Origin of the sequence: Bordetella genomosp. 7, from assembly GCF_002261415.1 — a bacterium.
In the GTDB taxonomy this organism is placed as follows: Bacteria; Pseudomonadota; Gammaproteobacteria; order Burkholderiales; family Burkholderiaceae_B; genus Bordetella_A.
In genome coordinates this window covers 280,472-334,841 of the sequence record NZ_NEVI01000017.1, presented here as the reverse complement: position 1 = coordinate 334,841, position 54,370 = coordinate 280,472, and the positions used below count along the sequence as shown (strand labels likewise).

The window sequence follows — 54,370 nt, the reverse complement described above, 5'->3', positions numbered from 1 at the left end:
TGTTCGTGCTCCGGGAACGCCTAAAACTTGACTATATACCGGCGCGACGCGCCGCGCGCCGGATGTGACAGGCAGGTTGCACGACATCCGGACGGCGGCCGCAGGATGCGTCGCGCCGTCGATGATGGTCATCACCCTGTCACCGCGCGTGCACAGAATCCCCTTGCAGATTTCCACAAGGGGATTCCTCATGACCAACGCGATCGAAGTGCGCGGTCTTACCAAGACATTCCGCGCGGGCGCCAAGGCGCTGGACGACGTGAGCCTGACAGTTGCCGCCGGTGAAATGGTGGCCTTGCTGGGCGCCTCTGGCTCGGGCAAATCGACGCTGCTGCGTCACCTGGCGGGTTTTGTGGCGGCCGATTCGGCCACCGGGGGCAGTGTGTGGGTCAATGGCCGGCCCATACAGCACAACGGGCGCATCAGCCCGCGTGTGCGCGCCGCCCGGGCAGGCATCGGCTTCGTGTTCCAGCAATTCAACCTGGTGGGGCGGCTGCCGGTTCTCACCAACGTGCTTACCGGCCTGTTGCCGCGCGTACCGCTGTGGCGCAGCCTGATGCGCTATTTCCGCCACGACGAGGTCAGGGCGGGGCTGGAAGCGCTTGCCCAGGTTGGTATAGACGACTACGCGTTTCAGCGTGCCTCGACGCTGTCGGGCGGGCAGCAGCAGCGCGCCGCCATTGCGCGCACGCTGGTGCAGAACGCCCGCGTGATCCTGGCCGACGAGCCCATTGCGTCGCTCGACCCGGAATCGTCGCGCCGGGTGATGGATACGCTGGCCCATATCAATCGCAGCCGCAAAGTAGCCGTCGTGGTGTCGCTGCACCAGGTAGACGTCGCGTTGCGCTACTGCCCGCGTGTGGTGGCGTTGCGCCACGGCCGGGTGGTCTATGACGGCCCGGCGGCCAGCCTGACCGAAGCCATGTTGCGCGACCTGTATGGCGCCGACGCCAACGAGCTGCTGCCCCGGGACACCGGGCGCCTTGCTCCGCTGGCTACGGACGTGGCGCCCACCCCGCTGGCCGCCGCGGCCTGACTTCCTACCCTTCTTTCCACCACGGAGCACTTGCATGCTACGCAGATCTTTCTACGCGCTCGCCGCGGTCATGGCCATGGCCTCTTCCGCCTGGGCGCAGGACCCCGACACGCTGAACATCGGCTTTATTTCCACCGAATCGTCCACCAATCTGAAGCAGGCCTGGCAACCGCTGATCGACGATCTGAGCAAAGCCCTGGACAAACCCGTCAAGCCGTTCTTTGCCTCGGACTACGCCGGCATTATTGAAGGCATGCGCTTTAACAAAGTGCACCTGGGCTGGTTCGGCAACAAGTCGGCCATGGAGGCCGTGGACCGCGCGCAGGGCGAAGTGTTCGCGTCTGTCATCGATAAGGACGGCAACCCGGGCTATTGGTCGGTGCTGCTGGTCAACAAAGACAGCGATCTGCGCACGCTCGATGATGTGATCAAGAACGGCAGCCAGCTCAGCTATGGCGCGGGCGATCCCAACTCGACGTCGGGCACGCTGGTGCCGGGCTACTTTCTGTGGGCGGCGCGCGGCATCGAACCCAAGACCTTCTTCAAGACGGTGCGCGCGGCCAATCACGAGAGCAACCTGCTGTCGGTAATCAACAAGCAGGTGGATGTGGCCATCAACAACACCGAAATGCTGGAACGCTATCGCCGCAACACCGGCAAGGACGCCAACGAGTCGGTGCGCATCCTGTGGAAGTCGCCGCTGATCCCGGCCGACCCCATGGTGTTGCGCAAGGACCTGTCGCCCGAACTGAAAAAGCGCATCCAGGAATTCTTCGTCAACTACGGGACGGGGCCCGATGCGCAGCATCAGCTGGCGGTGCTGGCCGAACTTACCTACAAGGGGTTTCGCGCGTCGAGCAACGCCCAGCTGGTGCCGATACGGCAGATGGAACTGGCCAAGCAGAAGATCAACGTCGAGTCGGACACCACGCTGAGCGAGGCTGACAAGAAGCAGAAGCTTGCAGACATCGAACAGCAGCTGTCGGAACTGGACAAGCTGGCCGCCAAGCCGCAGTAACACCCCGCGCCGGCCCGCGCGGCCGGCGCCCTGCTTATTTTTTCCGTACGGAATCCCGACATGAGCGTTGTCGCTACACCTGCCCGCCATCTTGCCGAGCCTCGATCGTCCCTGCCCGTGTTGCTGGGTTGGGGCCTGATGCTGGCATTGCTGATGCTTTCATGGAACGGCGCGGATATGCGGCCCATGGACCTGGTGTCCCAGTCCAGCAATATGGCCACCTACGCGGCGGACTTCTTTCCGCCTAACTTCCGCGACTGGCGCATGTACCTGGACGAAATGCTGGTGACGATCCAGATCGCCATCTGGGGAACGTTCCTGGCCATCGTCGTGGCGGTGCCGCTGGGGTTGCTGTGTTCGGCCAATATCGTGCCCGCCTGGGTGTATCAGCCGATGCGCCGCCTGATGGACGCCTGCCGGGCCATCAATGAAATGGTGTTCGCGATGTTGTTCATCGTCGCGGTGGGGCTGGGCCCGTTTGCCGGCGTGCTGGCCCTGTGGGTGCACACCACCGGCGTGCTGGCCAAACTGTTTGCCGAAGCCGTCGAAGCCATAGACCCGCGGCCGGTAGAAGGCGTGCGGGCAACCGGCGCCAATGCGGTGGAAGAGGTGGTCTACGGCGTCATCCCCCAGGTGTTGCCATTGTGGATCTCGTACTCGCTGTACCGGTTCGAATCGAATGTGCGCTCGGCCTCGGTGGTGGGCATTGTGGGCGCGGGCGGCATCGGCACGGTGTTGTGGGAAATCATCCGCAGCTTCCAGTATGCGGAGACTTGCGCGGTAATGATCATCATCGTGGCTTTCGTGGTCTTGATCGACCTGGTGTCCGCGCGTATCCGGCGCGCACTGGTCTGATCCGCATAGCAGGCAATGACGGCCGCGGCTGCGCAGGCGCAGCTGCGGCCTGCGTGCATCTGCGCCCAGGCCGGGAACAGGTTATCGCTTGCGGTCAGGCCGCGGCCGCCGCCAGTTCCAGGCGCACCAGCCGCAGCAGGCGCTGCGCGGCATGATCGGGCGTATCGTTATTAGAAAGCCGGGTGGTCCGGCACCCCGGCGGCACGGCAAAGGGATGGGCCGCCTGGCGCAGTCGCGCCTCAATCTGCTCGGGCGTCTCGCGGCCGCGCGCGGCCAGCCGCCGTGCCAGGATGTCCGTGTCGGCCACCACTTCCACCGCGACCAGGCCAGGATACCGCCGGAAAGCCTGGGCAAGATGGGTGCGGGAACCATTGATGATCACCGCCGCGCCCCTGGCCAGCCAGCTGTCGATTTCGATGCCGATGCCATATCGCAGCCCGTGGCTGTCCCAATGCAGCGCAAAGCAGCCCATGGCCAGGCGCCGCTCGAATTCCACCGCGCTGAGGTTGACCGACGCTTCATCGGCCCCGCTGGGGCGTGTGATGTAGCGATGCGCCACCAGCACGGGTTCTTGCGGCTGCACGGCCAGGCGCACGTGGCGCAGCAGGGTGTCTTTGCCGCTGCCAGAAGCGCCCATCAGGTAGATCAGCCGGCCGCGCAGGCAGGCCTGCGGCGCGGCGTGCAGCGGCATGGCGGCGGCGCTCATGCGCACTCTCCATCCAGGTAACGGACGCCGCAGCCGTCGGTACACGAGCCGTCGAAACCGTAATGGCGCGCCACGACAAAGTCGGCGCCGGGCTCGGGCTCCACATACAGGCTCACCGCGCGCACGGGCATGGGCGCCTGAAGGGCGGGGCCATCCAGTGCGTCCAGGCGGCGCCCGGCAGCCGTCAGGTCGGCCTCGGCCAGCTGGCCGGTAAGCGTGATGTGAAACGTGTACGTGTCGAAAGCGTATGGGTAGCCCCAGCGTTGCAACATCATTCGTTGCGCGGGCTCCAGCAGGTGAATCTGGCGGCGCTGCAGTTCGTCGGGCAAGGGCGGGGCCCGGTATTCATCCAGTGCGGTCACTGCCGCACCGGCCAGCGCGTTCATGCGCTGCCGCGCCCGATCGTCGGCGATACACCATGCCAGAAAGCCACGTAGGCGCACGCGCTGCAAGGGCAAGCCGAATGCGTTGCCGGTACGCGCAAACCGGCGCACGGCCTGGTCCAGGCTGGCGGGGGTGGCGTCGGCGCGCAGTCGGAAAGGCGCCTTGATCGTGGCGTGCAGCCCATACCGGCGCGGCGCCTGTGTCCATGACGCCTCGCGAGGGTCGGCGCCTGCGCTGCGCGCCAGAGGCAGGCCGGTGTCGGCGCAGCGGCCGAGCCAGCGCTGGCCGACTTCGCGCAAAGACCCTGCAGGCGCCAGGTACAGGGCGTATCGGTAGGCCGTCGGCATGGCGGCTACGCGGCGATGCGGTGTGCGGCGTGCATGCCGAAGCTGCGCGTCGCGTGACGCAACACGCCGCCCACGATGGCCGCGCAAACCCGCGGCAGCCCCGGAACGCTGTCGTCGACGACGATGACATCCGCGGCCTGCCCGGGTTCAAGGGTGCCGCGGTCGGCCAGGCCCGCTGCGCGGGCCGGATTGCGCGAGACCAGGCTCCAGGCTTGCTCCAGCGGCAGGACGCCGCGTTGCGCCAGCTGCAGCGCGGCGGTCAGCGGGGCCGGATAGTAGTAATCCGAAGCCAGAATGTCGCACAGCCCCGCGCGTATCATCGCTGTCGCATCCGGCGCATTGGTGTGGCTGCCGCCGCGCACGACATTGGGCGCGCCGAACACAATGGCGTCGCCCAGTTCGCGTGCGGATTGGGCGGCATCGGAAGTCAGCGGGAATTCCGCCACCCGGCAGCCCAGCCGGTGGTAATGGCGGCGCGTCCCGGCGTCGGGGTCGTCGTGCGAAGCGACGCACAGGCCCGCTTCCCGGGCGCTGCGCGTCAGCTCGCGCATGGCCGCGGCCACCTCGCCGCTTGCGGCCATGGCATCGCGGATGCGCGCCTGAAAGGCATCCAGGCCGCACTCGGCCCGGTCGGCATACTGCAGCAGCTTTCGATCATCGCCCAGCCGTCGCGCCATGGCGGGCAGATGGTCGTTGAGCGCCAGGAATTGCACCCGCCCCTCGCGCATCCATCGCTGGGCTGTGCCGACACCGCCGACATGGTGCGTCTCGAAGCGCAGATGCACGCAGTGGCGCGCCGCCAAGGCGCCTTGCAGGCGGGCCAATGAATCGAACATGCGTTCGGCATAGGCTTCGCCGCGCAGGCCGCCTTCCCACGACAGCGTGACGCCGTGGAATTCGGTAGTGATCCCGTGGGCCAGCAACTGCCGGTCGACGTCGTGCAATGCCGTGTCGTAGGGAAAAGTGACGCCTGGCCGCGGCATGACCGCGCGTTCGAATGCGTCGCCGTGCAAGTCCACAATGCCTGGCAACACCAGCAGATCGCCCGCGTCGAGCCATGCTCCGCCGGCCGGCATGCCGGCGCCGATGCGGCCGTCGTGAAACGCGAGTTCGCCGCCGCCCACACCTGATGGGGCAAGCAGGCGCCTGCCGGCAATGCCGGCCAATGCAAGGGGAAAACCAGCTGTGGGAATCATGCGCGCACCTTGTTCGGGAAGCCTTGCGCGCACGTTACAGGCTGACTGTGACACCCGGATGTCTAGACGTCCAAGGCGCGCCCGCATGCGTGTCAAAAGCTTCAGGTGGCGTCGTCCGACACCAGCAATTGCACCAGGTCGCCCGCGAACCGCGTGACGCTGTATTGCAACGGTGCGCCGGCGCTGTCGACGCTGAGCGCTTCAACCTGCAGGATGGGGCGCGTCTTGGGCTGGCCGAGCAGCCGCGCGGTGTCGGCGCTGGGCAAGGCCGCCGTGATGCGCGACCATTTGCGCGTGTAATCCGCCACGCCGTAATGCGCGTAGGCGCGCGAAATCGATCGCGACTTTCGCAGCTGTTCGATAAAACCGGGAAAGCGCCGTTCGTCCAGATAGTGTTCGGAAACGTCGATACAGCGGTTGTCGGCCTTGCCCAGCGCCTGTACCCGCAGCACGGACGCCGTGCGAGACAGGCCGAGATGGCGCGCAATCTCGGCACTGCGCAGGCTCTGGCCGCCCATGACTTCGAAATGCCCGCGCATCCCCTGGCTGAGCAGGTTCTCGGAAAACCGGGTGCGCTTGCCGATCGTGTAATCAATGGCGTGTTCGTGCACAAAGGTTCCGCGGCCCTGCTCGATGCGCACCAGCCCCGATTGTTCGAGCTCTGACATGGCGCGCCGTATGGTGTGCCGGTTGACCGCGAACTTGGCGGCCAGCTCCGGCTCGGGCGGCAAGCGCTCGCCTGGCGCATAAAGCCTGCCGCGTATGTCCTGGGCGAGCTGTTCACCGATCTGTCGCCATATCGCAATGCCCGAGCCTCGTTCAACCATGGTAATTCCGTTCCGGTAATGACGGCTTCATATTAGAAGGCCATGATTTTGCCAGCACAGACGGGCCCGCATCGCCTGATGCATGCGTTGTCACGAAAAGTTCACGCCGCAATGGTGTACTGCGTGCAGAAAGCCCCGCTTCAAACCTGCCAAATCATCTAGACGTATAGAGGAACTATGCACTCTGATTCCCCTCCCGAAACGGCTGCCGTGGCGCGGCGCCGTGCCTGGATGCGCGTGCTGGCGCTTGCGGACCCCGGCATGCTGGAGCGTGCCGTGCAGGGCCTGGGCCCGTTGCCCGCGCATTCCCGCCTGCGCGCACCTGAAAGCGGCATGACGATGGTGCGCGCGCGCAGCGGCGGAACGGGCGCCCAGTTCAACCTGGGAGAGATGAGCGTAACCCGCTGCGCCGTCGCGCTGGAAGACGGCACGATGGGCGTGGCCTATGTGCCGGGACGCTCGCAGCGCCATGCCGAACACGCCGCGGTGCTGGATGCGCTGCTGCAGAACGGCGACTGGCACGGGCGCATACAGGCGGACGTTATCGAGCCGCTGGCCCGGGACCACGAAGCGCGGGCGCGGCACCGTGCCGGCGTGGCCGCACAGACCCAGGTGGAATTTTTCACGCTGGTACGAGGAGAAGATTGAATGTTGTCTCTTGCAACCGCGCCGCCGGCTCCCGGCTTTGATGACGGCGCAAGCCGCGCCCAACAGACCTTCCGCGTCGCGCTGCAGGCCATGGCGCAGCCCGGAATCATCCAGGAAATCAATGCGCAGTGCGGCGTGCCGGCGGGCCTGTCGCCTGGCATGACGGCAATGCTGCTGACCCTGGCCGATGCCGATGCGCCCGTATGGCTGCCCGCCGGGGTATCGGAGGATGTGCGCCGCTACCTGCGGTTCCATTGCGGCTGCCCGTTGGTCGAAGACCCGGCGCGCGCCCGCTTTGCTGCGGTGCCGGGCGGCCTGGCGGCGCCCGCCTTGCAGCGCCTGCACGCGGGCGATGCCGCCTATCCGGACACGTCGGCCACGCTGCTGATCGAGGTCGAAGCGTTCGGGCGCGGCCCGCGCGTCACCCTGTCGGGGCCCGGCATTGCCACGCGCCGCGAACTCAGCATCGCCGGCCTGCCGGAAGGGTTCTGGGCGCAATGGCGCGCCAATCATCAACTGTTTCCCCTGGGGGTGGACGTATTCCTTGTCCAGGGCAACCGGCTGTGCGGGCTGCCGCGCACGGCTCAAGCGGAGACCTGATATGTACGTGGCCGTAAAAGGCGGTGAGCGCGCCATCCTGAATTCTTATCGCATGCTCGATATGTACCGGCGGGGCGACACGGCCGTGCCGGAACTGACGCTTGCGCAGATTCGTCAGCAGATGCCGCTGGCGGTATCGCGCGTCATGGCCGAAGGGGCGCTCTATGATCCGCAGCTTGCCGCGCTGGCGATCAAGCAGGCCGCGGGCGACCTGATCGAAGCCGTGTTCCTGCTGCGCGCGTTTCGCACGACATTGCCGCGCTTCGGCGCCACGCTACCCGTGGATACCGCGCGCATGCGGTTGTCGCGGCGCATTTCTTCCACGTTCAAAGATGTGCCGGGCGGCCAGATTCTGGGGCCCACCTACGACTACACACAGCGGTTGCTCGACTTTTCGCTGCAAGACGACAGCGATTCGCCCGAGCCGCTGGCGCCGGCGGCCCAGCCCGTGGCGGCGTCCATGCCGCGCGTCACTGACCTGTTGCAGCACGATGACCTGGTCGAGCCTGAAGCGCCGCCGCCCGGCGACCCGGCTCCCTTCGACCTGACCCGCCAACCGCTTGCATTCCCGGCCGGCCGCGATGCGCGCCTGCAGAACCTGGCGCGCGCCGATGAAGGGTTCCTGCTGTCGATGGGTTATTCCACGCAGCGCGGTTACGGCAACACCCATCCTTTCGCGGCCGAGATCCGCTATGGCTCGCTGGAAGTGGACATGATGATCGAAGAACTGGGCTTTGCGGTGACGATAGGCGAGATCGAAGTCACCGAATGCCAGATGGTCAGCCAGTTTTCCGGAAACGCGCGCCAGGCCCCCAAGTTCACGCGCGGCTACGGCCTTACCTTCGGCTATGGCGAACGCAAGGCCATGTCGATGGCGCTGGTGGATCGCGCCTTGAAGGCCGACGAACTGGGCGAAGCCGCCGAAGCGCCGGCCAACGACCACGAGTTCGTGCTTTATCACAGCGATAACGTCGAAGCCTCCGGCTTTGTGCAGCACTTGAAGCTGCCGCATTACGTCGACTTCCAGGCCAACCTGGAACTCTTGCGCCGGCTGCGCCAGGAATACGCGGGCGCGACCCCCTGCGGGCCGGCGGATGATGAACCGGCCGCCGAGCGCGCGCCCCTCGCCAATGAGGCCATACCCACATGAACCAGCCAGAAACGATAAGCCCGCGCGACCCCGTGGCGCGCGATGCGAACTACAACTTTGCCTACCTGGACGAATCCACCAAGCGCATGCTGCGCCGCGCACTATTGAAAGCCGTGGCCATACCCGGGTACCAGGTGCCGTTCGGCAGCCGCGAAATGCCGCTGCCGTACGGCTGGGGGACCGGAGGCATTCAAGTCACTGCCGCCATCATCGGCGCGGATGATGTGTTGAAAGTCATCGACCAGGGTTCGGACGATACGACCAATGCCATCAACATCCGGCGGTTCTTCCGTCGCGTGACCGGCGTGCGCACCACCGAATCCACGCGCGACGCGACCATCGTGCAGACGCGCCACCGCATCCCCGAAACGCCGTTGCGCGAGGGGCAGGTCATGGTGTTCCAGGTGCCCATACCCGAGCCCTTGCGCTGGCTCGAGCCCAGCGAAACAGAAACCCGCACGATGCATGCGCTGTCCGAATACGGAGGCATGCACGTCAAGCTGTACGAAGACATTGCGCAGCATGGGCATATCGCCACGACCTACGACTATCCGGTGATGGTGAACGAACGCTACATGATGCGTCCGTCGCCGATTCCGAAGTTCGACAATCCCAAGCTCGACTGCAGCCCGGCGCTGATGCTGTTCGGCGCCGGCCGCGAGAAACGCGTTTATGCCGTGCCGCCCTATACCAGGGTGCGCAGCCTGGATTTCGAAGACCATCCCTTTCGCATCGAGCAATGGGATCGGTGCTGCGACTTGTGCGGGTCCACGCAGAGTTTTCTGGACGAGATCATCCTGGATGACGAGGGGACCCGCAGCTATGTATGTTCGGACACGGAATATTGTTCCGGCCGCCAGGAGGCCGCAGCATGACTGGCGAACAACCATTGCTTTCCGTGCGCGGCCTGACGAGCACCTGGGACGGCGTGCATGGCTGCCGCGACATCAGCTTCGACCTGCATCCGGGCGAAGTGCTGTGTGTCGTGGGAGAATCCGGGTCGGGCAAGAGCACGCTGCTGCAGGCCGTGTCGCGGCAGCTGCCGCCGGATTCGGGCAGCGTCTGGTACGACACGCGCGACCGGGGCTTTGTCGACCTGGCTTCGCTTTCGTCCGCGCACTTGCGGCTGCTTGCGCGCACCGACTGGGGCTTCGTGCGCCAGAACCCGCGCGACGGGCTGCGCATGCAGGTCAGCGCGGGCGCCAATATCGCCGAACGCCTGATGGCCGTGGGCCGGCGCCACTATGGCGCGCTGCGCCAGGAGGCGTGCGGCTGGCTGCAGAAAATGGAAATCGACGCCGGCCGGCTCGATGACGCGCCCGCGGCATTCTCGGGCGGCATGCAGCAACGGCTGCAGATCGCCCGCAACCTTGTCACGCATCCGCGCATGGTGTTCATGGACGAGCCTACGGCCGCCCTGGATGTATCGGTGCAGGCCCGGCTGCTGGATCTGCTGCGCCAGCTGGTGGCCGACCTGGGCCTGGCCGCGATCGTCGTGACGCACGACCTGGCCGTCGCGCGATTGCTCGCGCATCGCACCTTGGTCATGCGTGGCGGCCACGTGGTCGAAAGCGGCCTTACCGATCAAATCCTGGACGATCCCCAGCATCCCTACACGCAGCTGCTGGTGTCTTCCATTTTGCAGAACTGAACCCTTATGAACGCCACGACTTCCCTGATCCAGGTGCGCGGCCTGGGCAAGATGTTCACCCTGCACAGCCAGGGCGGCATCCGCCTGCCCGTGCTGGACAACATCAGTTTCGATGCCGGGCCGGGCGACTGCCTGGTGCTCGCCGGCCCGTCGGGCACCGGCAAGAGCACGTTGCTGCGCTGTCTGTACGGCAATTATCTGGCCACGGCCGGCAGCATACGCGTGCGCGACGGAAACGAATGGGTGGAACTGACTCATGCCGCCGAGCAGCGCGTGCTGCGCCTGCGGCGCGACGTGATCGGCTATGTCAGCCAGTTCCTGCGGGTAATACCGCGGGTAAGCGCGCTGGACGTCGTTGCCGAGCCGCTGCGCACGGCGGGGCACGACGCCGAGGCGGCGCGCGCCAAGGCCGCCGCGATGCTCGAGCGGCTGAATGTGCCGGCACGCCTATGGAGCCTGCCGCCCGCCACGTTTTCGGGCGGCGAGCAGCAGCGCGTCAATATCGCGCGCGGCTTCATCGGCGCCCATCCGCTGCTGCTGCTCGACGAGCCTACTGCATCGCTGGATGCCGACAACCGCGCCGTGGTGGTGGCGCTGATACGCGAGGCCGCTGCCGCCGGACGATGCCTGATCGGGATTTTCCACGACGAAGCCGTGCGCGACGAGGTCGCCACGCGCATCCTGCCCATCCAACCCGCCGTGCTTGCCGGCGACCAGGAGTGATCATGTCCGCCGTATACATCACCCATGCCCGCATCGTGCTGCCCGACAGCGTGCTCGAGGACAGCGCCTTGCTGGTCGAAGACGGCGTCATCGCCGCTATCGAGCCCGCCGGCGCGGCGGGTGCCTGCGAGGTCGACCTGCAAGGGCAGGCTCTGCTGCCCGGGCTGATCGATCTGCATTGCGACGCCATAGAAAAAGAGGCCGAGCCGCGATCCCGCGTGCTGTTTCCGCTGGATTTCGCGGTGGCGCAGGTTGACCGTCGCAATGCGGCGGCGGGCATCACCACGCCGTTTCACGCATTGTCTTTTGCCAACAACGAATGGGGCGTGCGCAACAATGACGTCGCGGCCGGCGTGGCCCGTGCCGTGCACGCGTTCCGCAGGCAGGGCCTGGTGGACAACCGTGTGCATTGCCGCTACGAGGTCACCGACCCGACCGCCATGCCGGTCTTGCAGGCGTTGCTGGAAGAAGGCGTGGTGGACCTGCTGTCGGTCATGGACCATTCGCCCGGCCAGGGCCAGTTCAAGACGCTGGAAGCCTACCTGCAGTACATGATGGGCAACCACGCCATGAGCCGCGGCGAGGCCGAAGAAGCGGCGCGCACGAAACTGCAGGCGCGCGAAGGCGCGGTGTCGCGCGTCGAAACCCTGGTGGGACACGCGCGGCGCCTGGGCGTACCCACCGCCAGCCACGACGACGACTCGGTGCAACGCGTGGCCACGATGCGCAACCTGGGCATCTCGATGAGCGAGTTCCCGATCAACCTGGATACGGCGACGGCGGCGGTATCCTGCGGCCTGCCGACGATATTGGGCGCCCCGAATGTCCTGCGCGGACGCAGCCAGAGCGGCTCGATGCGCGCCATCGACGCCGTGCGCGCAGGGGTCGCGAGCTGCCTGTGTTCGGACTACCAGCCGTCCACCCTGATCGCCGCCGCATTCGCAGTGGCCGCGCAAAGCGACCTGACGCTGCCGCAGGCCATGGCCCTGGTCACGGCCAACCCGGCCGACGCATGCGGCCTGGCAGACCGCGGGCGCATCGCCGTGGGCGCGCGCGCCGACCTGGTCGCCGCGACCGTAGTGGGGCAGCAGCCGCTGGTCAGCCGCACCTGGACGGCGGGGCGGCTGGTGTTTTCGGCGCATTACCCCGAAGTGCGCGAGCCCTTGCTGGCGAAGGCGGCGGCGTGATTGCAGGACCGGGTGCGTATATTCCTCGGCGCGCGCGGCCGGGGTCTGGTTAAATGGGGCATGGGCCGGCCCGTCCCGGGCGGGCCCGCAACAGCGGCATATGCGGCTGGCGGAGACCATCGTGGCGACGCTCAATTTCATCCAGGACCCCGAAACGCCCGAATTGTGGGCGGCGGCAAACGTCGAGGCCGGCCCGGGCCGGCCGCCCATCCATGTCATGGTGCAGACCGACGGCGACGAGCCGGGCCCCGATGCCTCGCGCGCGGTGCGGGGCTTGCTGGCCAGCCTGGACGAACAGGTGCTGGCGGCGGCCGATTTCCTGCTGGATCACTACCAGCCCGAGGCGTGGCTGAAGCGGGGCATCGACCCGTCGCGCTGGCTGCGCGCCGAAGACGCCGAAGCCATGGCTGGCTGCGCCACGTTGCGCGCGATCTGGCTGTTTGACGAGTCGGCAGAGGACTACGAACTGTGGTTCACCGTGCCCTGGGACGACCGGCACACTTACGATGTCGAGTTCGACAGCGGCCAGCCTGTGGGCTGCTCGGTAAGCGATTGACCGGCGCGTGTTGCGCTGCAGCGCAACGCTGCGGCAAAGCCTGACACCTTCCGTGACATTCCTTCGGGAAGCCCTGGGCAATCCCGGCTAAAATCGCCGTGTTCAGCAGGCTTCCAACCTATCATTCCCTTGCCATTCAGGAGGACCACCCCATGGCCCTAGTTTCCATGCGCCAGTTGCTTGACCATGCCGCCGAGCATGGTTACGGCATCCCCGCGTTCAACGTCAACAACCTGGAACAGGTCCAGGCCATCATGGAAGCCGCCGCTGAAACCGACAGCCCGGTCATCATGCAGGCGTCGGCCGGCGCGCGCAAGTATGCGGGCGAAGGCTTCCTGAAATATCTCATCCAGGCCGCCGTCGAGTCGTATCCCCATATCCCCGTCGTCATGCACCAGGACCACGGGCAGTCGCCCAAGGTTTGTCAGGGCGCCATCGACCTGGGCTTCTCCAGCGTCATGATGGACGGCTCGCTCGAAGAAGACGGCAAGACCATCGCCGACTACGAATACAACGTCGACGTCACCAAGAAGGTGGTCGACATCGCCCACAAGCTGGGTGTTACGGTCGAAGGCGAACTGGGCTGCCTGGGTTCGCTTGAAACCATGAAGGGCGACAAGGAAGACGGCCACGGCGCCGAAGGCACCATGACGCGCGAGCAGCTGCTCACCGACCCCGAGCAGGCGGCCGACTTCGTGCGCCGCACCCAGCTCGATGCGCTGGCCATCGCCATCGGCACCAGCCATGGCGCCTACAAGTTCACGCGCAAGCCCACCGGCGATATCCTGTCGATCTCGCGCATCAAGGAAATCCACGCCCGCCTGCCCAACACGCACCTGGTGATGCACGGCAGCTCCAGCGTGCCTCAGGACTTGCTGGCCGAAATCCGCGAGTTCGGCGGCGACATGAAAGAAACCTACGGCGTGCCCGTGGAAGAAATTCAGGAAGCCATCAAGTACGGCGTGCGCAAGGTCAATATCGACACCGATATCCGCCTGGCCATGACCGGCGCCATACGCCGCTTCTTTGCCGAGAACCCCAGCAAGTTCGACCCGCGCGAATACCTGAAGCCCGCGCGCGCGGCTGCCAAGGCCATTTGCGTGCAGCGCTACACCCAGTTCGGCACCGCCGGCAACGCCAGCAAGATCAAGCCCGTGCCGTTGTCGGAAATGGCGCAGCGTTATGCGTCGGGCGACTTGAAGCAAGTCGTGCAATAAGCCGCAGGCCGTTTTTCGGCAGGTACGCCGCCTTCAGGGGCGGCGTATTTGTTTGTGCGCCGCGCCGGCGGTCAGCCTGCGGCCTTGCCTTCGTAGGTCGGCACGCTGCGGTCGATGTGGTGCCAGGCAGGCGCCGAGCCGGCCCATAGCGTCATCTGCGAGCGGAACCGGCCGGGATCGTCCAGCGAGCCGACCTTCACGATGACATAGTCCTGGCCTGCGGTGTGCCCGAACAAGGGCGTACCGCACGCCGGGCAGAAGCTGCGCACCACGGTATTGCCCGAATCCCCCTGGTATGTGTATTCCTGCGCCTGCCCCTGCACGACGCGCAGGGCCTGTGGCGCGAACAACAGCGCATGCGCAGGCGCGCCGCCGCTGGCGTACTGGCAGTCCCGGCAATGACAGGTGGCGGCCGTGAGCGTGTCGCCCACGACCTCGTACCGTACCGCGCCGCAGTGGCAACCGCCCGTGAACGTGGCGGAATCGGCTTGCTGTGACATAGGTTCTCCTTTGATGTACGCGCAAGCTTAAAAGATGCGCCCCGGGCTGGCCAGTACGCTGGTCCCGGACTTGCGCTGCCGCTTGGGGCAATGGGGGCGGCGCGTTGGGCGGCGGGGCAGCCTGCGCAGCAGGCATCGGGCGCCTGTATGCGCCCGAGCCCGACGCACGTGCGCCGCCCCCATTGCCCCAAGCGGCAGCGGACACCCGAGTCTCGAACGCGATCCCCGGCCCGGCGACGCCGCCTGGGCATTTGCAGTAATCTATGCTCATTTTTCCCATAGGCCGATTCGTGACTTCCGCCCTGCATCAATCCAGCATCAAGTCCTTGCCGCTACTGGGTCGCGGCAAAGTGCGCGACATGTACGCCGTGGGCGACGACAAACTGCTGATCGTCGCCTCCGACCGCATCTCCGCCTTTGACGTCATTCTTGACGACCCCATCCCCGGCAAGGGCCAGGTCCTGACCGAACTGACCGATTTCTGGCTGCACAAGCTGGCGCACATCCTGCCCAACCATTCCACCGGCATCCGGCCCGAAGATGTCGTGGCGCCCGATGAGCTCGAGCAGGTGCGCGGCCGCGCCGTGGTGGTCAAGCGGCTGAAACCGATTCTGGTCGAGGCCGTGGCGCGCGGTTACCTCATCGGATCGGGCTGGAAAGACTACCAGGCCACGGGCTCGGTCTGCGGCATTGCGCTGCCTGCGGGGCTGCAGCAGGCCAGCCAGCTGCCTCAACCCATTTTCACGCCGGCGGCCAAGGCCGAATTCGGCCTGCACGACGAAAACGTCGACTTCGCCCACGTTGTCAACGAAGTCGGCCAGGAAATGGCCGAGCGCATCCGTGATGTGACCCTGCGGCTGTACACCGAAGCGGCCCAGTTCGCGGCCACCAAGGGCATCATCATCGCCGATACCAAGTTCGAGTTCGGGCTGGACGACGACGGCACGCTGCACCTGATGGATGAAGTGCTCACGCCGGACTCGTCGCGCTTCTGGCCCGCCGACGGATGGCGCGTCGGCATCAGCCCGCCGTCGTTCGACAAGCAGTTCGTGCGCGACTGGCTCGAGACGCAAACCTGGGACAAGACCCCGCCCGCGCCGCGCCTGCCTCAGGACGTGCTGCAGAAAACCGCGGCCAAGTACCGCGAAGCCCTTGATCGCCTGATCGCCTGAACCCGGCGGCCCGGCCGCGCAGCGCCGGGCCAAATGCCGAAAAAGCGGGAATTTGCCGGCCTTATTTGCCCGCCAGCGCAACGCAATATTTCGTATCGTAACGATCGACCTCGGGAGATCGCCGCATGATCATGATATTGCCCTTTCTTACCAGCGCGCTGGCAGTTTGGTACGGCATGCTTGGCAAGCGCCGCCCCTGCTTCACGTTGTGGCTGGCCACATTGCTGATTTTTGTGGCGGGCGCGGGGCCTCATCTGGCCCGACCTTTTGTGCTTGCCCTGTAGCGCGGGCCTGATGAGCCTGCTTTTTTCGCTGAATCCGGCCCGCGGTTCGCGCGTTATCAATACCCTGGCCTTGCTTGGCATCAGCGCGCTGCTGTATGGCGCGTTCGCGTGGCAACTGCTGTTCGGCAGCGAGCCTTGCCCCTTGTGCCTGCTGCAGCGCGCCGCCTTCGTCATGGCCGGTGTGGGCATGGTGCTGAACATCCGCCTGGGCCCGTCTCCGCTGCATTACGCGATGATCCTGGCTGCGGCGCTGGGCGGACTGGTGGCCGCGGGCAACCTGTTGCTGGCCCCGGCAGGGCCGCCGCGCGCCGGTCCGCCGTTGCTGGGGATGTCGGTGCATTCGTGGACTTTCCTGGCATTTTGCACCCTGCTGGTGTTCTGCGTGCTGATGCTGGCGGCCGACCGGAAATGGGGTGATAACGCCCTGAAAAAGCCGGTGGCGCTGCCCGCGTTGATCGTCATGGGCCTGTTTCTGCTGGCCATCCTGGTCAATGTGGCCGCGACGTCGCTGCAGTGCGGGCTGGGCGAATGCGGGCCCGTAAGCGGCATTGCGCCCGGCGCGCCAGCGCCGTCCGGCGGCGGCGTTTGAGCTGTCCTGCACGGCCTTGCGGCCGGGCCGGGTAAAATATCGGGTTTCCCGCTGGCGGCGCCCTGACCTGGGCGCCGCGCCCGCCTTCTCAGCCTGCCGATTCTGCCATGACGACTTCTGCCTCTGTAGCCGCCGCGCCCGCCACGCCCGTGGTGGGCGTGATCATGGGTTCTTCCAGCGATTGGGACATCATGCAACATGCCGTGGCCATGCTCGAGGCTTTTGGCGTGCCCCACGAAACCCGTGTGATCTCGGCGCATCGCATGCCGCAGGACATGGCCGATTATGGCGCGGCAGCGCGCGCACGCGGCCTGCGCGGCATTATCGCCGGCGCAGGCGGCGCCGCGCACCTGCCCGGCATGATGGCCGCGCTGACCGAAGTGCCGGTGTTCGGCGTGCCGGTTCCGTCGCGCTACCTGCGAGGCGAAGATTCGCTGTTGTCCATCGTGCAGATGCCCAAAGGCGTGCCGGTGGCTACCTTCGCCATCGGCGAGGCCGGCGCCGCCAACGCGGCGCTGCATGTCATTGCCACGCTGGCCGCCACCGACGATGCGCTGCATCGCCAGTTGGTGGCCTTTCGTGCCCGCCAGACCGAAGCGGCCCGCAACATGGTGGTGCCCCCGCAGCCCTGACCTTGCCACGCGCCCTGACCGGGCGCGTTTTTCCGTATGACATCCTCGACTGATACTTTCTTGATCGCGCCCGGCGGCTGGCTGGGCCTGCTGGGCGGCGGCCAGCTGGGCCGCATGTTCTGTCACGCCGCACAAAGCCTGGGCTTTCGCGTCGCCGTGCTCGATCCGGCCGCCGATGGCCCGGCGGCCATGGTGGCCGACCGCCATATCCACGCAGCCTATGATGACCCGGCCGGCCTGGCGGAACTGGCCCGGCTGTGCCGCGCCGTCACCACCGAATTCGAGAATGTGCCGGCCGACAGCCTGCGCGCACTGGCCTCGCAATGCCGCGTCAGCCCGGCGGCCGACGCAGTCGCCATTGTGCAGGACCGCATCGCCGAAAAATCGTTTATCGCGGCGCAGGGCATCGCCGTTGCGCCGCATGCCGCCATACGCAGCGAGCAAGATCTGCGCGACGCGCCCGACGCGCTGTTTCCCGGCATTCTGAAGGTGGCCCGCCTGGGCTACGACGGCAAGGGGCAGGCGCGCATCGCGTCGCGCGAAGCGGCCCTGTCGGCGTACGCGGACTTCGGCGGCGTGCCTTGCGTGCTCGAGGCCCTGATGCCGCTCGACTACGAGATTTCCGTCGTGCTGGCGCGCGGCTTCGATGGCGCCGACGTGGTGTTTCCGGTGGCGCGCAACCTGCACCGCGATGGCATTCTTGCGGTGTCCACTGTCGTTGCAAACGACGGCGACCCCGCGCATGCGCGTCGCCAGGCGCAGGCCACCGAGGCGGCCCGGGCCATAGCCAGAGGCCTGGATTACCACGGGGTGTTGTGCGTGGAGTTCTTCGTGCTCACGGACGGCAGCCTGGTCGTCAACGAAATCGCGCCCCGGCCCCACAACAGCGGGCATTACACCATCGATGCCTGTGTCACCAGCCAGTTCGAGCAGCAGGCGCGCGCCATGGCGGGGCTGCCCCTGGGCGGCACGACCCTGCTCGCCCCGGCCATCATGCTGAATATCCTGGGCGACGTGTGGTTTTCGCCCGGCGCCACGGCGCCGCGTGAACCCGACTGGGCCGGCGTGCTGGCCGTGCCCACCGCCAAGCTGCACCTGTACGGCAAGCGCGAAGCCCGGCCGGGCCGCAAGATGGGCCATGTAACCGTGGTGGCCGCCACGCTTGACCAGGCTCGAGCCGATGCAGCCCGGGTCGCATCCGCGCTTGGCATGGCGGCGCCGGACTGACACTGCTATGGCCACGTCCACTCAAGCGTCGTCCGACGCCGTCGCCATCGAGCTGGCCGCGCAACGCCTGCTCGCGGGCGACTTGGTGGCGTTTCCCACCGAAACCGTATACGGCCTGGGCGCCGACGCCCAGAACCCCGACGCCGTGGCGCGTATTTATGCGGCCAAGGGGCGGCCGTCGAACCACCCGATAATCGTGCACGTCGCGCCTGGGGCCGACCTGAATTACTGGGCCAGCAGCATCCCGACGCCGGCCCGGCAGCTTATCGACGCCTTCTGGCCCGGGCCGCTGACCCTCATTCTGCCGCGTGCGCCGCATGCGGGCGCGGCGGTAAGCGGCGGACAGGACAGTATCGGCCTGCGTTGCCCGTCGCATCCCGTGGCGCAGGCCTTGCTGCGCGCCTTCGCGGCGGGCAAGCCCGGCGGTCATGCAGGCGTGGCGGCGCCATCGGCCAATAAGTTCGGCCATGTCTCGCCCACGCTGGCCGAACACGTGGCCGGCGAGTTCCCGGACGAAGTGGCGCAGGGCATGATCGTGCTCGATGGCGGCCCGGCGCAGGTAGGCATTGAATCCACCATTGTCGATCTGTCCCGGCTGGGGCAGGGCGTGGGCCCCGTGCTGCTGCGGCCCGGCCATGTCACGCCCGCGCAGATCCAGGCGGTGCTCGGCGTGCCGTTGGGCCTGCCGGACGCCGCCGCCCCGCGCGCATCAGGCACGCTGAAGGCGCACTACGCGCCCCGGACGCCGCTCGAGCTAGTGTCCCAGGCGGCCTTGCTGGCGGCCATCGGCGGCCAGGGCCAGCCTGCCGGGCCGGTGGCCGTCGTGGCGTTCGGACCGGCTCCCGCAGGCGCGCATGCGCGCGTGGCCTGGCGCCAGGTTCCGGACGATCCCGTCCGCTATGCGCAGGCGCTGTATGCCATGCTGCGCGAACTCGATGCCGGCGGATATGCCCGCATCCTGGTGCAGGCGCCGCCCGCCGACGATGCGTGGCGCGCGGTCAACGATCGCATTGGCCGTGCGGCGGCCGCATTCACGCTCGACACCAGCGGCCTGCAGGCCACCTGAGCACGCGGCGGCACGCGCCGCGGCGCGTTTTTCACAGCACCAGGAATTGGCCCAGTTTTTCTGCGGCCGCCTGCATGGGCGCCAGGAATTCGCTGCTGAACCGCGCCAGGGGGATGCGCGGCGATTTCACGCTGACGTTCAGTCCGGCGCACGTGCGCCCGCTGGCCGCGCGTACCGGCACGCCGATGGCCCGCACGTTCAGGCCGAGTTCCTGGTCTACGACGGCGTAGCCCTGGTCGCGCACGCCGGCGATGATTTCCCGCAGCCGCGCGGGCGAGGTCTCGGTGAATTCGGTGTAATGGGCAAGTTCCACCGTTTCGAAATAACGCTCCAGCGCCTGGGCCGGCAACTGCGCGAGCATGACGCGTCCGATGGTGGTGCAATAGGCCGGCAGGCGGCTGCCCAGACCCAGCGACGTCGCCAGGATGCGATGCACTTCCGACCGCGCCAGGTACAGCACTTCATTGCCTTCCATGATGGCCAGGGCGCACGTTTCGCCCACCGTGGCGCTTAATTCGTCGAGCACCGGCTGGGCCAGCGACACGAACGGCGTAGACGAAAAGTACGCATGGCCCAGGCTCAGGATCAGCGGGGTGAGCACGTAGTGCCGGCCGTGCCGTTCGGCGAAGCCCAGGCGGATCAGCGTGTGCAGGCAGCGCTGCGTGACGGCGCGCGGCAGCCCGGCCCGCCTGGCCAGGTCGGCCGCCGTCTGCGGGTAGCGACGTTCGCCGAACGCGCGTATTACGCGCAAGCCGCGAGACAGCGTCAGCATGAAGTCCGGATCGCCGCGAAAGCGATCGGGGTGTTCTTCGGCGGGCAGGGGCGCGGCGTAGTCGGGCGGAGGCGGCGGAATACGCATCAGGCGGCAAGCAATGGCGCGTCGGTACGCGACTGCAGGGTTTGCAGGGTAAGGCCATCGATCATATCGCGTACCACCAGGCCGTCGGGCGTTACGTCCAGCACCGCCAGATCGGTATAGATGCGGTTGACCACTCCCATGCCTGTCAGCGGCAGGGTGCACTGTTGCACAATCTTGGGCGCGCCGTTTTTGGCGTTGTGGTCCATCATGATGTACACCTGTCGCGCGCCCACGGCCAGGTCCATGGCCCCGCCCACTGCCGGCGGTTCGCCGGCCCGGCCCAATGACCAGTTCGCCAGGTCGCCCCGCGCCGAAACCTGCATGGCGCCCATGACGCAGATATCCAGATGGCCGCCGCGCATCATCGCAAAGGAATCCGCGTGATGGAAGTATGCGCCGCCGGGCAGCAACGTCACCGGCTGCTTGCCGGCGTTGATCAGGTCAGTGTCGGCCGCTTCGGGTGAGGGGGGCGGCCCCATGCCCAAAATGCCATTTTCGCTGTGCAGCACGATTTCGCGGTCGGGCGGCAGGCATGCGGCGATCAGCACCGGCATGCCGATGCCCAGGTTGACGTAGCTGCCGTCGGGGATGTCCTGCGCCACCCGGCGTGCCAGTTCCGGGCGGGCGAGGGGTCGGAAGGAGGGTTGCCCGGCCACAGGTCAGCTCGAAAAACCGGGATCTGGCACGACGACCAGGCGATTGACGAAGATGCCCGGCGTTACGATGGCCTCGGGCTCCAGCTCGCCCAGCCCGACGCGCTGGCGCACTTGCACGATGGTGGTGGCGGCCGCGGTGCACATCACGGGTCCGAAGTTGCGGGCGCTCTTGCGGTAGGTCAGGTTGCCCCACCGGTCGGCGCGGTCGGCCAGCACCAGAGCGAAGTCGCCATGCAAAGGCGTTTCAAAGACGTAATGCAGGCCGTTGATCTCGCGCGTTTCTTTGCCTGCCGCCAGGTCGGTGCCGTATGCAGTGCGGGTGTAGAAACCGCCCAGGCCTGCGCCGGCGGCGCGCAGGCGTTCGGCGATCGTACCCTGCGGCACGCATTCCAGCTCGATTTTTCCGCGGCGGTACAGGTCGTTGAACACCCAGGAATGCGAAGCGCGCGGAAACGAGCAGATCATCTTGCGCACGCGGCCCGCCTTGATCAGGGCGGCCAGGCCCGTTTCGTGATTGCCGGCGTTGTTGTTGACCACGGTCAGGTCGCGCGCGCCCTGGTCGATCAGGGCATGCAGCAAGTCGGTGGGCATGCCCGCGCCGCCAAAGCCGCTGACCAGCACGGTGGCGCCATCATGAACGTCCCGGACGGCGTCGGCGAGCGAGGCGACGAATTTGTCGATCATGATGCCGGCGGCCCCGTTCAGTTCACGGTGATACCGGCTTCTTCGATGATCTTGGCATAGCGGTCGGAGTCTTTGCGCATCAACTCCGTGAACTCCGCAGGCGTGCTGCCAGTGGGAAGGAAGCCGGCGGCGATGAACTTCTGCGTGACATCCGGCTCCTGCACGATGGCGCTGATTTCCTTGGCCATGCGTTCGATGACCGGCCGCGGCGTGCCGGTCGGCGCCAGCAGGCCTACCCATGAGCCGGTGACGAAACCGGGAAAGCCGCCTTCTTCCATGGTTGGCACGTCTGCCGCGTCCGGCCAGCGTTGCTTGCCCGTGAAAGCCAGCACTTTCAGCTTGTCCTGCCTGACGTACTGCATGGGCACCAGCACCGGGTCGAACACCATGGACACGCGCCCCGCCAACAGGTCGGCCAGGATAGGGGCGCTGCCCTTATAGGCCACGTGCGTCATTTTCAGCCCGCTCTGCAGCGCGAAATCCGCGCCGGTCAGGTGCGCGCTGGACCCGGTGCCGCTGGAAGCATAGGTCAGCGTGTCGGGATGTTTGCGGCCATGGGCGACCAGCTCCTGCAGCGAGTTCGCGGGGACGTCTTTGCTGACAAACAGGAACAACGGCAGGTCGGCCATGTGCACGACCGGTTCGAGTTCCGACGGCGAATAAGACAGCTTGTACAGGTGGGTATTGATGACGTAGGCGGGCAGGATGCTCAGGAAGGTATAGCCGTCCGGCTCGGCCTTGGCCGCGATGGCCGCGCCCAGGGTGCTGTTTGCGCCGGGCTTGTTCTCGATCACGATGTTCTGCCCCAGCCGGGCTGCCAGTTTGTCCATGACAATGCGCGTCACGGTGTCGGTGGCGCCGCCCGGGGTATAGGGCACGATGACTTTGATCGGCCTGTCGGGCCAGGCCCGGGCTGGCGCCGCGCTGTCCGTGGACGCGGCCGATGATGGGGCGGCCATGGTCGTGGCGGCCAGGATCGTGGCGGCCAGCAAGGTTTGCAGGGCGGTGCGCCGGGCCGGTCGGGCGCGGGTCGGGGCAGGGGTAACACGCATGGATTTGTCTCCGCCTATGGGCAGTGGCCCGCCGCCGCGCCGTGCGCGGAACCGGACCTGCCGGTTGGTTTTGTTCAGCGAACAACGTCGCCGCGAAAAGTATGCGCGGTTTGGCTCGCCCCTACGATGGGGCGGGGTGTTTTTGTGTTCGATCACCGAACTGCGCCAGCAAGGGGCGGTCATGCCATTGCCCGCGCCGCCGGCGCGGTTGCGGGGCAATGGTTCTATTGCCGCGTGTGGGAGTGGACCTACCCCGGAACGATCCGCTTTCCTATGATGCCTTACCGACGCGCGGCCGGCGGCCGCGCTTTTCTGTGCAACCCGCTTTACGGAATCACCATGAACGGCGCTGATAGCCTTTGCGACACCCTGTTGGCCAACGATGTAGACGTCTGTTTTGCCAATCCCGGCACGTCCGAGATGCATTTCGTGGCGGCGCTGGATCGCAAGCCGCGCATGCGGTGCGTGCTGGGGCTGTTTGAAGGCGTCGTGACGGGGGCGGCCGACGGTTATGCCCGCATGGCCGACAAGCCCGCGGCGACGCTGCTGCACCTGGGCCCCGGCCTGGGCAATGGCCTGGCCAATCTGCACAACGCCAAGAAAGCGCGCACCCCGATGATCAACGTAGTGGGCGACCACGCGACATATCACGCGCAATACGATGCCCCGTTGTCCAGTGATGTCGAAGGGGTGGCGGCTCCCATGTCGCACTGGGTGCGCCGCACCCATGCCGCGGCCGACCTGGCCGCCGACGCGGCCGAGGCGGTGCGGGTGGCACGCCAGGCCCCGGGCAATATCGCTACGCTCATTCTTCCCGCCGACGCGGCTTGGGGCGAATTGCCGGGCGGCGCGCCGGCCGCCCCCGTCGTGCCGCTGGCCGCGCCGCCGCAGACGACGCACGATGCGGTGCGCGCCGCGGCGCAGGCCATCCGCGCAGGCGAGGGCGTTGCGCTCATGCTGGGCGGCATGGCGCTGCGCGAGCCCGCACTGAAAGTGGCCGGGCGCATCGCCCGCGCAACCGGTGTGCGCCTGCTGTCGGCCACGTCCAACGGGCGCACGGAACGCGGCATCAACCGTACGCCGGTCACGCGCGTACCGTATCCGGTAGACCAGGCCGTGGCCATGCTGAAAGATGTCAGGCAGCTGATTCTGGTGGGCGGCGTCGAGCCGGTGGCGTTCTTTGCCTACCCCGGCAAGCCCAGCCTGGTGGCTCCGCAGGACAACGCGCCCATCGAGCTGGCGGCGCCCGAGCATGATCTGCTGCACGCGCTGCAATGGCTGGCGGACGAACTCGGCATTGCGACCGACGCGCCGGGCCTGACGCCCGTGGCGTCGGCCGTGGACATGCCCCGGTCCGGCGCGCTGACGGGTTCTGCCGTCAATATCATCACCGCCTGCCTGCTGCCCGAGAACGCCATCGTGTGCGACGAATCGATTACGCAGGGGCGCGAGTTTCCGCTGATCAGCGCCACATCTGCCCCGCACGACTGGCTGCAGCTCACGGGCGGCGCGATCGGCATCGGCCTGCCGCTGGCCACGGGCGCGGCAGTGGCCTGCCCCGATCGCAAGGTCATCACGCTGCAGGCGGACGGCAGCGGCATGTACACGGTGCAGGCGCTCTGGACGCAAGCGCGCGAACAGCTCGACTGCCTGACCATCATCTTTGCCAACCGCTCGTATGCCACCTTGCACGGCGAAATGAAGAACGTGGGCGTCGAACAGCCGGGCCGCAACGCCAAGCGCATGCTCGACCTGCATGAGCCTTGCCTGGACTGGGTGAACCTGGCCAACGGCATGGGCGTAGAGGCCGTGCGTGTCGATACGGTCGAAGGCTACACCAAGGCGCTGCAGGCCGGCCTGGCGCGCAAGGGCCCGTTCCTGATCGAGGCCCTGATCTAGATAAGCGGGCAAGCCGGACGCTGCGGGTGGTGTCTGACACCCTTCGGGAGTCAGACACCGAAGGTGGCGTGGTGGCGTGGTGTGTGGGTTTGGGGTGGAGGGCTGTGTCTATCGGGGGGTGTCTGACTCCCGAAGGGTGTCAGACACCGAGGTGAACGGTATGACCAGGCGCCAGCTCACCGCGCGGCGCTTGCCTTACACCCCCAGATACCGCGCCAGCTGCCCCGGATCCGCGGCCAGGGCGGGGCTGGCGCCCTGGTGCACGATGCGGCCTTTTTCCATGACCAGGCATCGGTCGGTATGGGACAGCACGGCGCGGTAATTGCGGTCCACAATCAGTGTCGATATGCCCGACTCGCGTATTGACGCAACGATGCGCCATATCTCGGCAACGATCAGCGGGGCCAGTCCCTCGGTGGCCTCGTCCAGTATCAGCACGTCGGGGTTGGTCGTCAGCGCGCGGCCGATGGCCAGCATTTGCTGTTCGCCGCCCGAAAGCTGTTGCCCGCCGTGATCCAGGCGCTCTGCCAGGCGCGGGAACGTTTCCAGCACCCGGTCGTATGTCCAGTCGCACTGGCCGCGCCTGCCGGGGCGCGCGGCGACCTGCAGATTCTCGCGCACGCTGAGGTTGGGGAATATGCCGCGCCCTTCGGGCACATAGGCCACGCCCAGTTGGGCGATGGCGTGCGGCTGCGCGCGCGTGCAGTCGCGCCCGCCCACCGTGAGCCGGCCGTGGCGGCTGCGCACGTGGCCCATCAGCGTGCGGATCAGTGTGGTCTTGCCCATGCCGTTGCGGCCGACCAGGCCCACCGATTCGCCGGGGGCGATGCGCAGGTCGACGCCGCGCAGCACGTGGCTGGCCCCATAGTAGCTGTGCAGGCCGCTGGCATCGATCAGTGCGTGCATGCTTCGTCCCCCAGGTAGGCTTGCTGCACTTGCGGGTTCGCGCGGATCTGCGCAGGCGTGCCGCAAGCGATGGCGGCGCCGTTGACCATGACGGTGATCAGGTCGGCATTGCCGAACACGGCGTCCATGTCGTGCTCGACCAGCAGGATGGCATGCTCGGATTTCAGCGACTGCAGCAGCGACAGCATGCGCTCGGTTTCCTCGGCCCCCATGCCCGCCAGGGGCTCGTCCAGCAACAGTACTTGCGGCCTGCCTGCCAGGCACATGGCGATCTCGAGCTGGCGCTTGTGCCCATGCGGCAGCAGGCCCGCCTGTACCTGCGCGCTGGCCTCCAGCCCGGTGCGGTGCAGGGCGTGCCGGGCGGCCTCGGCGCTTTGCGCGCAGTCGGCGGCGCGCCGCCACCAATGCCAGAAGCGTTGGCGTGCCGCCTGCGCGGCCAGGCGACAGTTCTCATACACCGTCAGCGTGGGAAATATGGTCGAGCGCTGATAGCTGCGGCCCAGGCCGCCCCGCGCGCGCTGGGGCTGCGTCCATGCGGTGACGTCGCGGCCTTGCAGCCACACCTGGCCGGCGCTGGCGTGCAGCTCGCCCGACAGGATGTTGATCAGTGTGGATTTGCCTGCGCCGTTGGTGCCGATCACTGCATGCACCTCGCCGCGTCGCAGTTCCAGCGATACGTCATTGACGGCGACCAGGCCGCCGAAGCGGCGCGTGATGCCGCGTGCGAACAACATGGCGTCAGGCATGCGGCTCTCCGGACAAGGGCAGGGACGATGGCGCATCTTCGGCCTGCAAAGGGGGCGCGGCCGCGGCGTTGCGGCGGGCGTCGCGCCTTGCCCGCCATTGGCCGGGCATGCCGGCCAGCCCGTCGGGCAGCAGCGCCACCAGGGCGATGATGGACAGCCCCAGCGACAAGTGCCAGTGCTGAGCGTAATCGCCAAACAGCACTTGCGACTGGAACAGTTCCTGCAGCAGTATCAGTGCGGCCGCGCCCAGCACCGCGCCGCCCAGCCGGCCCATGCCGCCGAGAATGACCATCAGCAGCACCAGGCCCGATTGTTCCCAGGCCAGCAGCTCGGGGGTCACGAAACCGTCTTTCAGGGCGTACAGGAACCCCGCCAGCCCCGCCAGCGATGCGCCCACGACATAGGCGGCAAGTTTGTAAGGGTAGGTGGAATAGCCCGCCGCCCGCATGCGCTGTTCGTTGATCCGTATGCCGGCCAGCGCGGCGCCAAAGGGCGAGCGTTGCAGCATGGCCAGGAAGGCCCATGTCGCAGCCAGGCAGCACAGGACGAACAGGTAATAGACAAGCGGTTCATCCAGGTCGAAGGGGCTGACCCCGCCCAGGCTGAGTTGTGGACGGAAGTACAGATAGATGCCGTCGCTGCCGCCGCCTACGTCGGTGTCGTGGAACACGTAATACGCCATCTGCGCGAAGGCCAGCGTCACCATGATGAAATACACGCCGCGCGTGCGCAGCGCCAGCGCGCCCGTCAGCAGCGCGTAGAGCGCGGCGCCGAGCACTGCGGCGCCCAGCAGCCACAACAGGCCGGCGGCTTCGCCTTCGGGCGACAATAGCGCCGCGGCGTAGGCGCCGATGCCGAAGAACGCGGCATGCCCCAGGCTGACGAGTCCCGCGCCGCCCACCAGCAGCTGCAGGCTGAGCGCGAAGATGGCGTAGATCATGATCTTTACCGCCAGCCCCGTGTAGTAGTCGAAGCCCAGCAGCGGAAACACCGCGAGCGCGGCCAGTACGGCGATGGGAATCAGTTTGCGCAGCTTGCTCATTGCCTAGCCCTGTTTGAACAGCCCTTCGGGCTTGCACAGCAATATCACCGCCATCAGCAGGTACACCAGCACGCCGGCCGCGGCCGGAAACAGCACCTGCCCGAATGTTTCTACCGTGCCTACCAGCATGGCGGCCAGGAACGCGCCGCGGATGGAGCCGATGCCGCCGATCACGACCACCACGAAGCAGACGATCAGCACGCTATGGCCCATGCCGGGATAAACCGACGACACCGGGGCTGCGATGCTGCCGGCCAGCGCGGCCAGGGCCACGCCGGCGGCGAACACGATGCGGTACAGGCGGTTGATGTCGATGCCCAGCGAACCGATCATCTCTCGGTTACTGGCGCCCGCCCGCACCATCATGCCCAGGCGCGTACGCGTGATCACCCAATACAGCAGCAGGGCGACGACGATGCCCACCGCAGAGATGAACAGCCGGTAGACCGGATAGGTCATGACCCCGCCCAGCGATACCGTGCCCGACAGCCAGGACGGCATCGGCACGCCGTGCACGTCATTGCCCACCAGCAGGCTGCGCACTTCTTCAAACACCAGTATCAGCCCGTAGGTCATCAGCACCTGCTGCAGGTGGTCGCGACGGTACAGATAGCTGAAGAACGCTGCTTCCAGCAAGTAGCCCAACACCGCCGCGAGCAGCACGCACAGCGCCAGGGTTGCGATGAAGCCGCCGCCCAGCCAGCGGTCGACCAGGGGCGACAGGCCGAACGCCATGTATGCCCCTATCATGTAGAAGCTGCCGTGGGCCAGGTTGATGATGCCCATGATGCCGAATATCAGCGTAAGGCCGCTGGCCACCAGGAACAGCAGCAAGCCGTGCTGCAATGCGTTCAGGCACTGGATGAGGAAAATGCTGGCGTCCATGTCGGCCTCGCGCAGGCGTCAGAGCTTGCAGCCCCGAGCGGGGTCGGCCAGTTCGGGCACCGCGATGTCCACCATCTTGTTTTCCAGCCCGGCCACCTGGCGCAGGTAAATATTCTGCACCGGGTTGCCGGCGCGCGACAGGGTGAACGTGCCGCGCGGGCTGTCGATGGTGGCGCCGCGCATGGCCGCGTGCAGCTTGTCTTTGTCCGACACATCGCCCTGAACCGCCTGCAGGCCGGCCTGCAGCAATTGCGCAGCATCGTAGCCCTGCACCGCATATACATCGGGCGGCAGGTTGTCGTAGGCCTTGGTATACGCCTCGCGGAAGGCGGTGTCGCGCGGGGACCCCAACCCATCGGCGTAGTGCAGCGTCGTAAGCAGGCCCTGCGCGGCGTCGCCCTGCGCCTTGAGCGTGCCGTCGGTAAGAAAGCCGGTGCCGTACAGCGGAATGCTCTTGCCCAGGCCGGACGCGTGGTAGTCCTGCACGAACTTCACCGCCCCGCCGCCGGCAAAGAACGCAAACACCATATCCGGCTTGATGGACGCGATCTCGGTCAGCAGCGGCTGGAACTCAACATTGGGAAACGGCAGCGTCAGGTCTTTGACGATCTTGCCGCCGGCCTTCTCGAATCCTTCGCGAAAGCCGTTCATCTGTTCTTCGCCCGCCGCATATTTCCACGTGATGGTGACGGCGGTCTTGTGCCCCTTGGTCGCCGCTACGGGGCCCATGGCATAGCCGGGCTGCCAGTTCGAGAACGACGTGCGGAAGATGCCCGGCCCGCACATGGGCCCCGTGATGGCGTCGGCGCCTGCGTTCGTGACCAGCAGGGTGGTGTTGCTGGCCTTGGCCGCCTTGGCCAGCGCCATCGCCACGCCCGAATGCACGGTGCCCACCAGCACGTCCACCTGGTCGCGCTTGATCAGCCGGTTGGCGTTTTCCGACGCCTTGGCGGGGTTGGATTCATCATCGACCTTGAAGTATTCCAGTTCCCGGCCGCCCAGCTTGCCGCCTTGCTCGGCCACGTACAGCTTGAAGCCGTTCTCGATGGCGTTGCCCAGAGCGGCATACGTGCCGCTGTAGGGCAGCATGAATCCGACCTTGATCTTGTCGGCCGCCGCGGCGCCGCCGGCGGCCAGGGCCAGGGCGCCGGCGAGCAGGGCGCGGTTCAGGGCATTGTGCATGGTCTGTCTCCTCGTTATGTTGGCTGGCCGTGGGCTCAGCCGGGTCGGTTCAGGCTGTCGACGAAGCCGGCGACGGCCGTGATCACCTGGTCGGGCTGGTCTTTGTGCGGCGAATGTCCGCAGTCGCCCAATTCCATCAGCTGCGCGTGGGGCAGCGCGCGCTTGATGCCGCGTATTTGCTCCAGCGTGCCGTATTCGTCGTCCAGCCCCTGCAGCGCCAGCACCGGGCAGCGGATGCGGGGCAGATCCGTGCGTATATCCCAGGCGCGGAACGCTGGATCCAGCCAGATGTCGTTCCACCCCCAGAAGGCCGAATCCACATCGGCGTGGTAGCGGGCCAGCCGCGCGCGCAGACCGGACTCCAGGTAGGCGCGCCGGGCCAGTTCAATGCTTGCGATGCTGATGTCTTCCACGAAGATATGCGGCGCCGCGGCAATCACGCCGCACACGTTGTCGGGGTGCATCGCCGCGTACAGCAGGGCGATAGAGCCGCCGTCGCTGTGGCCATAAAGCACCGGCCGGTCGCGCGCCGCATCGATGCCCAGCGCGTCGAACAGCGCCGGCAGCACCTCGCGCGCCTGGTCGTGCATGAAGCTCACGGGCCACTTCTCGCCTGCGGCGCGTGGCGTCGACTGACCGTAGCCGTAGCGCGAAAACACCAGGCCGCGGCAGCCCGCCGCCTCGCACGCGCGTTGGGGCCAGTCTTTCCACATGCTTGCCGAGCCCAGCCCCTCATGCAGGAACACAAGCAAGGGAGCCTGGCGGCGTTCGGGCGCGATCCACCGGTATTCCAGGCGCAGGCTGCGGCCCAGCGCGCGCAGTTCCGCCCAGGCGGGCGCATCGGCAAGCAAGGCGGTCGTCATAGCGAGGCCGCCTCCATCTGCCGCAGCCGGAACCGCTGGATCTTGCCCGTGGCGGTCTTGGGCAGCTCTTCCGTGAAGTTGATCTGGCGCGGATACTTGAATGGCGCCAGGTGCTGCTTCACATACTGCTGCAAGGCGGCGCCAGTGTCATCGCTGGGCGTATAGCCGGGCCGCAGCACGACATAGGCCTTGGTCTTGACCAGGCCGTCGTGGTCGGGCACGCCGATCACCGCGGCCTCCAGCACGGCTTCGTGCTGGATCAGCACGTTCTCGACCTCTACCGGCGACACATACTGGCCGCTGACCTTGATCATGTCGTCGCTGCGTCCGGCATAGGTGTAGTAGCCGTCGGCGTCGCATACGTACTTGTCGCCGCTCTTGAGCCATTCGCCCTGGAAGCACTGGCGCGATTTGTCGCGATTGTTCCAGTACATCAGCGCCGCGCTGGGGCCCTTGATGTACAGGTCGCCGATCACATCCGCGGGCACCGGCCGGCCGTCCTCGTCGCGCAGCTGCACTTCGTATCCCGGCACCGGCTTGCCGGTGGTGCCATAGCGCAATTGGCCGGGCTGGTTCGACAGGAAGATATGCAGCATTTCGGTAGATCCGATGCCGTCGAGGATGTCGCAACCGAAATGACGCTTGAAGCGTTCGCCGATGTCGCGGGGCAGCGCCTCGCCGGCGGACGTACAGACGCGCAGCGCCACCTGTTCGCGCGAAGGCAGGTCGGGGCTGGCCAGCATGCTCGCATACAGGGTGGGCACGCCGTAGAAGACGGTGGGGCGGTGTTGCACCAGGCGCTGGAATACCGCTTGCGGCGTGGGCCGTTCGCCCATCACGACCACTGTGGCGCCGACCGACAGCGGAAAGCTCAATCCATTGCCAAGGCCGTACGCGAAAAACAGCTTGGCCGCCGAGAACACCACGTCATCTTCGCGGATGCCCAGTACCGGCTTGGCGTAGAGTTCCACGGTGTGCCACAGGTTGCCGTGCGTGTGCACCACGCCCTTGGGCTTGCCGGTGGACCCGGACGAATACAGCCAGAAGGCAATCTCGTCAGCCAGCGTGCGTACGGCCGGGGCCAGCGGCGCGGCGGCCAGCAGGTTTTCGAATTCGTGCGCGTGCGCCGGCAATTCGCCGGCCGGCCGCGCCACGATCATGTGTTCGATTTCGTGCGGGCCCTTGGCCATTGCGGCATGCAGCGTATCCAGCAGCGCTCCCGACACGATCGCGGCGCGCGCCCGGCAATGGTCGGCAATGTAGGCATAGTCGTCCGCCGTCAGCAGCGTGTTCACCGCCACGGGCACCACGCCGGCGTGCAGGGCGCCCAGGAACGCCACCGGCCAGTCCACGCTGTCGTGCATCAACAGCAGCACGCGCTCTTCGCGCCGCAGGCCCAGCTGGCGCAGCGCGCCGGCAAAACGCGCCACGCGCTCGGCCAGTTCGCCGTATGTCAGGGTGCGGATGTCGTCGATGTAGGCCGGCTTGGATGCGCGTGGCGCATTGAGCGCGGCCAGGTGGCTGGCGAAGTTCAGTTCAAGGGGGCAGGGTGGCATGTCTTGTCTCCCGTATGTTCTCTTGGTGTCGTCCGGGTCGGCTAGGAAGCCTGGCCCATCGGGCCGGCCAGGGCCTGCAGGCGTTCGGGCGCTGCCTGCACGGCGGTGCGGCGGTGATAGAACGACAAGGCGCGCAAGCCGCCCAGTTCTTCTCCGCCTCCGGCGCGGCCGGGGCCGCCGTGCAGCGATTGCGGCATGACATTGCCATGGCCGGTATGGGTCTTTGCGGCTTCGGGGCTGACCCAGTGCAGTCGTCCATGGCTGTCGGCCAGCTCGTGTGCGCTGCGCGCAAAGAAGGCGGAATCGTCGCTGTATATCGATGCCACGAGCGAGCCCTGGCCGCGCCGCGCCAGGTCAAGGGCATGCTCGGCGTCGCGGTAGGGCATCAGCGTGGCCACCGGGCCGAAGACCTCGAGCTGGTGCGCCAAAGGGTGGGTGTCGGGCTCCGGGGCGCCCAGCAGCCAGGGCGCCACGCATGCGGCCACCTTCGGATCGGCGTCGATCAGCCGGACCGCGTCGCCATTGAACAACACCTGGCTGTGCGCGCGCAGGGCCTGGATGCCGGACTGCACGTCGTCATGCTGCCGCCTGCTCACCAACGAGCCCATGCGCACGTCCGGGTGGCGCGGATCCCCCACCGTGACAGCGGCCAGTTCCGCCGCGATGGCCTGCGCCGCCCGCTCATATGCCTCCTGCGGCACGAGAATGCGCCGGATGGCGGTGCACTTCTGGCCCGACTTGATGGTGATTTCACGCACCACCTCGCGCACCATCGCATCGAAGGCCGGTCCGCCCGAGGCGGCATCGGGGCCGAGCAATGCGCAGTTCAGGCTGTCGGTTTCGGCGTTCATCCGCACGCCATCGTGCGTGACCCGCCGGTGGGCGCGCAGCAATGCAGCGGTATCCGACGAGCCGGTGAACGACAGCAGGTCGCCGGGCGCCAGCGCGTCCAGCAACCCGGGATGGCTTGCGCACACCAGGCTGAGCGCGCCCTGCGGCAATATCGCGGCGGCCAGTACGTCGGCCACCATTTCGTGCGCAAGCCAGGCCGTCGCCGTGGCCGGCTTCACAACAATGGGCACGCCGGAAAGCAGCGCGGGCGCTGCCTTTTCCCACAGGCCCCACGATGGAAAATTGAACGCGTTGATCAGCAGGGCCAGGCCGCGCGCCGGCGTGCTGATGTGCTGCACGGCGTAGGCATTGTCACGCGCCAGCGCCACGGGCTCACCGTCGGCCATCATCGCCTGCCCGGACAGGCGCGCGCCGAGCCGGGCGTAGTACGACAGGGTGTAGATGCCGCCATCGATGTCTATCGAGGAATCCTGTCGCACCGTTCCCGAATTGCGCATAGCGATGTCGAAGTACTTGTCGCGATTGGCTTGCAGCACTTCGGCCACGCGCGCCAGCAGGGCGGCGCGGTCGGCGTATGTCAGCGCGCGCAGCGCGTGGCCGCCATGGCGGCGCGCCCATTCGAAGCCGGCGGCCAGGTCCAGCCCGGCGCTGTCCGCGCGCGCCAGGGCGGCGCCCGACAGCGGATCGCGCAGCGTGGCGCCCGGGCCATTGCCTGCCGCCCACTGGCCGGCCAGGAAATTTTCAAGTTCAAGCATGCCGGTGTCCTGTGCGCGCGTCAGGGGCGCGTGAATTCAATCGCGCCGCCGGGCAGCAGGTACAGCACCAGCGCCTGCCCGCCCGTCACCGTGGGGCTGTGGGCGCTGCCGGGCCCATACACCAGCCAGCCCGCGCCGTGCCCGTCAAAGCGGGCGCCGTCCGACAGCGGCATGATCAGATCGATTTCGCCATGGGGGTGGCTGTGATGGGGGCCGGCCAGGCTGTCCATGTCCACCACGTCCACCGAGAACCCGTGCAGACTTTCATCGGCCTTGATGACCCGCCCGTAGCGGATGCCCGCGCCTTCGCGCGCACACATCCATCCATCGGCCACGCCCTGCCGGCAGGCGTCGAATACGTCGCGGTACAGCGCGCTGTCCGGGCCGATGTCGCGATTCAGCCGGGCCTGTAGGGCGTCGTCCAGGGGCAGGCCGGCAATCGGAGCAGTGATGTCGCGCATCAACTGCACAAAAGATGCGGGCGTACTCATGTTTGTCTCGTCCTTTACACTGTCCGCCGCGCCTGGTACGGCGCATGCAATGCAATGCTTATCTATGATGGCGCTCGCGTATTACGGGCCGCCTGAACAGAAAAATAGTGCTTCACAGCCTAAGCGTCAAGCACTATAGTGCATAAAACTGCGAAAGTCAGGGTTTCCTCGGAGTTCAAACAGCATGATCCAAGCGCTAGACAAGGAATCGCCAGAAACCCGCCGCGAGCCGTTTCTGGTGGCTCTGGGCGAACGGGTCCGGCGCCTGCGCGCCATTCGCGGCATGACGCGCAAGAGCCTGTCGCAGGCCACGGGGGTGTCCGAGCGGCATCTTGCCAATCTGGAACATGGCGTCGGCAATGCTTCAATACTGGTGTTGCTGCAGATCGCCCGCGCATTCAACTGCGCCCTGGCCGAACTGGTGGGCGACGTCACCACCGAATCGCCCGACTGGCTGCTGATCCGCGAACTGCTCAGCGGACGCACCGAGTCGGACTTGCAACGCGCGCGCGAAGCCCTGGTGCAATTGTTCGGCGTGGGCGGCGGCGCCCAGCGGCCCAACCGCTTCCAGCGCGTCGCGCTGATCGGCCTGCGCGGCGCCGGCAAGTCCACGCTGGGCCAGATGCTGGCCGATGACCTGGGCTATCCGTTCGTCGAGCTCAACCGTGAAATCGAAAGAGTGGCCGGCTGCAGCATCCTTGAAATCCACGCGCTGTATGGGCCCAATGCCTACCGGCGCTACGAACGGCGCGCGCTCGAAGAGGCGGTGCAGATCTATCCCGAAATGGTGCTGGCAACGCCGGGCGGCCTGGTATCCGAACCGGCCACCCTGAACCTGCTGCTGACGCATTGCTACACCGTGTGGCTGCGCGCGACGCCCGACGAGCATATGTCGCGCGTCATGGCGCAGGGCGATTTCCGGCCCATGTCGGGTAACAACGAAGCCATGGCCGATCTCAAGCGTATCCTGGCCGGACGCGAAGCCTTCTACGCCAAGGCCGACCTTACCTGGGACACCAGCAATATCAGCTTGCAGGAAAGCTTCGGCGGCCTGCGTACCAGTGTGCGCAAGGCTTGCGGCCTGCCGCTCTGATCTGCATTTTTATGCATCGCCCGCTTGACGGGCGTTTTTTTGTGCACTAATCTGCACTTTAATTCATTAACTGCAGTATTGTTCATATGCAGGAGACAAGCATGAGCAGCTCCGCCCCCCGCGTGGATTTCCAGACGGACCCCAGCCGCTACCGGCACTGGAAGCTGAGTTTTGATGGCGCAATCGCCACACTGGCGATGGACGTGGATGAAAACGGCGGGCTGCGGCCCGGCTACAAGCTGAAGCTGAACTCTTACGACCTGGGGGTGGACATTGAGCTGCACGATGCGCTGCAGCGCATCCGCTTCGAGCATCCCGAAGTTCGCACCGTCGTGATCACCAGCCTGAAAGACCGCGTGTTCTGCTCGGGCGCCAACATCTTCATGCTGGGGCTGTCGTCGCATGCCTGGAAGGTGAACTTCTGCAAGTTCACCAACGAAACGCGCAACGGCATCGAAGATTCGAGCCGGCACAGCGGCCTGAAGTTCGTGGCGGCGCTCAATGGCGCCTGCGCGGGCGGGGGCTACGAGCTGGCGCTGGCTTGCGACGAGATCTTCCTGGTGGATGACCGTTCTTCGGCGGTGGCTTTGCCCGAGGTTCCGCTGCTGGGCGTGTTGCCCGGCACCGGCGGACTGACCCGCGTTACCGACAAGCGCCGCGTGCGGCACGACCTGGCCGACATTTTCTGCACGCTGGTAGAAGGCGTGCGCGGCCAGCGCGCCAAGGATTGGCGCCTGGTGGACCATGTGGTCAAGCCTGCCCAGTTCGATGCGGCGGTGCGCGCGCGCGCCGCCGCGCTTGCCGAACAGAGCGATCGCCCGGCGCACGCGCGCGGCGTCAGCCTGACGCCGCTGTCGCGCACCATTGCCGATGACCGGTTGTCGTACCAGCATGTACAGGTGACGCTGGACCGCTCGCGCCGGCTGGCCACCTGGACAATACGCGGCCCGCAAAGCGAGGTAGAGCAGGACATCGATGCCATTGTTGAAGCCGGCGCGGCGTGGTGGCCCCTGCAGATGGCGCGCGAACTGGATGACGCGATCCTGAACCTGCGCGCCAACGAACCGGACCTGGGAACGTGGGTGTTCAAGACCGAAGGGGATATTGCGCGAGTGCTGGACGCCGACGCCGCGCTGCAGCAGCACGCCGACCACTGGTTCGTGCGCGAGACTGCCGGGCTGTTGCGGCGCACGCTGGCGCGGCTGGACGTGACGTCGCGGTCGATCTTCGCGCTGATCGAACCGGGCTCGTGCTTTGCCGGCACCTTGTTCGAACTGGCGCTGGCCGCCGACCGCATCTACATGCTGGACGATGAAGACGCCGACGCGCCCGCGCAGATCGTCGTCAGCGACCGCAACTTCGGCGCGTATCCGCTGTTGAACGGCCAGACCCGCCTGCAGCGGCGGTTTTATGAAGAAACACTGCCGCTGGAAGCCGTGCGGGCGGCGGCCGGACAGCCGCTGCCCGCTGCGCGCGCGCTCGAACTGGGCCTGGTGACCTTCGCGCCCGACAGCATCGATTGGGATGACGAAGTGCGTCTGGCCCTGGAAGAACGGCGCGCCCTGTCGCCGGACGCCCTGACCGGCCTGGAGGCCAACCTGCGCTTCGGCGGACGCGAAAGCATGGAAACGCGCATCTTCGGCCGTTTGACGGCATGGCAGAACTGGATTTTCAACCGTCCCAATGCGGCCGGCGAAAAAGGCGCTTTGAAGCTATATGGCAAAGGCGAGCAGGCCGCGTTCGACTGGAACCGCGTCTAGCGCCGGCTGGTGTTTCCGGAACCGCCCGGGCGGGCCGCAGGGGCCGCCCCACCAAGGAGAGAGAGCAGACATGTCAGGCATCAACTACACGGACAAAATCCCCAACAACGTCAACCTGTCGGGCGACCGCGCGCTGCAACGCGCGCTGGAGCACTGGCAACCCAACTACCTGCAATGGTGGCAGGACATGGGCCCGGACGGCTCGCACGATTTTGATGTCTATCTGCGCACGGCGGTCAGCGTCGAGCCCGACGGCTGGGCGCACTTTGATTACGTCAAGATGCCCGACTACCGCTGGGGCATCTTCCTGGCCCCGCAGGACGGGCAGCGCAAGATCCACTTTGGCGAGAACCTGGGCCGGGACGTATGGCAGGACGTGCCTGGCGAGCATCGCGCCAACCTGCGCCGCATCATCGTGACGCAAGGCGACACCGAGCCCGCGTCCATCGAGCAGCAGCGCCACCTGGGCATGACGGCGCCGTCGCAGTATGACCTGCGCAATCTTTTCCAGATCAATGTGGAAGAGGGCAGGCACCTGTGGGCCATGGTTTATCTGCTGCACCGGTACTTCGGCCGCGACGGGCGCGAAGAGGCCGACGCGCTGCTCGAGCGCAGTTCGGGCGACGCCGACAACCCGCGCATCCTGGGGGCGTTCAACGAGAGAACGCCCGACTGGCTGGCGTTCTATATGTTCACGTACTTTACCGACCGGGACGGCAAGTTCCAGCTGTGTGCGCTGGCCGAATCCGGCTTTGACCCGCTGGCGCGCACAACCAAGTTCATGCTGACGGAAGAAGCGCACCACATGTTTGTGGGCGAGTCGGGCGTGTCGCGCATCATCCAGCGCACCTGCGAAGTGATGAAGCAGCTCAAGACCGACGATCCGGCCACCGTGCGCGCCGCCGGAGTGATCGACCTGCCGACCATCCAGCGCTATTTGAATTTTCACTACAGCGTCACCATCGATCTGTTCGGCGCCGACCAGTCTTCCAACGCAGCCATTTTCTACAGCTCGGGCCTGAAAGGCCGCTACGAGGAAAGCAAGCGCAATGACGACCACCAGCTCAAGAACGACACCTACCGCGTGTTGACTGTGGACGGCGGGCGGCTGCGCGAAGTGGAGGTGCCCATGCTCAACGCGTTGAACGAGGTGCTGCGCGATGACTTCATCCGCGATTCGAACGCGGGCGTGGGGCGCTGGAACAAGGTTATCGAGAAGAGCGGGTTGCCGTTCCGGCTGACGGTGCCGCACAAGGCGTTCAACCGCCAGATCGGCACGCTGGCAGGCATACGCGTGTCGCCCGAAGGCGATGTGCTTTCCGAAGAGCAATGGCAGGCAAACAGCCACAAGTGGCTGCCCACCGCGCAAGACAGGGCTTTCGTGGCTTCGCTGATGGGGCGGGTGGCAGAGCCGGGCAAGTTCGCCAATTGGATCGCGCCGCCGGTAATGGGGGTGAACCGCCAGCCGGTGAATTTCGAGTATGTGCGTTTCAACTAGCGCATGCGCGTCACGATAGGAGCCCGGCCATGAATGCGCGCTTGCCGCCCGAAGTGCTCAGGCAGCATCTCATCGACCCCGAGGTCTGCATCCGCTGCAATACGTGCGAGGAAACTTGCCCTATTGATGCCATTACCCACGATGGCAACAACTATGTGGTCGACCCGGATATCTGCAATGGCTGCATGGCCTGCGTGCCGCCTTGCCCCACCGGGTCGATCGACAATTGGCGGCTGGTGCCGCGCGCGCAGGCGTACAGTTTGCAGGAGCAGTTCGGCTGGGATGAGCTGCCCGCAGAGAAGCCGCTGCCGGCGGACGCGGCGGGCGAGCCCGCGCAGGTAGCGGCGATTGCAGACGGGGACGTTACCGGGGCCGTGGTGGCGGCGCCGGCAGCGGGGGCTGCGGTGCCGCCCTGGTCGGCCGCGCACCCGTATGTAAACCTGTACACGCACAAGGCGCCGGCCGTCGCCACGGTGGTGGGCAATTATCGCGTGACGGACGAGGACACGGACAGCGACATTCACCACATTGTGCTGGATTTCGGCAATGTGCCGTTTCCCGTGCTGGAAGGCCAGTCGATCGGGATCCTGCCGCCGGGAACCGATGCGCAGGGCCGCGCGCATCACGCTCGCCAGTATTCGCTGGCCAGTCCGCGCGACGGCGAACGCGCGGGCTACAACAACCTGTCGCTGACGGTAAAGCGCGTAACGCATGATCATGCCGGACAGCCGGTGCATGGCGTATGCTCGAACTATCTGTGCGACCTCGCCCGCAACGATACGGTGCGGGTGATCGGGCCTTTCGGGCATACGTTTTTGATGCCCAATCATGCCGGTGCGAACCTGATGATGATCTGTACGGGCACGGGTTCGGCGCCGATGCGGGCGATGACGGAACGCTATCGGCGCCGGATCGCGCGTGGCACCAACGGGCGCCTGATGCTGTTTTTCGGGGCGCGCACGCAGCGCGAGCTGCCGTATTTCGGGCCGTTGATGAAGTTGCCGCGTGACTTTATCGATATCAATCTGGCGCTGTCGCGCGAGCCGCGGCAGCCGCGCCGCTATGTGCAGGATCTTATCCGTGAGCGCGCCGGCGATGTCCGCGATTTGCTGGCCGACCCGGATACTTGCATTTATGTATGCGGGTTGAAGGGCATGGAAGCGGGGGTGCTGGAGGCGTTGCGGGATGTGGTGGTGCAAGGCGGGCAGGATTGGACTATCCTGCATGATGTGTTGCGCCGCGAAGGGCGGCTGCACTTCGAGACGTATTAGCCCCGTAGGGCGCGGCCCGGCGCCCGGCTACCCTGTGACGTTCAGGCGTGCCACGGCACGCCGTTCTTTTTTGAGAAGTTCATCATGAAGTTCGCGGAATTCAAGGAAGGGATGATCATTCACGGCGGCCCTGTGGTGGTGACCGAGGCCGAGATTCTGACGTTTGCACGCCAGTACGATCCGCAATGGTTCCATACTGATGTAGAGCGCGCGAAGCAAGGCCGCTGGGGCGGGTTGATTGCCAGTGGCTGGCATACCTGTGCGCTGGCGATGCGGCTGGCTGTGGAAGCGGCGCTGCATGATTCCGAGTCTTTCGGCTCGCCGGGGCTGGGGCAGGTGCGCTGGCGCGTGCCGGTGCGGCCGGGCGATACGCTGCGGTTGCGGGCGCGTGTGCAAGGGGTGCGCCGCTCTACGACGCGCGATGACCTGGGGATTATTTCGTGGGCGTGGGTGGTGATCAACCAGCATGATGAAGCGGTGCTGGAGCTGGACGCCACGAGCTTGTTCGATTTGAGCTGATCGCCCCAGGCCGTTGTTCGGTTCTTCGTCAGGTGTCTGACTCCCGAAGGGTGTCTGACACCGGGACATCGGCAGTAACCCGGAACGTTGTTCGGTTCTGGCGCCGCGTCAGGTGTCTGACTCCCGAAGGGTGTCTGACACCGAGACATCAGCAATAACCCGGGACGTTGTTCGGTTCCGGCGTCGCCGTCAGGTGTCTGACTCCCGAAGGGTGTCTGACACCGAGACATCAGCAGTAACCCGGGACGTTGTTCGGTTCTGGCGCCGTCCCGCGCCGTGTGGGCTTGCAGGGCGCCGCACGTGCGCCGGGCTCGGGCGCATGCAGGCGCCCTCGGCCGGCTGCGCCGGCTGCCCCGCCGCCCAACGCGCCGCCCCGCAAGCCCACACGGCGCGGGACTGTGTCAGGCAGGCCTCGAAGCGGTGCGATTCTAGCGTCGGATCGGTGTTCTGCTGCCGGCTTCAAGACAGAGACGTGGATCTGCAGACTTGGCAGGTGTCAGACACCCAAAGGGTGTCAGACACCGAGATGCCCCCCGCTGCCGGCAAGCCCCCGCGCTATTCGCCAGGTGTCAGACACCCAAAGGGTGTCAGACACCGAGATACCCCCGCTGCCGGCAAGCCCCCCGCGCTATTCGCCAGGTGTCTGACTCCCGAAGGGTGTCTGACACCGAGATGCCCCCCGCTGCCGGCACCCCCTGCGCTATTCGCCAGGTGTCTGACTCCCGAAGGGTGTCTGACACCGAGATGCCACCCACCCGCTTCTTTAAACGTCCTGGTATGCCGCATGTCCAAAAAAAACCGGGCCCCACTACAGGACCCGGTTTTTACAAGGCGGCGGCCGGTTTAGTAGAAGGCCTGGATGCCGGTCTGGGCGCGGCCCAGGATGAGGGCGTGCACGTCGTGGGTGCCTTCGTAGGTGTTGACGACTTCCAGGTTGACCAGGTGGCGGGCGACGCCGAATTCGTCGGAGATGCCGTTGCCGCCCAGCATGTCGCGGGCCATGCGGGCGATGTCCAGCGCCTTGCCGCACGAATTGCGCTTCATGATGGACGTGATTTCGACCGCGGCGCTGCCTTCGTCTTTCATGCGGCCCAGGCGCAGGCAGCCTTGCAGCCCCAGCGTGATTTCGGTCTGCATGTCGGCCAGCTTTTTCTGGATGAGCTGGTTGGCGGCCAGGGGGCGGCCGAATTGCTTGCGGTCCAGGGTGTACTGGCGCGCGGTGTGCCAGCAGGCTTCGGCGGCGCCCAGGGCGCCCCAGGCGATGCCGTAGCGGGCCGAGTTCAGGCAGGTGAAGGGGCCGCGCAGGCCGGTGACGTTGGGCAGCATCTGGTCGGCCGAAACTTCGACTTCATCCATGACGATTTCACCGGTGATCGAGGCGCGCAGGCCGACCTTGCCGTGGATGGCGGGGGCGGACAGGCCCTTCATGCCTTTTTCCAGGATGAAGCCGCGGATCTTGCCGTCGAATTCGCCGCCCACGCATTTGGCCCATACGACGAAGACGTCGGCGATGGGGGAGTTGGTGATCCACATTTTGTTGCCCGACAGCTTGTAGCCGCCGTCGACCTGCACGGCGCGGGTTTCCATGCCGTTGGGGTCGGAGCCGTGGTTGGGTTCGGTCAGGCCGAAGCAGCCGATCCATTCGCCGCGGGCGAGCTTGGGCAGGTATTTCTGCTTCTGGGCTTCGCTGCCGAATTCGTTGATGGGCACCATCACCAGCGACGACTGCACGCTCATCATCGAGCGATAACCGGAATCCACGCGCTCGACTTCACGGGCGATCAAGCCGTAGCTGACGTAGTTCAGGCCGGCGCCGCCGTATTCGGACGGAATGGTGGCGCCCAGCAGGCCCAGTTCGCCCATTTCGGCGAAGATCTCGGGATCGGTCTGTTCGTTGCGGAAGGCGTTGAGCACGCGCGGCGCCAGTTTGTCTTGCGCATAGGCCACGGCCGCGTCGCGCACCATGCGCTCTTCGTCGGTAAGCTGCTGGTCCAGCAGCAGCGGGTCTTGCCAATGGAAGGTGGGGTTCGACGACATGAAGGTCTCCGGTATGTAAGGGTAGGGGTGGGCGCTGCGGCCGCTTATTTGCGGGCTTGCAGCGCCGATTCGCGAATTTTTTCCAGCGTGGTCGACGGGGTGATGGTTTCCGGGTCGATCAGGCAATGCAGGATGGCGGGCTTGCCGCTGGCCACGGCGCGCTCGAAGGCGGGGCCGAACTGCTCGGTGGTCTCGACGCGCTCGCCGTAGCCGCCAAAGGCCTGGGCGTAGGCGGCGAAATCGGGGTTCTGCAGCGCGGTGGCCGATACACGGCCGGGATAGTGTTTTTCCTGGTGCATGCGGATGGTGCCGTACATGCCGTTGTCGACCAGCACCACGATGATGGGCAACTGGTACTGCACCGCCGTGGCAAATTCCTGGCCATGCATCATGAAGCAGCCGTCGCCGGCGAAGCAAACCACGGTTTTATCCGGTTGCACGCGCTTGGCGCCGACGGCCGCCGGCAGGCCGTAGCCCATCGAGCCCGACGTAGGCGCCAGTTGTGTGCCGTAACGCGTAAAGCGGTGGAAGCGGTGCAGCCAGGTGGCGTAGTTGCCCGCGCCGTTGGTCATGATGGCGTCGGCCGGCAGGGTGCGTTCCAGGTATGCCATGACTTCGCCCATTTGCAGGGCGCCCGGCGTGCGCACTTTGGCGGGATCGCTCCAGTCCAGGTAAGACTGCCGCATGGCCGGCGTGCCGGCGGCCCAGGCGGGCTGCGCCGGACTCTGCACGCCCGCCAGCGCCGCCGCGAAGGCGGCCGGCGAGGTGTTGATCGCCAGGGTGGGACGGTATACGCGGCCCAGTTCGGCGCTGTCGGGGTGTACGTGCACCAGCTTCTGGCGCGGCACCGGGATGTCGAGCAGGGTGTAAGCCTGGCTGGGGTTTTCGGACATGCGTCCGCCCACGAGCAGGATCAGGTCGGCATCGGCCACCCGCTTGGCCAGCGCAGGGTTGATGCCCAGGCCGACGTCGCCGATAAAGCAGGGGTGGTCGGCCGGAAACAGCATCTGGCGGCGGAACGACACCGCCGTGGGCAAGGACAGCCGCTGCGCGAAATCGGCAAACTGAGCCACGGACTGGGCGTTCCAGCGCGTGCCGCCCAGGATGGCCACGGGGGCCTGCGCCTGCGCGAGCAATTGCTGCAGTTCGTCGAGCTGGCCCGCTGCGGGCGCGGCGTCGATCACTTCGTAGCGCGGCGCGTCGGGCACGCTGGCCGTCTCGGTGAGCATGTCTTCGGGCAGCGCAATCACCACCGGACCGGGGCGGCCCGACGTCGCGACATGGAAGGCGCGCGAGATAAGTTCGGGAATGCGTTCGATCTGGTCGATTTCGGTGACCCACTTGGCCTGCGTGCCGAACACGGCGCGGTAGTCCATTTCCTGGAACGCTTCGCGCTCGCGCATACCTCGTTCGATCTGGCCCACGAACAGGATCATCGGCGCGGAGTCCTGCTTGGCGATGTGCACGCCTGCCAGTGCGTTGGCCGCGCCCGGGCCGCGCGTCACCATGCAGATGCCGGGCTCGCCGGTCAGCTTGCCATGGGCGTCGGCCATCATGGCCGCGCCGCCTTCCTGGCGGCACACCGTGACTTCGATGCTGGCGTCATGCAGGCCGTCCAGTACGGCCAGGTAGCTTTCGCCGGGCACGCAGAAAACATGCTTGACGCCGTGGGCGGCCAGTTGGTCGACCAGAATGTGTCCGCCCAGCCGGGGCGCGCGGGGGGGTGAAGAGGGATTCGTCATAATGAACCGGTAATACAAGCCTTGGTCAGCCGCGAAATTCCGCCACGGTGGGCGGAATGCAAGCTGTCGAGCATAATGTTCCTTGCCTGCACAAGGCAATTGATAAAATTGCACAATATAGTGACCTGCGGGCACGTCGCCCGCAAGCCGCGTGTTTCCGCGCGGCCAGCCGTCGGCCTGGCGCCGCGCAGCTATCTTCCCATGACATGAGAAACGGCATTCCCAACCTTAGCGCATTGCAGGCTTTCGAGGCATCGGCCCGGCTGGGCAGCTTTTCGCGAGCCGCCGAAGAGCTGGCGCTGACGCACAGCGCGGTGTACCGGCAGGTGGCCAGCCTGGAAGAGCGCCTGGGCGTGCAGCTGTTCACCCGCGTGCGGCGGCGCATCGTGCTCACGGACCACGGGGCCGAGTACGCGGGCCGCATACGGCATCACCTGGAACAGATCGAAAAAGACACGTTCGGCCTGGTCAGCCGCACCGGCATGGGACGCAGCATCCACATTGCCGTCGTGCCCACCCTGGCCACTACCTGGCTGATACCGCGTCTGGCGGATTTCCATCGCCTACATCCGGACATTACGGTCAGCCTGTCGGTGCGCACGCTGCCGTTCCAGTTCAAGGACCAGCCGTTCGATGGCGCCCTGTATCACGCCAGCGGGATCTGGCCCGGCACCCAGGGGGTGTTGCTGTTTCCCGAGAAAGAGCTGGTGCCGGTATGCGCGCCATCGTTGCCGCGCCAGCCCGACGATGGCCTGGCCGGCCTGACCCACCTGCACTTGAGTTCGCGTCCCGAGGCCTGGCGCCAGTGGTACAACGCGCAGGGCCTGGCCTACGGGCCCCAGGCGGCCGGCGGGCCGCGCTATGAGTTGTTCACCATGGTGCTGGCGGCCGCCCAGGCGGGCCTGGGGGTGGGGCTGGTGCCGCACTTTCTGGCGCAGCCGGCGCTGCAGGCGGGCGTGCTGGTGCAGCCCGTCGCCCAGGTGCTATCGGTGGGGCAGGGTTATTACTTCGGTTATCCGCAAAGCGACGACCGGCCCGACGCGCTGCGCGTTTTCGAGACCTGGTTGAAGTCCACGGCCTGATCCGTAGAATCCATGCCTGTGCCGCACCACACAGATGTTCCGCTGGCTTCGCAAGCCGATATCGACGCCTTCATCGATGCCGTGTGGCTCGAAGACGGGCTGGCGGCCAATACCCTGGCCGCTTACCGCCGCGACCTAACCGCCTTCGCGCAATGGCTGGAAACGCCGGCCGAGCACCTGGGCGCGGCCGCTGCGGGCCAACTGCGCGACGCAACCACCGCCGATATCCAGGCCTGGTTTGCCGCGCGCCATGCCGACAGCCGCGCCACCACCGCCAATCGCCGGCTCGCGGCATTGCGGCGCTTTTACGCCTGGGCGTTGCGCGAGCACCGCTGCCAGAGCGACCCCTGCCTGACGCTCAGCGCGGCCAGGCAGCCCCCGCGCATGCCCAAGACGCTGACCGAGGCGCAGGTCGAGGCGCTGTTGCGCGCGCCCGACCTGAACCGCGCGCGGGGCCTGCGCGACCGGGCCATGCTCGAGACGCTGTACGCAACCGGGCTTCGGGTGTCCGAGCTGGTCAACATCAAGGTGCTCGAGGTCAGCCTGAACGAAGGCGTGGTGAGGGTGGTGATGGGCAAGGGCGGTAAAGACCGCCTGGTGCCGCTGGGCGCCGAGGCCGCGCACTGGATCGACCGGTACCTGCGCGAGGCGCGGCCCGAACTGGCCGGCGGGCGGGCCAGCGATGCCCTGTTCCTGACCGCGCGCGCCGAGCCCATGACGCGCCAGGCCTTCTGGCAACTGATCAAGAAGTACGCGGTGATTTCAGGCGTGCGCGCGCCCCTGTCGCCGCACGTGCTGCGCCACGCGTTCGCGACGCACCTGCTCAATCACGGGGCCGATCTGCGTGTGGTGCAGATGCTGCTGGGGCACGCCGATATTTCCACCACGCAGATCTATACGCACGTGGCCCGGGAACGGCTCAAGGCCCTGCATGCCGCGCACCATCCGCGCGCGTAGCGTTGCGCGGTGGGGTGGCGCATGCCTACACTACGGGCTCCTCTACCCGCCGCGACGCGCCAGGCCCGCGCCATGAGCAAAGCCCGCCACGTTTCCGAAACGCCCGCCACGCAGATGTTGAAGCGGCACAACGTGCCCTTTACCGAGCACGTCTACGATTACGTCGACCATGGCGGCGCGCAGGAGGCCGCGCGCCAGCTGGGCCTGGATCCGCATTTGGTGGCCAAGACGCTCATCATGGAAGACGAAGCGGCCCGCCCGCTCGTGGTCATCATGCACGGCGACCGCGAAGTCTCCACCAAGAACCTGGCGAGCCAGGCGGGGCTGAAAAAGGTCGCGCCCTGCCATCCCGAGGTCGCGCAGCGCCATTCCGGATACCAGGTCGGCGGCACATCGCCCTTCGGCACGCGCAAGCGCATGCCGGTATGGGTGCAAGCGCAGGTGCTCGAATATCCTCTCATCTATATAAACGGCGGGCGGCGCGGCTATCTGGTCGGCATCGCGCCGCAGGCGCTGGTCGACCTGCTGCAGGCCAGGCCGGTATCGGTGGCGCTGGAATAAGCCGCGTCTGCGGTATTCCGTTACTACCCCGCGCGGCAGCGATTGCCGCACAATGGCCCGATCGGTACCAGACTTGCAGCCGTGCTGCCTTGGCGGGCATATGGCTTGCAACGTAAACACAAGGGGCGTCGCGCGATGTCGCCACGGCAGTCGGCCACCGCCCCGCAACCAGGAGACGGATATGGGCAAGAAGCTGCTGATGCTGGTGGGCGATTACGCCGAAGACTACGAAACCATGGTGCCCTTCCAGGCGCTGCAGGCGGTGGGGCACACCGTGCACGCCGTGTGCCCCGGCAAAAAGGCGGGCGACAGCGTCGCTACCGCCATCCACGATTTCGAAGGCGCGCAAACCTACAGCGAAAAGCGCGGGCACAATTTCGCGCTGAACTACGATTTCGAGCAGGCCGATGCCGATGCGTACGACGGGCTCGTCATCCCCGGGGGCCGGGCGCCGGAATACCTGCGCCTGAACGACCGTGTCTTGCAGATCGTGCGGCAGTTCGACCAGGCCGGCAAGCCCATCGCGGCCGTATGCCACGGTGCGCAGATACTCGCGGCGGCAGGCATCCTGACGGGGCGCACATGTTCGGCTTACCCGGCGTGCGCGCCCGAAGTCCGGGCAGCAGGCGGCACCTACGCGGAAATCGCCATCGACCAGGCGCACACCGACGGCAACCTGGTCACCGCGCCTGCCTGGCCGGCCCACCCGGCATGGCTGGCGCAGTTTCTCGCCGTGCTGGGCACGACCATCACCCACTGATGCCCTTGCGCGCGGCGCTCGGGCGTGCGCCGCCGCGCGCGGCCGGCTTGCACCGAGAGCTCGCGCAATCGTACAGTGGGGTCCTGCCCACTGATGAAAGGCCCGCGCCATGTGCGAGATTTTCGTTCGTGCCCATCCCGACTCATATGCGCCGGAAACCCGTTCGCTGCGCCTGCACGGCGTGGCCACCAGCGTGCGCCTCGAGCGGCTGTTCTGGGCGGTGCTGGAAGAAATCGCCACGCGCGATGGCATGCGGGTCAACCAACTGATCGAACGGCTCTATGACGAGCTGATCCAGTATCGCGGCGAGGCGGCGAATTTCACGTCGTTCTTGCGGGTATGCTGCCTGCGCTACGAGATACTGCAGGCCGACGGGCGCATTCCCGTCGATGTGGCGGTGCCGATCCGCACGCTGGATGCTCGCGCCGTGCTGGCCGGGCTGCCCGACGCCTTGCCGGAAACCCCGCCGCCGCGGCGCGTGGCTGCCTGATCGCGCCGGGGCGCCCAGGCCCTAGAGCATTGCCACGTCGCTTTGCAGAATGCGGCGCAGGCGCACGGCATCGCCGATGCGCGACAACTTGCCTTGTGAATCCAGCAGCACCATGGCCACGTCGCGGCCGTTGATGCGGGCCAGCATGACCAGGCATTCGCCGGCCTCGTTGATATAACCGGTTTTCGATACCTTGATATCCCAGTCGGACTTGCGCACCAGCAGGTTGGTGTTGCGGAACACCTGCGTGCGATTGCCGATGTCGACCTCGTACTGGTCGTCGGTGGAATAGCGGTGTATCAGCGGACGCTGCGACGCGGCGCGCAGCAGGCGCGCCAGGTCGCGCGGAGACGAGACATTGCGGCTGGACAGGCCCGTGGGCTCGGTGAAGCGGGTGCTGGTCATGCCCAGTGCGCGCGCCTTGCTGTTCATGGCTTCCACAAACGCCGGCAGCCCGCCGGGGTAATGGCGGCCCAGCGCATTGGCGGCGCGATTTTCCGAAGACATCAGCGCAAGATGCAGCATATCGCCGCGGCTCAGCCGCGTGCCCACCGTCAGGCGCGACGACGTGTGCTTGAGCGTGTCGATGTCTTCTTCGGTGACTTCCAGCATTTCGTCCATGGGCTGATGGGCGTCCACCACCACCAGGGCCGTCATCAGCTTGGATATCGATGCAATGGGGCGCACCACGTTGTCGTTCTTGGCGAACAGCACCGTAGAGGTTTCCAGGTCTTGCACGTAGGCGGTGCTGGACCGCAGCGCTTCGATGTCGGCTCGCACCGATGCCGCCGACGATGCGGCGGCAGCCGCCACCACGCTGGCGCGCTGGCGGGCAGTGGCGGTCTTGGCGGTTTTGGATTTTGCGGCGACGCTGGTTTTCTTGGTCGCCCTGGATTTGGTGGCGCCTTTCCTGGAAGCGCCTTTGCTGGCTACCGCCTTTGTGCCGGACGTTTTCTTGGCAGTGGCCTTTTTGGCAGCGGCCTTATTGGTAGCGGTTTTCTTTGCAGTGGCCTTTTTGGCAGTGGCTTTCTTGGCCGTGGCTTTCGCGTTGGCGCCTTGCCTGGCGGCGGCCTTCTTGGGCGCGGCCTTGGCGGCCGTGCCGGAAACGGACGTCTTGGCCCGGGCCGCCTTGCAGGCGGCCGATTTCGCATTGGCCTTGCAGGGGTCGCCGGCCTTGGCTGCCAGCGCCGCTTCCGGCACCAGCCCGGACAGTGCCAATGTCAGCGGTACCAATGCGGCCGCGAAGACGCGCTTCCAACGAAAAACCATAGCACTACCAGGGAAAATGGCGAAAGAGGGGGCGGCTTGAGCGGAGCCGGGAAAAATCCAGTTGAATTATAGGGTTACGCGCCAGATTTAAACAGTTTTTTTAACTGTGGGGCGGGTCGGCGCGATAGCCGGGGCGCAACACGGGGGTGGGGATGGCCTCGCCGGGTGGAATCGAACCACCAATTGACCCTTAGGAGGGGCCGGTTATATCCATTTAACTACGGCGAGTTGCCAGGCGATCGGCAGCCGGGCGCAGGCTGCGGGCAAGATTGGAATTCTAGCATCGGCTTATGCCGCTGTACGGCGTTGCGCGGGCCCGCGGGGCATCCACAAGAGCCAGACTTGTATATCATCACGGATGCCGATCCCCGCCGTGCGGGGTCTTCCGCATGTCGAACCACTCCCAGGCAGGCCAGATGTCCCACCCCGAATCCATATCGTTGCGTACCGTGCTGCTGGGGACGCTGGTCGTGCTGCTCGCCATGGGCGTGCGCGCCACTTTCGGCCTGTTCATGCAACCCATGGGGCTGGCCCAGGGTTGGGGCCGCGATGTCTTTTCCATGGCGTTCGCCCTGCAGAATCTTGTGTGGGGCGGGGCCAGCATCCTGATGGGCATGCTCGCCGACCGCTACGGATCGGGCCGCACCGTGACACTGGGGGCCTTGCTGTATGCGGCCGGCATGATAGGCACGCGCTTCGCGACCGACGAATTCAGCCTGTACATGACGGCCGGCGTACTGGTGGGGCTGGGTCAGGCCGGCACCACTTTCCCTGTCATCCTGCCCGTGGTGGCGCGTTCTGTCCCGGCCGCCTACCGCAGCACGGCCATGGGCATTGCCAGCGCGGGCGGTTCGATGGGGCAGTTCCTGGTGGTGCCGGCCGGCCAGCTGCTGATCGGCGGCCTCGACTGGACGGGCGCACTGTGGGCGCTGTCGCTGCTGGTGGCCGCGGGCATGCCGCTGGCTTACTTCCTGCGCGGCAAGCCGGGGGCGCACGCCGGCGGGCAGTCTTTGTCGGCAGCGGTGCGGCAGGCCATGCAGCATCCGTCCTTCCACTTTCTCTATGGCAGCTATTTTGTCTGCGGTTTCCACACGGCTTTCATCACGCTGCACCTGCCGGCCTACGTGACCGATGGCGGGCTCAATGCCAGCCACGGGGCCACGGCCATCGCGCTGATCGGCTTGTTCAACGTGGTGGGTTCTTTCTATGCCGGCAAGCTGGGCGGCCACCACAGCAAGAAACTGCTGCTGGCCGGTGTGTACGGGTTGCGCGCGTTCGGCATGCTGTTGCTGCTGGCGGTGCCGCTGGCTCCCTGGGTACTGTACGTGTTCGCGGCCTGGATGGGCCTGTTCTGGCTGGGCACTGTGCCGCTTACCCAGGGGCTCATTGCGCAGATCTACGGGCTGCGCTATGCCGCCACGCTCTCGGGCATTGCCTTTCTGGGCCACCAGGTGGGCAGCTTCATCGGGGTCTGGCTGGGTGGCTACATATACGCCAGCACGGGCAATTACGATCTGATGTGGTGGATAGGCGTGGCGCTGGCCGTGGCGGCGGCGCTGTTGTGCCTGCCCGTGCGCGAGCAGCCGCTCGCGCCGCGGGTGCCCCAGGCGGCCTGAGCCATGGCGCGCAAGACTTGGCGGATTCTGGGCGGTATCGCCCTGGTTGCCGTGCTTGCGCTGGGCTTCCTGGGTTACACCATGCCCGGCCTGCGCCTCAATTGGGAGACGCTGGCCGCCATGTGCGGCTTCTGACCGCCGTACCGTCCGGTTATCCTTGGCGCTCTGTGCCATCTCCATGCCCGACATGTCTTACCCCCCGGCATCCCGCACGCTGATTTCGCTGGAGCAGGCCGGCCAATTGCCGGCCGCGCATACGCTCGTGCTTACCGTGAACAACCGGCTCGCGCGGCGCCTGACACTGGATCTCGCCGCGCAACTGCGCCGGGAGCGACAGGTCAGCGAACTGCCGCGCGTATTGCCGCTGGCCGCCTGGATCGCCGAATCGGCCGACGCGCTGGCGTTCACGCCGGGCGCGGGCTTGTCGGCCTATCGGCTGGATACTTTCGCGGCGCAGATGGTATGGGCCGATGCCATCGGCGCCGAAGAAGCCGGCCGCGTGCTGCTCGATACCGCGCAGGCCGCCGCGCTGGCGATGGATGCCGATTCACTCATGGACGAATGGCGCCTGCAGGTGCCGCCGGGTTCCGACACCGACGAATACCGGGGCTTTACGCGTTGGCGCCGCCGCTATCGTGCGCGGCTCGCCGACATCGACGCCGAGGACGCCAACCTGGCTTACGCGCGCGTCGTGCAGGCCCTGCAACAGGGCTCGCTGGCCGCGCCCGGCCATCTGGTGCTGGCGGGCTTTACGGATATTTCGCCGCGGTTTTCCACGCTGTTGCAGGCATTCGAACGGGGTGGCGCCGCCCTGGCCTGGCTGGGCGAAGCCGCGGGCGAGCCGTCGCGGCCGCTGCGCTACGGCGCGGCCGACCGGGGCGCCGAATGGCGGGCCGCCGCTGCCTGGGCCGCCGAGCGGCTGGCTGGCCAGCCCACCGGACGTTACGCCATCGTGTCGGCCCAACTTCAGGACGAATCGCCGTTCGCGCGGCGCGTGGTGGGCCAGGCCCTGGCGCCCGGCGGGCATGCATTCAACGTGGCGGTGGGGCGGCCGCTGACCGAATGGCCGGCCGTGCGCGCCGCCCTCGCGTGGCTGCGCGCGCTGGCCGACATGGCACACGCGGGCGAGGCTGACGCCCCGGTGCTGGGCGCGGCTTTGCTCGCGGGCCATTGCGCCGGCGACCGGCGGGATCTGGCGCGGCTGGCCGCCATCGACGCCCGCTGGCGCCGCCAGGCCCGCGCCCGCATCGACGCGGCGCGCTGGCAGCGCGACCTGGCCGATGACACCGCGCTGGCCGCGGCGTGGCCGCATGCCATGCAGATCTGGCAGCAGGCGGGCGATGCCGCCACGGCCGACCTCTGGATGCCCGTCATCCGCGCGGCGCTGGTGGCGTTGGGGTTCCCCGGCGAACGCGCCCTGGATAGCGTGGGTTACCAGGTCATGGGAGCCTTTGGCGAACTGCTGGGGCGCTATGCGGCGCTGGCTCCCGCCGCCGGGCCGCTGGACGGCCGGGCCGCCGTGCGCCTGCTCGCCAATGCGGCGGCCGCGTCGGCATTCCAGCCCCAGCGCGATCCGCTGGCCCGGCTCGACGTACTGGGCCTGCTCGAAGCCGAAGGCGGGCACTGGGATGGCATCTGGATCCTCGGGCTTACCGACGATGTGCTGCCCGCCACGCCCCAGCCCAATCCGCTGCTGCCCCTGAACGTGCTGCGTCAGACGGGGGCGCCCCGCGCCACGCCCGAGCGCGAACGGCAGTGGGCCGAGGCGCTGTACGCCGCGTTGTGCCGTTGCGCCCCGGAAGTCGTCGTCAGCCATGCCCACCTGGACGGAGAGCGCGAGTTGCGCCCGTCACCATTGATCGCCGATGTGCCGGCCATGGCATGGCAGGCGCCGGCCCCGCCGGCCGCGGCGCCGCTGCCGCAGCAGGTGCTCGACGACGAGCGCGGCCCCGCGCTGGCCCCGGTCGCGCCGGATGCGGCGCACGCCGGCGCCAGGGGCGGGCTGGATGTGCTCGACACCCAGGCGCGCAACCCGCTGTGGGCGTTTGTGCGCCACCGTCTCGGCGCCCGCGCCCTGGCCGATTATGCCGATGCCGCCAATCAGAATGTGCGTGGGCAATTCCTGCACCGTGCCCTGGAACTTGTATGGCGCATGCTGCCCGGGCAAGACCCTCTGCACGAAGCCCTGCGGCAAGGCCGGCTGCAGGCCCTGCTTGCGCAGGCGGTAGAGCAGGCCGCCGAAGAAGAGCTGCAGGCCTATCCGCCCGCCCTGCGCGAACTGGAGTGCGAGCGCGCCGGCACGGTGCTGTGGAACTGGTTCGACCTGGAGGCCCAGCGGGTGCCTTTCGAGGTTGCGCAGGTAGAAGAAACCCACCAATGGTCGCGCGGCCCGCTCACCCTTACCGTCCGCCTGGACCGGCTGGACCGGCTGGCCGATGGCCGCGCGGTGATCCTCGACTACAAAACAGGCATGGCGCCGGGCAACCCGGAATCCGACTGGGCGCGTGCGCGGCCGGTGAACCTGCAATTGCCGTTCTACGCCTCGGTGCTGTCGGGCGACACGCCGGACGCCGACGTGGCGGCGCTGGTGCTGGCGCAGGTGCACGCGCGCCAGGTTGCCGCCGTGGGGCTGGCCGATGCCGACCTGGGCCTGCAGGGCGTGCGCATGGCCGACGCCAGCAAGGGTTTCGAGGGCCAGCAATGGCGCGACATCCTGCTGCGCTGGCGCACCGCCGTCGAAAGCCTGGCCGACGAATACGCATCGGGATACGCGGCCAACGTGGTCTATAGCCCCAACGACTTGAAATACTGCGACGCCATGCCGTTCCTGCGGCTGCATCTTGAAGACGACGAGGACGCGGAATGACGGTATCCGCCCGCCAGCCTTCCGACCACGCGGCGCGCGCACGCGCCCTGGACCCGTCCGCCTCCTTCCTGGTGCAGGCGCCGGCCGGTTCCGGCAAGACCGAACTGCTTACCGACCGCATCCTGGCATTGCTGGCCACCGTGAACCGGCCCGAGGAAATCGTGGCCATCACCTTCACCCGCAAGGCGGCATCGGAAATGCACGCCCGGGTGCTGGGCAAGCTGCGCGACGGCGGCGGCCCCATGCCCGACACCGAGCACGGCCGCCGCAGCTGGCAACTGGCGCGCGCGGCGTTGCAACGCAATGACGAACTCGGCTGGAAGCTGCTGCAACACCCGGCCCGCCTGGCCATCCGCACCATCGATTCGTTCTGCGCGGGGCTGGTGCGCGGCATGCCGTGGCTGTCCGAGCTTGGCGGCATGCCCGACATTGCCGACGACGCGCAGGCGCACTACGAAGCCGCCGCACGGGCCACGGTGGCCTTGGCCGACGACTTCGAAGCGGTGCGCATCCTGCTTGCACACCTGGACGTCGACACCCAGGCCGCCGTCGAAGCCATCGCCGCCATGCTGGGCCAGCGCGACCAATGGCTGCCGCTGCTTTCGCGCGGCAGCGACCGCGAGGCGTTGCAGGACGCCCTGGCCGAAGCCATCGGCGAAGACCTGCGGGCGCTTGCCAGCGCCATGCCCCTGGGCTGGCAAGACGCCCTGCGCGGGCCCGCCCGCATGGCCGCCGCGGTACTGGACGAGTCGGGGCCCGGGCATGTGCTGGACGCCTTGCGCGACTGGAGCGAGCCGCTCGAGCCGCATGCCGCCGCACTCGATAAATGGAAAGCCGTGCGATGCCTGCT

The 54,370-nt window shown here is 66.8% G+C and carries 55 protein-coding genes and 1 tRNA gene (2 of these 56 cut by a window edge); 33 read left to right on the top strand and 23 right to left on the bottom strand.

Features of this window, described 5'->3' with window-relative positions; genetic code table 11:
- On the bottom strand, position 1 holds a 1-nt sliver of the coding sequence (locus CAL18_RS13295; protein ID WP_026639995.1) for a GFA family protein. The gene continues 410 nt to the left of window position 1, outside the view; a 1-nt sliver of its 411-nt coding sequence is all that appears in the window; the start codon is cut by the window's left edge — 1 of its three bases falls inside, at position 1; its stop codon lies beyond the left edge, outside the window.
- A 189-nt stretch (positions 2-190) separates the two neighbouring features.
- Between CAL18_RS13295 and phnC the strand changes: the two genes are divergently transcribed.
- The 3 genes from phnC to phnE are packed head-to-tail and all read left to right on the top strand — an operon-like array spanning position 191 to position 2,909.
- Positions 191-1,036 carry a phosphonate ABC transporter ATP-binding protein gene (phnC, locus tag CAL18_RS13290; protein WP_094818037.1) on the top strand — a complete coding sequence of 282 codons (846 nt, stop codon included), beginning with the start codon at positions 191-193 and terminating at the stop codon, positions 1,034-1,036.
- Positions 1,037-1,070: 34 nt separating this feature from the next.
- Positions 1,071-2,054, top strand: a complete 984-nt coding sequence (gene phnD, locus CAL18_RS13285) for a phosphonate ABC transporter substrate-binding protein (protein WP_094797051.1) — start codon at positions 1,071-1,073, stop codon at positions 2,052-2,054.
- Positions 2,055-2,114: 60 nt separating this feature from the next.
- Positions 2,115-2,909 (top strand): phosphonate ABC transporter, permease protein PhnE, encoded by a 795-nt coding sequence (gene phnE, locus CAL18_RS13280; protein WP_026639998.1) that lies wholly within the window; start codon positions 2,115-2,117, stop codon positions 2,907-2,909.
- 94 nt (positions 2,910-3,003) lie between these two features.
- Here the strand turns inward: phnE and phnN are convergent, their stop codons facing one another.
- The 4 genes from phnN to phnF all read right to left on the bottom strand — a co-directional run bounded on the left by phnN (position 3,004) and on the right by phnF (position 6,369).
- Positions 3,004-3,615 (bottom strand): phosphonate metabolism protein/1,5-bisphosphokinase (PRPP-forming) PhnN, encoded by a 612-nt coding sequence (gene phnN, locus CAL18_RS13275; protein WP_249278407.1) that lies wholly within the window; start codon positions 3,613-3,615, stop codon positions 3,004-3,006.
- Entirely contained in the window at positions 3,612-4,346 is a 735-nt protein-coding gene (locus CAL18_RS13270) for a DUF1045 domain-containing protein (RefSeq protein ID WP_094818036.1), read from the bottom strand. The genes phnN and CAL18_RS13270 overlap by 4 nt, the downstream gene beginning before the upstream one ends.
- Positions 4,347-4,351: 5 nt before the next feature.
- Positions 4,352-5,542 (bottom strand): alpha-D-ribose 1-methylphosphonate 5-triphosphate diphosphatase, encoded by a 1,191-nt coding sequence (locus CAL18_RS13265; RefSeq protein WP_094818035.1) that lies wholly within the window; start codon positions 5,540-5,542, stop codon positions 4,352-4,354.
- Between the two features lie 101 nt (positions 5,543-5,643).
- Entirely contained in the window at positions 5,644-6,369 is a 726-nt protein-coding gene (gene phnF, locus CAL18_RS13260) for a phosphonate metabolism transcriptional regulator PhnF (protein ID WP_094818034.1), read from the bottom strand.
- Between the two features lie 177 nt (positions 6,370-6,546).
- On the opposite strand from phnF, the gene phnG reads away from it, so the two are divergent.
- The 9 genes from phnG (at position 6,547) to fba (ending at position 14,101) form a co-directional block, all read left to right on the top strand.
- A complete protein-coding gene (gene phnG / locus CAL18_RS13255) occupies positions 6,547-7,017 on the top strand; it encodes a phosphonate C-P lyase system protein PhnG (protein ID WP_038852391.1) in 471 nt (156 codons plus the stop codon).
- Positions 7,018-7,617 carry a phosphonate C-P lyase system protein PhnH gene (phnH, locus tag CAL18_RS13250; RefSeq protein ID WP_026640004.1) on the top strand — a complete coding sequence of 200 codons (600 nt, stop codon included), beginning with the start codon at positions 7,018-7,020 and terminating at the stop codon, positions 7,615-7,617. It abuts the gene before it with no gap.
- Between the two features lies 1 nt (position 7,618).
- Positions 7,619-8,767 (top strand): carbon-phosphorus lyase complex subunit PhnI, encoded by a 1,149-nt coding sequence (locus CAL18_RS13245; RefSeq protein WP_094818033.1) that lies wholly within the window; start codon positions 7,619-7,621, stop codon positions 8,765-8,767.
- Positions 8,764-9,642 carry an alpha-D-ribose 1-methylphosphonate 5-phosphate C-P-lyase PhnJ gene (locus CAL18_RS13240; protein WP_094818032.1) on the top strand — a complete coding sequence of 293 codons (879 nt, stop codon included), beginning with the start codon at positions 8,764-8,766 and terminating at the stop codon, positions 9,640-9,642. Before CAL18_RS13245 ends, CAL18_RS13240 begins: the two co-directional genes overlap by 4 nt.
- Positions 9,639-10,418 carry a phosphonate C-P lyase system protein PhnK gene (gene phnK / locus CAL18_RS13235; RefSeq protein WP_026640007.1) on the top strand — a complete coding sequence of 260 codons (780 nt, stop codon included), beginning with the start codon at positions 9,639-9,641 and terminating at the stop codon, positions 10,416-10,418. Before CAL18_RS13240 ends, phnK begins: the two co-directional genes overlap by 4 nt.
- Positions 10,419-10,424: 6 nt before the next feature.
- Positions 10,425-11,141, top strand: a complete 717-nt coding sequence (gene phnL, locus CAL18_RS13230; RefSeq protein WP_094818031.1) for a phosphonate C-P lyase system protein PhnL — start codon at positions 10,425-10,427, stop codon at positions 11,139-11,141.
- Between the two features lie 2 nt (positions 11,142-11,143).
- On the top strand, positions 11,144-12,328 hold the full coding sequence (locus CAL18_RS13225) for an alpha-D-ribose 1-methylphosphonate 5-triphosphate diphosphatase (RefSeq protein WP_094797043.1): 1,185 nt from the start codon (positions 11,144-11,146) through the stop codon (positions 12,326-12,328).
- A 121-nt stretch (positions 12,329-12,449) separates the two neighbouring features.
- Entirely contained in the window at positions 12,450-12,884 is a 435-nt protein-coding gene (locus tag CAL18_RS13220; protein ID WP_026640017.1) for a hypothetical protein, read from the top strand.
- Positions 12,885-13,036: 152 nt separating this feature from the next.
- Positions 13,037-14,101: a class II fructose-bisphosphate aldolase gene (gene fba / locus CAL18_RS13215; RefSeq protein ID WP_026640018.1), complete on the top strand. Its 1,065-nt coding sequence runs from the start codon at positions 13,037-13,039 to the stop codon at positions 14,099-14,101.
- A gap of 71 nt (positions 14,102-14,172) precedes the next feature.
- On the opposite strand, the gene CAL18_RS13210 is transcribed toward fba, so the two are convergent.
- A complete protein-coding gene (locus CAL18_RS13210; protein ID WP_026640019.1) occupies positions 14,173-14,601 on the bottom strand; it encodes a GFA family protein in 429 nt (142 codons plus the stop codon).
- A 290-nt stretch (positions 14,602-14,891) separates the two neighbouring features.
- On the opposite strand from CAL18_RS13210, the gene CAL18_RS13205 reads away from it, so the two are divergent.
- The 6 genes from CAL18_RS13205 (at position 14,892) to CAL18_RS13185 (ending at position 19,571) form a co-directional block, all read left to right on the top strand.
- A complete protein-coding gene (locus CAL18_RS13205; RefSeq protein WP_026640020.1) occupies positions 14,892-15,773 on the top strand; it encodes a phosphoribosylaminoimidazolesuccinocarboxamide synthase in 882 nt (293 codons plus the stop codon).
- Between the two features lie 125 nt (positions 15,774-15,898).
- Positions 15,899-16,057: a DUF5993 family protein gene (locus tag CAL18_RS19750; RefSeq protein ID WP_026640021.1), complete on the top strand. Its 159-nt coding sequence runs from the start codon at positions 15,899-15,901 to the stop codon at positions 16,055-16,057.
- Between the two features lie 16 nt (positions 16,058-16,073).
- Positions 16,074-16,646 carry a disulfide bond formation protein B gene (locus CAL18_RS13200; protein WP_170940351.1) on the top strand — a complete coding sequence of 191 codons (573 nt, stop codon included), beginning with the start codon at positions 16,074-16,076 and terminating at the stop codon, positions 16,644-16,646.
- Between the two features lie 107 nt (positions 16,647-16,753).
- Positions 16,754-17,278 carry a 5-(carboxyamino)imidazole ribonucleotide mutase gene (gene purE / locus CAL18_RS13195; protein ID WP_038852392.1) on the top strand — a complete coding sequence of 175 codons (525 nt, stop codon included), beginning with the start codon at positions 16,754-16,756 and terminating at the stop codon, positions 17,276-17,278.
- A gap of 36 nt (positions 17,279-17,314) precedes the next feature.
- On the top strand, positions 17,315-18,505 hold the full coding sequence (locus CAL18_RS13190; protein WP_094818030.1) for a 5-(carboxyamino)imidazole ribonucleotide synthase: 1,191 nt from the start codon (positions 17,315-17,317) through the stop codon (positions 18,503-18,505).
- Between the two features lie 7 nt (positions 18,506-18,512).
- Positions 18,513-19,571 (top strand): L-threonylcarbamoyladenylate synthase, encoded by a 1,059-nt coding sequence (locus CAL18_RS13185; RefSeq protein ID WP_094818029.1) that lies wholly within the window; start codon positions 18,513-18,515, stop codon positions 19,569-19,571.
- Between the two features lie 31 nt (positions 19,572-19,602).
- Here the strand turns inward: CAL18_RS13185 and CAL18_RS13180 are convergent, their stop codons facing one another.
- The 4 genes from CAL18_RS13180 to CAL18_RS13165 are packed head-to-tail and all read right to left on the bottom strand — an operon-like array spanning position 19,603 to position 22,822.
- Positions 19,603-20,430: an IclR family transcriptional regulator domain-containing protein gene (locus CAL18_RS13180; RefSeq protein ID WP_026640025.1), complete on the bottom strand. Its 828-nt coding sequence runs from the start codon at positions 20,428-20,430 to the stop codon at positions 19,603-19,605.
- Entirely contained in the window at positions 20,430-21,086 is a 657-nt protein-coding gene (locus CAL18_RS13175) for a 3-oxoacid CoA-transferase subunit B (protein ID WP_026640026.1), read from the bottom strand. The genes CAL18_RS13180 and CAL18_RS13175 overlap by 1 nt, the downstream gene beginning before the upstream one ends.
- 3 nt (positions 21,087-21,089) lie before the next feature.
- A complete protein-coding gene (locus tag CAL18_RS13170; protein WP_094818028.1) occupies positions 21,090-21,770 on the bottom strand; it encodes a 3-oxoacid CoA-transferase subunit A in 681 nt (226 codons plus the stop codon).
- 17 nt (positions 21,771-21,787) lie between these two features.
- Positions 21,788-22,822, bottom strand: a complete 1,035-nt coding sequence (locus CAL18_RS13165; RefSeq protein ID WP_094818127.1) for a Bug family tripartite tricarboxylate transporter substrate binding protein — start codon at positions 22,820-22,822, stop codon at positions 21,788-21,790.
- Between the two features lie 339 nt (positions 22,823-23,161).
- Here CAL18_RS13165 and CAL18_RS13160 point away from each other — a divergent pair, with 339 nt between their 5' ends.
- Entirely contained in the window at positions 23,162-24,721 is a 1,560-nt protein-coding gene (locus tag CAL18_RS13160) for an acetolactate synthase large subunit (protein ID WP_094818126.1), read from the top strand.
- 195 nt (positions 24,722-24,916) lie between these two features.
- On the opposite strand, the gene CAL18_RS13155 is transcribed toward CAL18_RS13160, so the two are convergent.
- From CAL18_RS13155 to CAL18_RS13115, 9 genes are read right to left on the bottom strand one after another with little or no spacing between them, the layout of a single operon-like run.
- The gene (locus CAL18_RS13155; RefSeq protein ID WP_026640030.1) at positions 24,917-25,627 is read right to left on the bottom strand and encodes an ABC transporter ATP-binding protein; all 711 of its coding nucleotides are present in this window, start codon (positions 25,625-25,627) and stop codon (positions 24,917-24,919) included.
- A complete protein-coding gene (locus tag CAL18_RS13150) occupies positions 25,615-26,373 on the bottom strand; it encodes an ABC transporter ATP-binding protein (RefSeq protein ID WP_026640031.1) in 759 nt (252 codons plus the stop codon). The genes CAL18_RS13155 and CAL18_RS13150 overlap by 13 nt, the downstream gene beginning before the upstream one ends.
- Positions 26,366-27,415 (bottom strand): branched-chain amino acid ABC transporter permease, encoded by a 1,050-nt coding sequence (locus CAL18_RS13145; RefSeq protein WP_170940347.1) that lies wholly within the window; start codon positions 27,413-27,415, stop codon positions 26,366-26,368. Before CAL18_RS13145 ends, CAL18_RS13150 begins: the two co-directional genes overlap by 8 nt.
- A 3-nt stretch (positions 27,416-27,418) precedes the next feature.
- Complete coding sequence (locus CAL18_RS13140) at positions 27,419-28,300, bottom strand: branched-chain amino acid ABC transporter permease (RefSeq protein WP_026640033.1); 882 nt, start codon at positions 28,298-28,300, stop codon at positions 27,419-27,421.
- A gap of 18 nt (positions 28,301-28,318) precedes the next feature.
- Complete coding sequence (locus CAL18_RS13135; RefSeq protein ID WP_026640034.1) at positions 28,319-29,482, bottom strand: ABC transporter substrate-binding protein; 1,164 nt, start codon at positions 29,480-29,482, stop codon at positions 28,319-28,321.
- Between the two features lie 35 nt (positions 29,483-29,517).
- Positions 29,518-30,345: an alpha/beta fold hydrolase gene (locus CAL18_RS13130; RefSeq protein WP_026640035.1), complete on the bottom strand. Its 828-nt coding sequence runs from the start codon at positions 30,343-30,345 to the stop codon at positions 29,518-29,520.
- Positions 30,342-31,901, bottom strand: a complete 1,560-nt coding sequence (locus tag CAL18_RS13125; RefSeq protein ID WP_094818027.1) for a benzoate-CoA ligase family protein — start codon at positions 31,899-31,901, stop codon at positions 30,342-30,344. The genes CAL18_RS13130 and CAL18_RS13125 overlap by 4 nt, the downstream gene beginning before the upstream one ends.
- Before the next feature lie 41 nt (positions 31,902-31,942).
- Positions 31,943-33,508 carry a 3,4-dehydroadipyl-CoA semialdehyde dehydrogenase gene (locus CAL18_RS13120; RefSeq protein WP_094818026.1) on the bottom strand — a complete coding sequence of 522 codons (1,566 nt, stop codon included), beginning with the start codon at positions 33,506-33,508 and terminating at the stop codon, positions 31,943-31,945.
- Positions 33,509-33,528: 20 nt separating this feature from the next.
- A complete protein-coding gene (locus CAL18_RS13115) occupies positions 33,529-33,999 on the bottom strand; it encodes a DUF4863 family protein (protein WP_026640038.1) in 471 nt (156 codons plus the stop codon).
- 184 nt (positions 34,000-34,183) lie between these two features.
- On the opposite strand from CAL18_RS13115, the gene CAL18_RS13110 reads away from it, so the two are divergent.
- The 5 genes from CAL18_RS13110 (at position 34,184) to CAL18_RS13090 (ending at position 40,140) form a co-directional block, all read left to right on the top strand.
- Positions 34,184-35,092: a helix-turn-helix transcriptional regulator gene (locus CAL18_RS13110; RefSeq protein WP_026640039.1), complete on the top strand. Its 909-nt coding sequence runs from the start codon at positions 34,184-34,186 to the stop codon at positions 35,090-35,092.
- Between the two features lie 101 nt (positions 35,093-35,193).
- Positions 35,194-36,852 carry a 2,3-epoxybenzoyl-CoA dihydrolase gene (boxC, locus tag CAL18_RS13105; RefSeq protein ID WP_094818025.1) on the top strand — a complete coding sequence of 553 codons (1,659 nt, stop codon included), beginning with the start codon at positions 35,194-35,196 and terminating at the stop codon, positions 36,850-36,852.
- 70 nt (positions 36,853-36,922) lie between these two features.
- On the top strand, positions 36,923-38,350 hold the full coding sequence (boxB, locus tag CAL18_RS13100) for a benzoyl-CoA 2,3-epoxidase subunit BoxB (RefSeq protein WP_026640041.1): 1,428 nt from the start codon (positions 36,923-36,925) through the stop codon (positions 38,348-38,350).
- 29 nt (positions 38,351-38,379) lie between these two features.
- On the top strand, positions 38,380-39,621 hold the full coding sequence (gene boxA / locus CAL18_RS13095) for a benzoyl-CoA 2,3-epoxidase subunit BoxA (RefSeq protein WP_094818024.1): 1,242 nt from the start codon (positions 38,380-38,382) through the stop codon (positions 39,619-39,621).
- 84 nt (positions 39,622-39,705) lie between these two features.
- Positions 39,706-40,140 (top strand): MaoC family dehydratase, encoded by a 435-nt coding sequence (locus tag CAL18_RS13090; protein ID WP_026640043.1) that lies wholly within the window; start codon positions 39,706-39,708, stop codon positions 40,138-40,140.
- 843 nt (positions 40,141-40,983) lie between these two features.
- Here the strand turns inward: CAL18_RS13090 and CAL18_RS13085 are convergent.
- Entirely contained in the window at positions 40,984-42,177 is a 1,194-nt protein-coding gene (locus CAL18_RS13085; protein ID WP_026640044.1) for an acyl-CoA dehydrogenase, read from the bottom strand.
- A gap of 44 nt (positions 42,178-42,221) precedes the next feature.
- Positions 42,222-43,919, bottom strand: a complete 1,698-nt coding sequence (locus CAL18_RS13080; RefSeq protein WP_026640045.1) for a thiamine pyrophosphate-binding protein — start codon at positions 43,917-43,919, stop codon at positions 42,222-42,224.
- Between the two features lie 206 nt (positions 43,920-44,125).
- Between CAL18_RS13080 and CAL18_RS13075 the strand changes: the two genes are divergently transcribed.
- From CAL18_RS13075 to CAL18_RS13055, 5 genes are all read left to right on the top strand, one after another.
- Positions 44,126-45,001, top strand: coding sequence for a LysR substrate-binding domain-containing protein (locus tag CAL18_RS13075; RefSeq protein WP_026640046.1), 876 nt, complete (start codon positions 44,126-44,128; stop codon positions 44,999-45,001).
- A 12-nt stretch (positions 45,002-45,013) separates the two neighbouring features.
- Positions 45,014-45,958, top strand: a complete 945-nt coding sequence (gene xerD, locus CAL18_RS13070) for a site-specific tyrosine recombinase XerD (RefSeq protein WP_026640047.1) — start codon at positions 45,014-45,016, stop codon at positions 45,956-45,958.
- 72 nt (positions 45,959-46,030) lie between these two features.
- Complete coding sequence (gene ybaK / locus CAL18_RS13065) at positions 46,031-46,519, top strand: Cys-tRNA(Pro) deacylase (RefSeq protein WP_094818023.1); 489 nt, start codon at positions 46,031-46,033, stop codon at positions 46,517-46,519.
- A 181-nt stretch (positions 46,520-46,700) separates the two neighbouring features.
- Entirely contained in the window at positions 46,701-47,279 is a 579-nt protein-coding gene (locus CAL18_RS13060; protein WP_094797031.1) for a DJ-1/PfpI family protein, read from the top strand.
- Between the two features lie 109 nt (positions 47,280-47,388).
- Positions 47,389-47,769 carry a ribbon-helix-helix domain-containing protein gene (locus CAL18_RS13055; protein WP_026640050.1) on the top strand — a complete coding sequence of 127 codons (381 nt, stop codon included), beginning with the start codon at positions 47,389-47,391 and terminating at the stop codon, positions 47,767-47,769.
- Between the two features lie 21 nt (positions 47,770-47,790).
- Here CAL18_RS13055 and pbpG read toward each other — a convergent pair whose 3' ends face one another.
- Together pbpG and CAL18_RS13045 are read right to left on the bottom strand one after the other, a co-directional pair.
- Complete coding sequence (gene pbpG, locus CAL18_RS20040) at positions 47,791-49,038, bottom strand: D-alanyl-D-alanine endopeptidase (protein ID WP_249278406.1); 1,248 nt, start codon at positions 49,036-49,038, stop codon at positions 47,791-47,793.
- A 153-nt stretch (positions 49,039-49,191) separates the two neighbouring features.
- Positions 49,192-49,266 (bottom strand) — tRNA-Arg (locus CAL18_RS13045).
- 188 nt (positions 49,267-49,454) lie between these two features.
- On the opposite strand from CAL18_RS13045, the gene CAL18_RS13040 reads away from it, so the two are divergent.
- The 4 genes in view from CAL18_RS13040 to CAL18_RS13030 are tightly spaced (at most 52 nt apart) and all read left to right on the top strand, a layout consistent with a single transcriptional unit that may run on beyond the window.
- A complete protein-coding gene (locus tag CAL18_RS13040) occupies positions 49,455-50,654 on the top strand; it encodes an MFS transporter (RefSeq protein WP_094818022.1) in 1,200 nt (399 codons plus the stop codon).
- 3 nt (positions 50,655-50,657) lie between these two features.
- A complete protein-coding gene (locus CAL18_RS19945) occupies positions 50,658-50,789 on the top strand; it encodes a hypothetical protein (RefSeq protein ID WP_269320888.1) in 132 nt (43 codons plus the stop codon).
- A 52-nt stretch (positions 50,790-50,841) separates the two neighbouring features.
- Positions 50,842-53,520 carry a PD-(D/E)XK nuclease family protein gene (locus CAL18_RS13035; protein ID WP_094818123.1) on the top strand — a complete coding sequence of 893 codons (2,679 nt, stop codon included), beginning with the start codon at positions 50,842-50,844 and terminating at the stop codon, positions 53,518-53,520.
- A protein-coding gene (locus tag CAL18_RS13030; protein WP_094818021.1) for a UvrD-helicase domain-containing protein crosses the window boundary here: on the top strand, positions 53,517-54,370 show its 5' portion. The gene runs 2,581 nt beyond the window's last position; only the first 854 of its 3,435 coding nucleotides appear in the window; it begins with the start codon at positions 53,517-53,519; the stop codon falls past the right edge of the window. Before CAL18_RS13035 ends, CAL18_RS13030 begins: the two co-directional genes overlap by 4 nt.

What these genes read in the sequence shown, in the direction of transcription:
- phnG (WP_038852391.1), top strand. Translation starts at nt 6,547, where the DNA reads ATGCACTCTGATTCCCCTCCCGAAACGGCTGCCGTGGCGCGGCGCCGT.
- CAL18_RS13075 (WP_026640046.1), top strand. Translation starts at nt 44,126, where the DNA reads ATGAGAAACGGCATTCCCAACCTTAGCGCATTGCAGGCTTTCGAGGCA.
- CAL18_RS13035 (WP_094818123.1), top strand. Translation starts at nt 50,842, where the DNA reads ATGTCTTACCCCCCGGCATCCCGCACGCTGATTTCGCTGGAGCAGGCC.
- CAL18_RS13185 (WP_094818029.1), top strand. Translation starts at nt 18,513, where the DNA reads ATGGCCACGTCCACTCAAGCGTCGTCCGACGCCGTCGCCATCGAGCTG.
- CAL18_RS13120 (WP_094818026.1), bottom strand. Translation starts at nt 33,508, where the DNA reads ATGCTTGAACTTGAAAATTTCCTGGCCGGCCAGTGGGCGGCAGGCAAT.
- CAL18_RS13165 (WP_094818127.1), bottom strand. Translation starts at nt 22,822, where the DNA reads ATGCGTGTTACCCCTGCCCCGACCCGCGCCCGACCGGCCCGGCGCACC.
- CAL18_RS13110 (WP_026640039.1), top strand. Translation starts at nt 34,184, where the DNA reads ATGATCCAAGCGCTAGACAAGGAATCGCCAGAAACCCGCCGCGAGCCG.
- CAL18_RS19750 (WP_026640021.1), top strand. Translation starts at nt 15,899, where the DNA reads ATGATCATGATATTGCCCTTTCTTACCAGCGCGCTGGCAGTTTGGTAC.
- CAL18_RS13055 (WP_026640050.1), top strand. Translation starts at nt 47,389, where the DNA reads ATGTGCGAGATTTTCGTTCGTGCCCATCCCGACTCATATGCGCCGGAA.
- CAL18_RS13130 (WP_026640035.1), bottom strand. Translation starts at nt 30,345, where the DNA reads ATGACGACCGCCTTGCTTGCCGATGCGCCCGCCTGGGCGGAACTGCGC.
- CAL18_RS13135 (WP_026640034.1), bottom strand. Translation starts at nt 29,482, where the DNA reads ATGCACAATGCCCTGAACCGCGCCCTGCTCGCCGGCGCCCTGGCCCTG.
- CAL18_RS13225 (WP_094797043.1), top strand. Translation starts at nt 11,144, where the DNA reads ATGTCCGCCGTATACATCACCCATGCCCGCATCGTGCTGCCCGACAGC.
- CAL18_RS13245 (WP_094818033.1), top strand. Translation starts at nt 7,619, where the DNA reads ATGTACGTGGCCGTAAAAGGCGGTGAGCGCGCCATCCTGAATTCTTAT.
- phnH (WP_026640004.1), top strand. Translation starts at nt 7,018, where the DNA reads ATGTTGTCTCTTGCAACCGCGCCGCCGGCTCCCGGCTTTGATGACGGC.
- CAL18_RS13150 (WP_026640031.1), bottom strand. Translation starts at nt 26,373, where the DNA reads ATGCCTGACGCCATGTTGTTCGCACGCGGCATCACGCGCCGCTTCGGC.
- CAL18_RS13155 (WP_026640030.1), bottom strand. Translation starts at nt 25,627, where the DNA reads ATGCACGCACTGATCGATGCCAGCGGCCTGCACAGCTACTATGGGGCC.
- CAL18_RS13210 (WP_026640019.1), bottom strand. Translation starts at nt 14,601, where the DNA reads ATGTCACAGCAAGCCGATTCCGCCACGTTCACGGGCGGTTGCCACTGC.
- boxB (WP_026640041.1), top strand. Translation starts at nt 36,923, where the DNA reads ATGTCAGGCATCAACTACACGGACAAAATCCCCAACAACGTCAACCTG.
- phnF (WP_094818034.1), bottom strand. Translation starts at nt 6,369, where the DNA reads ATGGTTGAACGAGGCTCGGGCATTGCGATATGGCGACAGATCGGTGAA.
- CAL18_RS19945 (WP_269320888.1), top strand. Translation starts at nt 50,658, where the DNA reads ATGGCGCGCAAGACTTGGCGGATTCTGGGCGGTATCGCCCTGGTTGCC.
- phnE (WP_026639998.1), top strand. Translation starts at nt 2,115, where the DNA reads ATGAGCGTTGTCGCTACACCTGCCCGCCATCTTGCCGAGCCTCGATCG.
- CAL18_RS13265 (WP_094818035.1), bottom strand. Translation starts at nt 5,542, where the DNA reads ATGATTCCCACAGCTGGTTTTCCCCTTGCATTGGCCGGCATTGCCGGC.
- CAL18_RS13115 (WP_026640038.1), bottom strand. Translation starts at nt 33,999, where the DNA reads ATGAGTACGCCCGCATCTTTTGTGCAGTTGATGCGCGACATCACTGCT.
- fba (WP_026640018.1), top strand. Translation starts at nt 13,037, where the DNA reads ATGGCCCTAGTTTCCATGCGCCAGTTGCTTGACCATGCCGCCGAGCAT.
- boxC (WP_094818025.1), top strand. Translation starts at nt 35,194, where the DNA reads ATGAGCAGCTCCGCCCCCCGCGTGGATTTCCAGACGGACCCCAGCCGC.
- CAL18_RS13090 (WP_026640043.1), top strand. Translation starts at nt 39,706, where the DNA reads ATGAAGTTCGCGGAATTCAAGGAAGGGATGATCATTCACGGCGGCCCT.
- CAL18_RS13085 (WP_026640044.1), bottom strand. Translation starts at nt 42,177, where the DNA reads ATGTCGTCGAACCCCACCTTCCATTGGCAAGACCCGCTGCTGCTGGAC.
- pbpG (WP_249278406.1), bottom strand. Translation starts at nt 49,038, where the DNA reads ATGGTTTTTCGTTGGAAGCGCGTCTTCGCGGCCGCATTGGTACCGCTG.
- CAL18_RS13160 (WP_094818126.1), top strand. Translation starts at nt 23,162, where the DNA reads ATGAACGGCGCTGATAGCCTTTGCGACACCCTGTTGGCCAACGATGTA.
- CAL18_RS13080 (WP_026640045.1), bottom strand. Translation starts at nt 43,919, where the DNA reads ATGACGAATCCCTCTTCACCCCCCCGCGCGCCCCGGCTGGGCGGACAC.
- xerD (WP_026640047.1), top strand. Translation starts at nt 45,014, where the DNA reads ATGCCTGTGCCGCACCACACAGATGTTCCGCTGGCTTCGCAAGCCGAT.
- CAL18_RS13170 (WP_094818028.1), bottom strand. Translation starts at nt 21,770, where the DNA reads ATGATCGACAAATTCGTCGCCTCGCTCGCCGACGCCGTCCGGGACGTT.
- CAL18_RS13270 (WP_094818036.1), bottom strand. Translation starts at nt 4,346, where the DNA reads ATGCCGACGGCCTACCGATACGCCCTGTACCTGGCGCCTGCAGGGTCT.
- CAL18_RS13140 (WP_026640033.1), bottom strand. Translation starts at nt 28,300, where the DNA reads ATGGACGCCAGCATTTTCCTCATCCAGTGCCTGAACGCATTGCAGCAC.
- phnC (WP_094818037.1), top strand. Translation starts at nt 191, where the DNA reads ATGACCAACGCGATCGAAGTGCGCGGTCTTACCAAGACATTCCGCGCG.
- phnD (WP_094797051.1), top strand. Translation starts at nt 1,071, where the DNA reads ATGCTACGCAGATCTTTCTACGCGCTCGCCGCGGTCATGGCCATGGCC.
- CAL18_RS13190 (WP_094818030.1), top strand. Translation starts at nt 17,315, where the DNA reads ATGACATCCTCGACTGATACTTTCTTGATCGCGCCCGGCGGCTGGCTG.
- boxA (WP_094818024.1), top strand. Translation starts at nt 38,380, where the DNA reads ATGAATGCGCGCTTGCCGCCCGAAGTGCTCAGGCAGCATCTCATCGAC.
- CAL18_RS13240 (WP_094818032.1), top strand. Translation starts at nt 8,764, where the DNA reads ATGAACCAGCCAGAAACGATAAGCCCGCGCGACCCCGTGGCGCGCGAT.
- CAL18_RS13060 (WP_094797031.1), top strand. Translation starts at nt 46,701, where the DNA reads ATGGGCAAGAAGCTGCTGATGCTGGTGGGCGATTACGCCGAAGACTAC.
- CAL18_RS13180 (WP_026640025.1), bottom strand. Translation starts at nt 20,430, where the DNA reads ATGCGTATTCCGCCGCCTCCGCCCGACTACGCCGCGCCCCTGCCCGCC.
- CAL18_RS13125 (WP_094818027.1), bottom strand. Translation starts at nt 31,901, where the DNA reads ATGCCACCCTGCCCCCTTGAACTGAACTTCGCCAGCCACCTGGCCGCG.
- phnL (WP_094818031.1), top strand. Translation starts at nt 10,425, where the DNA reads ATGAACGCCACGACTTCCCTGATCCAGGTGCGCGGCCTGGGCAAGATG.
- CAL18_RS13145 (WP_170940347.1), bottom strand. Translation starts at nt 27,415, where the DNA reads ATGAGCAAGCTGCGCAAACTGATTCCCATCGCCGTACTGGCCGCGCTC.
- CAL18_RS13040 (WP_094818022.1), top strand. Translation starts at nt 49,455, where the DNA reads ATGTCCCACCCCGAATCCATATCGTTGCGTACCGTGCTGCTGGGGACG.
- phnN (WP_249278407.1), bottom strand. Translation starts at nt 3,615, where the DNA reads ATGAGCGCCGCCGCCATGCCGCTGCACGCCGCGCCGCAGGCCTGCCTG.
- phnK (WP_026640007.1), top strand. Translation starts at nt 9,639, where the DNA reads ATGACTGGCGAACAACCATTGCTTTCCGTGCGCGGCCTGACGAGCACC.
- purE (WP_038852392.1), top strand. Translation starts at nt 16,754, where the DNA reads ATGACGACTTCTGCCTCTGTAGCCGCCGCGCCCGCCACGCCCGTGGTG.
- ybaK (WP_094818023.1), top strand. Translation starts at nt 46,031, where the DNA reads ATGAGCAAAGCCCGCCACGTTTCCGAAACGCCCGCCACGCAGATGTTG.